This window comes from Microbacterium sp. NPDC056736, from assembly GCF_042790415.1.
GTDB lineage: Bacteria > Actinomycetota > Actinomycetes > Actinomycetales > Microbacteriaceae > Microbacterium.
In genome coordinates this window covers 511,800-568,059 of sequence record NZ_JBHTZE010000001.1, presented here as the reverse complement: position 1 = coordinate 568,059, position 56,260 = coordinate 511,800, and the positions used below count along the sequence as shown (strand labels likewise).

General features: G+C 72.0%; 48 protein-coding genes and 1 tRNA gene (2 of these 49 only partly in view). 26 read left to right on the top strand and 23 right to left on the bottom strand.

The window, feature by feature from the left end; genetic code table 11:
- A protein-coding gene (locus ACFRAL_RS02610) for a glycine betaine/L-proline ABC transporter ATP-binding protein (protein ID WP_378879397.1) crosses the window boundary here: on the bottom strand, window positions 1–1,152 show its 5' portion. It extends 207 nt beyond the left edge of the window; the window shows 1,152 of its 1,359 coding nt (coding positions 1–1,152); the start codon lies at window positions 1,150–1,152; the stop codon falls past the left edge of the window.
- 315 nt (window positions 1,153–1,467) lie between these two features.
- On the opposite strand from ACFRAL_RS02610, the gene ACFRAL_RS02605 reads away from it, so the two are divergent.
- From ACFRAL_RS02605 to ACFRAL_RS02595, 3 genes are read left to right on the top strand one after another with little or no spacing between them, the layout of a single operon-like run.
- Window positions 1,468–1,860, top strand: a complete 393-nt coding sequence (locus ACFRAL_RS02605; RefSeq protein ID WP_336393952.1) for a GntR family transcriptional regulator — start codon at window positions 1,468–1,470, stop codon at window positions 1,858–1,860.
- A complete protein-coding gene (locus ACFRAL_RS02600; protein WP_336393953.1) occupies window positions 1,857–2,774 on the top strand; it encodes an ABC transporter ATP-binding protein in 918 nt (305 codons plus the stop codon). Before ACFRAL_RS02605 ends, ACFRAL_RS02600 begins: the two co-directional genes overlap by 4 nt.
- Window positions 2,771–3,466 (top strand): hypothetical protein, encoded by a 696-nt coding sequence (locus tag ACFRAL_RS02595; protein ID WP_336393954.1) that lies wholly within the window; start codon window positions 2,771–2,773, stop codon window positions 3,464–3,466. The genes ACFRAL_RS02600 and ACFRAL_RS02595 overlap by 4 nt, the downstream gene beginning before the upstream one ends.
- 74 nt (window positions 3,467–3,540) lie before the next feature.
- Here ACFRAL_RS02595 and ACFRAL_RS02590 read toward each other — a convergent pair whose 3' ends face one another.
- Window positions 3,541–3,834 (bottom strand): chorismate mutase, encoded by a 294-nt coding sequence (locus ACFRAL_RS02590; protein WP_336393955.1) that lies wholly within the window; start codon window positions 3,832–3,834, stop codon window positions 3,541–3,543.
- Between the two features lie 132 nt (window positions 3,835–3,966).
- On the opposite strand from ACFRAL_RS02590, the gene ACFRAL_RS02585 reads away from it, so the two are divergent.
- On the top strand, window positions 3,967–5,181 hold the full coding sequence (locus ACFRAL_RS02585; RefSeq protein WP_378879392.1) for an AI-2E family transporter: 1,215 nt from the start codon (window positions 3,967–3,969) through the stop codon (window positions 5,179–5,181).
- Window positions 5,182–5,203: 22 nt separating this feature from the next.
- Here ACFRAL_RS02585 and ACFRAL_RS02580 read toward each other — a convergent pair whose 3' ends face one another.
- From ACFRAL_RS02580 to ACFRAL_RS02570, 3 genes are all read right to left on the bottom strand, one after another.
- Window positions 5,204–6,421, bottom strand: coding sequence for a lactonase family protein (locus ACFRAL_RS02580; protein ID WP_378879389.1), 1,218 nt, complete (start codon window positions 6,419–6,421; stop codon window positions 5,204–5,206).
- Between the two features lie 7 nt (window positions 6,422–6,428).
- Window positions 6,429–7,715, bottom strand: a complete 1,287-nt coding sequence (locus ACFRAL_RS02575; protein ID WP_378879386.1) for an adenylosuccinate synthase — start codon at window positions 7,713–7,715, stop codon at window positions 6,429–6,431.
- Between the two features lie 107 nt (window positions 7,716–7,822).
- Window positions 7,823–9,172, bottom strand: coding sequence for a cytochrome P450 (locus tag ACFRAL_RS02570; protein WP_378879383.1), 1,350 nt, complete (start codon window positions 9,170–9,172; stop codon window positions 7,823–7,825).
- Between the two features lie 354 nt (window positions 9,173–9,526).
- On the opposite strand from ACFRAL_RS02570, the gene ACFRAL_RS02565 reads away from it, so the two are divergent.
- The 3 genes from ACFRAL_RS02565 to ACFRAL_RS02555 all read left to right on the top strand — a co-directional run bounded on the left by ACFRAL_RS02565 (window position 9,527) and on the right by ACFRAL_RS02555 (window position 14,577).
- The gene (locus tag ACFRAL_RS02565; RefSeq protein WP_336393960.1) at window positions 9,527–10,261 is read left to right on the top strand and encodes a Pr6Pr family membrane protein; all 735 of its coding nucleotides are present in this window, start codon (window positions 9,527–9,529) and stop codon (window positions 10,259–10,261) included.
- A gap of 48 nt (window positions 10,262–10,309) precedes the next feature.
- Complete coding sequence (gene argG / locus ACFRAL_RS02560) at window positions 10,310–11,752, top strand: argininosuccinate synthase (protein WP_336393961.1); 1,443 nt, start codon at window positions 10,310–10,312, stop codon at window positions 11,750–11,752.
- A 197-nt stretch (window positions 11,753–11,949) separates the two neighbouring features.
- Window positions 11,950–14,577 (top strand): penicillin acylase family protein, encoded by a 2,628-nt coding sequence (locus ACFRAL_RS02555; protein WP_378879378.1) that lies wholly within the window; start codon window positions 11,950–11,952, stop codon window positions 14,575–14,577.
- Between the two features lie 21 nt (window positions 14,578–14,598).
- On the opposite strand, the gene mnhG is transcribed toward ACFRAL_RS02555, so the two are convergent.
- The 7 genes from mnhG to ACFRAL_RS02520 all read right to left on the bottom strand — a co-directional run bounded on the left by mnhG (window position 14,599) and on the right by ACFRAL_RS02520 (window position 22,142).
- Window positions 14,599–14,973: a monovalent cation/H(+) antiporter subunit G gene (mnhG, locus tag ACFRAL_RS02550; RefSeq protein WP_336393963.1), complete on the bottom strand. Its 375-nt coding sequence runs from the start codon at window positions 14,971–14,973 to the stop codon at window positions 14,599–14,601.
- Window positions 14,973–15,239, bottom strand: coding sequence for a monovalent cation/H+ antiporter complex subunit F (locus tag ACFRAL_RS02545; protein WP_336393964.1), 267 nt, complete (start codon window positions 15,237–15,239; stop codon window positions 14,973–14,975). The genes mnhG and ACFRAL_RS02545 overlap by 1 nt, the downstream gene beginning before the upstream one ends.
- Window positions 15,236–15,868: a Na+/H+ antiporter subunit E gene (locus tag ACFRAL_RS02540; RefSeq protein WP_378879374.1), complete on the bottom strand. Its 633-nt coding sequence runs from the start codon at window positions 15,866–15,868 to the stop codon at window positions 15,236–15,238. Before ACFRAL_RS02540 ends, ACFRAL_RS02545 begins: the two co-directional genes overlap by 4 nt.
- Window positions 15,865–17,448 (bottom strand): Na+/H+ antiporter subunit D, encoded by a 1,584-nt coding sequence (locus ACFRAL_RS02535; protein WP_336393965.1) that lies wholly within the window; start codon window positions 17,446–17,448, stop codon window positions 15,865–15,867. Before ACFRAL_RS02535 ends, ACFRAL_RS02540 begins: the two co-directional genes overlap by 4 nt.
- On the bottom strand, window positions 17,445–17,993 hold the full coding sequence (locus tag ACFRAL_RS02530) for a Na(+)/H(+) antiporter subunit C (RefSeq protein ID WP_336393966.1): 549 nt from the start codon (window positions 17,991–17,993) through the stop codon (window positions 17,445–17,447). The genes ACFRAL_RS02535 and ACFRAL_RS02530 overlap by 4 nt, the downstream gene beginning before the upstream one ends.
- On the bottom strand, window positions 17,990–20,926 hold the full coding sequence (locus ACFRAL_RS02525; RefSeq protein ID WP_378879369.1) for a Na+/H+ antiporter subunit A: 2,937 nt from the start codon (window positions 20,924–20,926) through the stop codon (window positions 17,990–17,992). Before ACFRAL_RS02525 ends, ACFRAL_RS02530 begins: the two co-directional genes overlap by 4 nt.
- 151 nt (window positions 20,927–21,077) lie before the next feature.
- Entirely contained in the window at window positions 21,078–22,142 is a 1,065-nt protein-coding gene (locus ACFRAL_RS02520) for a LacI family DNA-binding transcriptional regulator (RefSeq protein ID WP_378879366.1), read from the bottom strand.
- 80 nt (window positions 22,143–22,222) lie between these two features.
- On the opposite strand from ACFRAL_RS02520, the gene ACFRAL_RS02515 reads away from it, so the two are divergent.
- Window positions 22,223–23,452, top strand: coding sequence for an MFS transporter (locus ACFRAL_RS02515; RefSeq protein ID WP_378879364.1), 1,230 nt, complete (start codon window positions 22,223–22,225; stop codon window positions 23,450–23,452).
- Between the two features lie 31 nt (window positions 23,453–23,483).
- Here ACFRAL_RS02515 and ACFRAL_RS02510 read toward each other — a convergent pair whose 3' ends face one another.
- Window positions 23,484–25,001: a chromosome partitioning protein gene (locus ACFRAL_RS02510; RefSeq protein ID WP_378879361.1), complete on the bottom strand. Its 1,518-nt coding sequence runs from the start codon at window positions 24,999–25,001 to the stop codon at window positions 23,484–23,486.
- A gap of 204 nt (window positions 25,002–25,205) precedes the next feature.
- Here ACFRAL_RS02510 and nucS point away from each other — a divergent pair, with 204 nt between their 5' ends.
- The 6 genes from nucS (at window position 25,206) to ACFRAL_RS02480 (ending at window position 33,571) form a co-directional block, all read left to right on the top strand.
- Complete coding sequence (gene nucS, locus ACFRAL_RS02505; protein ID WP_336393971.1) at window positions 25,206–25,901, top strand: endonuclease NucS; 696 nt, start codon at window positions 25,206–25,208, stop codon at window positions 25,899–25,901.
- Between the two features lie 87 nt (window positions 25,902–25,988).
- Window positions 25,989–28,916 carry a glycosyl hydrolase gene (locus ACFRAL_RS02500; protein ID WP_378879357.1) on the top strand — a complete coding sequence of 976 codons (2,928 nt, stop codon included), beginning with the start codon at window positions 25,989–25,991 and terminating at the stop codon, window positions 28,914–28,916.
- A gap of 21 nt (window positions 28,917–28,937) precedes the next feature.
- Complete coding sequence (locus ACFRAL_RS02495) at window positions 28,938–29,438, top strand: MarR family transcriptional regulator (RefSeq protein WP_336393973.1); 501 nt, start codon at window positions 28,938–28,940, stop codon at window positions 29,436–29,438.
- Between the two features lie 9 nt (window positions 29,439–29,447).
- Window positions 29,448–30,167 carry an HAD hydrolase-like protein gene (locus ACFRAL_RS02490; protein WP_378879354.1) on the top strand — a complete coding sequence of 240 codons (720 nt, stop codon included), beginning with the start codon at window positions 29,448–29,450 and terminating at the stop codon, window positions 30,165–30,167.
- Window positions 30,160–31,455, top strand: coding sequence for a hypothetical protein (locus ACFRAL_RS02485; RefSeq protein ID WP_378879352.1), 1,296 nt, complete (start codon window positions 30,160–30,162; stop codon window positions 31,453–31,455). Before ACFRAL_RS02490 ends, ACFRAL_RS02485 begins: the two co-directional genes overlap by 8 nt.
- Window positions 31,456–31,495: 40 nt before the next feature.
- The gene (locus ACFRAL_RS02480; RefSeq protein ID WP_378879350.1) at window positions 31,496–33,571 is read left to right on the top strand and encodes a bifunctional lysylphosphatidylglycerol flippase/synthetase MprF; all 2,076 of its coding nucleotides are present in this window, start codon (window positions 31,496–31,498) and stop codon (window positions 33,569–33,571) included.
- Between the two features lie 93 nt (window positions 33,572–33,664).
- Here ACFRAL_RS02480 and ACFRAL_RS02475 read toward each other — a convergent pair whose 3' ends face one another.
- A complete protein-coding gene (locus ACFRAL_RS02475; protein ID WP_109208752.1) occupies window positions 33,665–33,871 on the bottom strand; it encodes a cold-shock protein in 207 nt (68 codons plus the stop codon).
- Between the two features lie 360 nt (window positions 33,872–34,231).
- Between ACFRAL_RS02475 and ACFRAL_RS02470 the strand changes: the two genes are divergently transcribed.
- The 4 genes from ACFRAL_RS02470 to ACFRAL_RS02455 are packed head-to-tail and all read left to right on the top strand — an operon-like array spanning window position 34,232 to window position 36,704.
- Window positions 34,232–34,864 (top strand): GntR family transcriptional regulator, encoded by a 633-nt coding sequence (locus tag ACFRAL_RS02470; RefSeq protein ID WP_336393977.1) that lies wholly within the window; start codon window positions 34,232–34,234, stop codon window positions 34,862–34,864.
- A 57-nt stretch (window positions 34,865–34,921) separates the two neighbouring features.
- Window positions 34,922–35,422: a GNAT family N-acetyltransferase gene (locus ACFRAL_RS02465; protein WP_378879347.1), complete on the top strand. Its 501-nt coding sequence runs from the start codon at window positions 34,922–34,924 to the stop codon at window positions 35,420–35,422.
- Window positions 35,423–35,457: 35 nt separating this feature from the next.
- Complete coding sequence (locus ACFRAL_RS02460; RefSeq protein WP_378879346.1) at window positions 35,458–36,162, top strand: hypothetical protein; 705 nt, start codon at window positions 35,458–35,460, stop codon at window positions 36,160–36,162.
- On the top strand, window positions 36,159–36,704 hold the full coding sequence (locus ACFRAL_RS02455) for a hypothetical protein (protein WP_336393981.1): 546 nt from the start codon (window positions 36,159–36,161) through the stop codon (window positions 36,702–36,704). The genes ACFRAL_RS02460 and ACFRAL_RS02455 overlap by 4 nt, the downstream gene beginning before the upstream one ends.
- A gap of 386 nt (window positions 36,705–37,090) precedes the next feature.
- Here the strand turns inward: ACFRAL_RS02455 and ACFRAL_RS02450 are convergent, their stop codons facing one another.
- The 6 genes from ACFRAL_RS02450 to ACFRAL_RS02425 form a co-directional block, all read right to left on the bottom strand.
- A complete protein-coding gene (locus tag ACFRAL_RS02450) occupies window positions 37,091–38,443 on the bottom strand; it encodes a hypothetical protein (RefSeq protein ID WP_378879343.1) in 1,353 nt (450 codons plus the stop codon).
- Window positions 38,444–38,445: 2 nt separating this feature from the next.
- Complete coding sequence (locus ACFRAL_RS02445) at window positions 38,446–39,147, bottom strand: ABC transporter ATP-binding protein (protein WP_336393983.1); 702 nt, start codon at window positions 39,145–39,147, stop codon at window positions 38,446–38,448.
- On the bottom strand, window positions 39,144–40,154 hold the full coding sequence (locus ACFRAL_RS02440; RefSeq protein WP_336393984.1) for an ABC transporter ATP-binding protein: 1,011 nt from the start codon (window positions 40,152–40,154) through the stop codon (window positions 39,144–39,146). The genes ACFRAL_RS02445 and ACFRAL_RS02440 overlap by 4 nt, the downstream gene beginning before the upstream one ends.
- Before the next feature lie 4 nt (window positions 40,155–40,158).
- Window positions 40,159–42,843: an FtsX-like permease family protein gene (locus ACFRAL_RS02435; RefSeq protein ID WP_378879339.1), complete on the bottom strand. Its 2,685-nt coding sequence runs from the start codon at window positions 42,841–42,843 to the stop codon at window positions 40,159–40,161.
- The gene (locus tag ACFRAL_RS02430; protein ID WP_378879336.1) at window positions 42,840–45,209 is read right to left on the bottom strand and encodes an FtsX-like permease family protein; all 2,370 of its coding nucleotides are present in this window, start codon (window positions 45,207–45,209) and stop codon (window positions 42,840–42,842) included. Before ACFRAL_RS02430 ends, ACFRAL_RS02435 begins: the two co-directional genes overlap by 4 nt.
- 154 nt (window positions 45,210–45,363) lie before the next feature.
- A tRNA-Leu gene (locus ACFRAL_RS02425) sits at window positions 45,364–45,447 on the bottom strand.
- Window positions 45,448–45,602: 155 nt separating this feature from the next.
- Between ACFRAL_RS02425 and ACFRAL_RS02420 the strand changes: the two genes are divergently transcribed.
- The 7 genes from ACFRAL_RS02420 (at window position 45,603) to pknB (ending at window position 54,513) form a co-directional block, all read left to right on the top strand.
- Window positions 45,603–46,361, top strand: a complete 759-nt coding sequence (locus tag ACFRAL_RS02420; protein ID WP_378879333.1) for an FhaA domain-containing protein — start codon at window positions 45,603–45,605, stop codon at window positions 46,359–46,361.
- Window positions 46,358–46,897 carry an FHA domain-containing protein gene (locus ACFRAL_RS02415; protein ID WP_378879330.1) on the top strand — a complete coding sequence of 180 codons (540 nt, stop codon included), beginning with the start codon at window positions 46,358–46,360 and terminating at the stop codon, window positions 46,895–46,897. Before ACFRAL_RS02420 ends, ACFRAL_RS02415 begins: the two co-directional genes overlap by 4 nt.
- A gap of 18 nt (window positions 46,898–46,915) precedes the next feature.
- Window positions 46,916–48,154 (top strand): PP2C family serine/threonine-protein phosphatase, encoded by a 1,239-nt coding sequence (locus tag ACFRAL_RS02410; protein WP_336393989.1) that lies wholly within the window; start codon window positions 46,916–46,918, stop codon window positions 48,152–48,154.
- Window positions 48,151–49,545 (top strand): FtsW/RodA/SpoVE family cell cycle protein, encoded by a 1,395-nt coding sequence (locus tag ACFRAL_RS02405; protein WP_336393990.1) that lies wholly within the window; start codon window positions 48,151–48,153, stop codon window positions 49,543–49,545. The genes ACFRAL_RS02410 and ACFRAL_RS02405 overlap by 4 nt, the downstream gene beginning before the upstream one ends.
- Window position 49,546: 1 nt before the next feature.
- Window positions 49,547–51,007, top strand: coding sequence for a penicillin-binding transpeptidase domain-containing protein (locus tag ACFRAL_RS02400; RefSeq protein WP_336393991.1), 1,461 nt, complete (start codon window positions 49,547–49,549; stop codon window positions 51,005–51,007).
- Window positions 51,004–52,728 carry a serine/threonine-protein kinase gene (locus ACFRAL_RS02395; RefSeq protein WP_378879324.1) on the top strand — a complete coding sequence of 575 codons (1,725 nt, stop codon included), beginning with the start codon at window positions 51,004–51,006 and terminating at the stop codon, window positions 52,726–52,728. The genes ACFRAL_RS02400 and ACFRAL_RS02395 overlap by 4 nt, the downstream gene beginning before the upstream one ends.
- 90 nt (window positions 52,729–52,818) lie before the next feature.
- Complete coding sequence (gene pknB, locus ACFRAL_RS02390; RefSeq protein ID WP_336393993.1) at window positions 52,819–54,513, top strand: Stk1 family PASTA domain-containing Ser/Thr kinase; 1,695 nt, start codon at window positions 52,819–52,821, stop codon at window positions 54,511–54,513.
- Between the two features lie 24 nt (window positions 54,514–54,537).
- Here pknB and ACFRAL_RS02385 read toward each other — a convergent pair whose 3' ends face one another.
- From ACFRAL_RS02385 to ACFRAL_RS02375, 3 genes are read right to left on the bottom strand one after another with little or no spacing between them, the layout of a single operon-like run.
- Entirely contained in the window at window positions 54,538–55,188 is a 651-nt protein-coding gene (locus ACFRAL_RS02385) for an anthranilate synthase component II (protein WP_378880215.1), read from the bottom strand.
- Between the two features lie 8 nt (window positions 55,189–55,196).
- Complete coding sequence (locus ACFRAL_RS02380; protein WP_336395025.1) at window positions 55,197–55,382, bottom strand: hypothetical protein; 186 nt, start codon at window positions 55,380–55,382, stop codon at window positions 55,197–55,199.
- Window positions 55,382–56,185, bottom strand: coding sequence for a class E sortase (locus ACFRAL_RS02375; protein ID WP_378879321.1), 804 nt, complete (start codon window positions 56,183–56,185; stop codon window positions 55,382–55,384). Before ACFRAL_RS02375 ends, ACFRAL_RS02380 begins: the two co-directional genes overlap by 1 nt.
- A 55-nt stretch (window positions 56,186–56,240) precedes the next feature.
- Here ACFRAL_RS02375 and ACFRAL_RS02370 point away from each other — a divergent pair, with 55 nt between their 5' ends.
- A protein-coding gene (locus ACFRAL_RS02370) for a cell division protein CrgA (RefSeq protein ID WP_336393996.1) crosses the window boundary here: on the top strand, window positions 56,241–56,260 show its 5' portion. It continues 220 nt past the right edge of the window; only the first 20 of its 240 coding nucleotides appear in the window; its start codon is at window positions 56,241–56,243; the stop codon falls past the right edge of the window.

The window sequence follows — 56,260 nt, the reverse complement described above, 5'->3', positions numbered from 1 at the left end:
GTCGTCGACGACGGCCACCGGGAACGGGCTCTCGACGGAACGCTCGACGACGCCGGTCAGCGCATCGTCGACGTGCACCACGGGGTGCGTGCGCGTCGCCAGTGCGCGCAGATCGGTGCGGCCGTCCTTCACCGCGCGGATGACCGCGCGGTCGGTGACGGTGCCGAGGAAGCGCCGGTTCTCGACGACCGCGACGGCGCCCACCTGCAGGTCGCGCATGACGCGCAGCGCGCCGCGGACGCCGGCGGTGACGGGGATCGTGGCGGCCGGCGGCGCCATGACGGAGCCTGCCGTCAGCACGCGGGCGCGATCGACGTCCTGCACGAACTGCGCGACGTAGTCGTTGGCCGGATCGGTGAGGATCTCCTCGGGCGTGCCGTTCTGGACGATGCGGCCGTCCCTCATGACGGCGATGCGGTCGCCGAGGAACATGGCCTCGTTGAGGTCGTGGGTGATGAAGACGATGGTGCGTCCCAGCTCGCGCTGCAGCTCGACGAGCTGCTCCTGCATCTCGCGGCGGATGAGCGGGTCCAGCGCAGAGAACGCCTCGTCCATCAGCAGGATGTCGGTGCCCGAGGTGAGCGCGCGGGCGAGGCCGACGCGCTGGCGCATGCCGCCCGACAGCTCGTCCGGCATCGCCTCGGCCCGATCCTGGAGCCCGACCTTCTCGAGGATCTCGCGCGCCCGTGCACGGCGCTCGTCGCGGGGGACGCCCTGGATCTCGAGGGCATACGCGGCGTTGTCGAGCACGGAGAGGTGCGGCAGCAGTGCGAAGTGCTGGAACACCATCGACACCGAACGCTGTCGGATGGAGCGCAGCGATTTCGCAGAGGCCTTCGTGACGCTCCGGCCCTGCACCAGCACGTCGCCGGCGGTGGGCGGGAGCAGGCCGTTGAGCATGCGGATGATGGTGGACTTGCCCGAGCCGGACAGGCCCATGATCACGAAGATCTCGCCCGGCTGGACGGTGAAGCTCGCGTCGATGACCGCGGCGGAGCCGGCGTCGGCCACATCGGCGCGGGTGGCCCCGGCGCGCAGCCTCCGCATCGCGTCACGGGGGTTGCGTCCGAAGACCTTGTAGAGGTTCTTCGCCTCGATGGCAGGCGGAAGTGTCACTGTGCACCTCGGCAGCTCCGGTGCAGGAAGCTGCATCGGTCGCGCCCGGGTGGCGGCCGCTCGGGCGGGCGGATGTCGGATCCGCCCCACGGCCGCCGACCGTACGCCCTCCGGTCTGACGCGCACTGGGGCATCACCGGAGACCGCGGACTGGTCGGGTAGCGGCCCGCGAAGGGCCTCATCCACCGTTTCACGGCTCACCGGTCGCTTCAAATTGGACATCGTCGCCGGGTGCTCGCTAGCCGCGCGCGCGTGATATCACCGCCACGGGCACCGGCATCCGGGTCTTGACATCCCGCCCTGTATGCTGGTTACTTAGTCAAGTAAGTAACCAATGAAGTCGAGGCAGGCGTGATCGAAGACGGACGGGCGATCTTCCTCCAGATCGCCGAGAGCGTGGAGGACTCGATCATCGACGGCAGCCTGGCCGAAGAGGCGCAGGCTCCCTCGACGAACGGGCTCGCCACGTTCTACCGCATCAACCCCGCCACCGCAGCGAAGGGGATCGCGATGCTCGCCGACAAGGGAGTGCTCTACAAACGGCGCGGCATCGGCATGTTCGTGGCACCGGGCGCGCGGGAGCTCCTCCTGCGGGAGCGCCGCGCGGCGTTCGCCGACCGGTTCGTCGACCCGCTGCTGGCCGAGGCCGGCAGGCTCGGGCTCGGCCCGGACGACCTCGCAGGACTGATCCGCGAGCGCGCCGCCGCGCAGCTCGCCACCATCACGGAAGGGACAGCACGATGACGACCGGGACGCACGTCATCGAGGTGAAGAATCTCACCAAGCGCTATCGCGACGTCGTCGCGGTGGACGACGTGAGCTTCACGATCGAGAAGGACACCATCTACGGCCTGCTCGGGCGCAACGGCGCGGGCAAGACGACGGTCATGTCGATCCTCACGGCGCAGAACTTCGCGACGTCCGGCGACGTGCGCGTGTTCGGCATGCAGCCGTACGAGAACGCCAAGGTGCTCTCGCGCATGTGCTTCGTGCGCGAGAGCCAGAAGTATCCCGACGACGCGCTGCCGCGGCACGCCTTCGAGACCGCACGCCTCTTCTTCCCGAACTGGGACCAGGAGCTGGCGGAACAGCTGGTGGACGACTTCCAGCTGCCGGTGAAGACGCGGATCAAGAAGCTCTCGCGCGGTCAGCTCTCGGCGGTCGGGGTGATCATCGGCCTCGCCTCGCGGGCCGAGATCACGTTCTTCGACGAGCCGTACCTGGGCCTGGACGCCGTCGCCCGCCAGATCTTCTACGACCGCCTCCTCGAGGACTACACCGAGCACCCGCGCACCGTGATCCTCTCGAGCCACCTGATCGACGAGGTGTCGAACCTCATCGAGCGCGTGCTGGTGATCGACCGCGGCCGGATCGTGATGGACGAGGAGACGGATGCCGTCCGCAACCGCGCCGCGAACATCGTGGGCGACGCGAGCGCTGTCGACGCGTTCGTCGCCGGGCGCCAGGTGATCCACCGCGAGAGCCTCGGGAATGTGGCATCCGTCACCGTCCTCGGCGCACTCACGCTCGCCGACCGCGAGCGGCTCGCCGCGACGGGTCTGGACGTGGCTCCGGTGTCGCTGCAGCAGCTGATCGTCCGCACCACACAGCACGCGACGTCGGGCGCCGCGGCGTCCGAGGAAGGAGCACTGCGATGAACCGCACCGTCAATGTCGTGCGCATGCAGCTGATCAACAAGCAGACCTTCGTCTGGGTCCCGTTGATCGTGCTCGGCGCGGCGTTCGCGATGTCGATCGCGATCTACGCGATCCTCAGCTCCTCGGGCCTTCCGGGCCCGTTCTACGGCGGCGGCTCGCAGGCTCCGCTGTGGGTGCTGCTGTTCGTGGGGATCGCGTCGCTGACGCTGACGTTCCCCTTCTCGCAGGCGATGAGCGTCACCAGGAGGGAGTTCTTCCTCGGCACGATGCTGGCCGCGGCGATCTGCGCCGCGCTGCTGGGCTCGGTGTTCGCCGTGGGCGGCATGATCGAGGAGGCGACGAACGGCTGGGGCCTGAACGGGTACTTCTTCGCCCTGGACTGGGTGGTCGAGGACGGCCCGCTGGGCGCGGCGTTCTTCTACTTCGTGATGGCGATGCTCATCTTCATGCTGGGCTTCTGGTCGGCGACCGTGTACAAGCGGTTCGGTCCGCTGATCCTGACGGTCATCTGGGTCGGCGTCGGCCTCGTGCTGCTGCTCGCCGTGTGGGCGATCACCCGCTTCGAGGTCTGGGGAGACGTCGTCTCGACGCTCGTGCAGCTCGGTGCCACGGGACTGGCGGCGTGGGGGCTCCTGCTCACCGTCGTGCTGGGCGGGCTGTCGTACCTCACTCTGCGTCGCACCGTCCCGTAGCAGGAGGGAGAGCGGATGCCGCCACCCGGCGTGGTCTCGCCGGGTGGCGGCATCCGTTGTTCGCGGCGATGCGGTCAGCGGCTGTCGGCGACCTCGGTGTGGTGACGGATCACCTCGGCCACCACGAAGTTGAACCACTTCTCGGCGAAGGCGGGGTCGAGGTCGGCCTGTTCGGCGAGGCTGCGCAGGCGCGCCACCTGCTGCTCCTCGCGCGCGGGGTCGGATGCCGGCATGCCGTGGTCGGCCTTGAGGTGACCGACCTGCTTCGTCGCCTTGAAGCGCTCCGCGAGCATGTACATCAGGGCGGCGTCGATGTTGTCGATGCTGCTGCGCAGCCGGGCCAGCGTCGCCGCGGGATCTTCGGTCATCAGGGGTCCTCCTCGCCCCTCGACGATACCCGAGGGCACCCGGCGCGCCCGCCGCCGATGATGTCACGCGATCGGCGTGAAGTCACCGTCGATCGCTCGTTCCCGCCGTCAGCGCGGGCCTAGAGTGTGACCATGACCGAGTCCTCGCCCTCTCTCGGCGCCACCGACGCACCGGCTGCCTCCCCTGTGCCCGCCGCGGCGCAGACGGACGGCCACGCGACCCGGCGCCCCGTCACCCCCGTGTCCGCCGAGGACCAGCAGCCCGTGTTCACCGGCGAGGCCCCCGCCGGGAAGACGTTCTGGGCGAATCTCAACAGCCCGTTCACCCTCGGCCTGCTCATCACCCTCGGCGGCCTCGCCGCGCTCGCCCTGGGCCTGGCCTTCTGGAACCTGTCGACGATCATCATCTACATCGTCTTCGCCCTGTTCGCCGCCCTGGGTCTGGACCCGGTCGTGCGCTGGTTCGGCCGGCACAAGGTGTCGCGGCCGTGGGCGATCGTGATCGTCTACAGCGCGTTCGCGCTGGTGCTCGCGGCGGTCCTGCTGCTGGTGGTCCCGGCGCTCGTCGGGCAGCTCACCGCGTTCTTCCAGGACCTCCCGACGACCGTCGACGACTTCCAGCAGTCCGACTTCTACGCGTGGCTCGCCACGACGTTCGGCGCGCAGGTCGGCGCGATCACCGACCAGGTCGAGCAGTTCCTCACCAATCCGGCGAACATCGCCGCGATCGGCGGCGGCGTGCTGAACTTCGCGGTCAACGTCGGGACGACGATCTCGGGCCTCATCATCGTGCTGGTGCTCAGCCTCTACTTCCTCGCCGGGCTCCCGGCCATGAAGGTGGCGTTCATCCGGTTCGCGCCCGCCCGCAACCGGGCGAAGGCCGGCGTCCTCACCGAGCAGATCACCGACTCCATCGGCGGCTACCTGATGGGGATGGTGATCCTCGCCTTCTGCAACTCGGTCGTGGCGTTCCTCCTGCACGCGTTCCTGGGTCTGCCCTTCCCGGCGTTGATGGCCGTGCTGGCCTTCTGCATCACGCTCATCCCGCTCATCGGCTCCGTGCTGTACTGGATCACGGCGACGGTGATCGCGCTGTTCACCGGCTGGGTGCCGGCGCTCATCTTCGCCGTCATCTATCTCGTCTACATGCAGCTCGAGGCGTATGTGCTCACGCCGCGCGTGATGAACAGGACCATCTCGGTGCCGGGAGCGCTCGTGGTGATCGGCGCCATGGTCGGCGGCACCCTGCTGGGACTGCTGGGCGCGCTCGTGGCGATCCCGGTGACCGCGTCGATCCTGCTCATCATCAAGCAGGTGTTCATCCCCCGGCAGGACGCCAAGCTCTGACGACGGCCGCGCCGCCGCCGCGTCAGCGGATCGCGACGATGCAGGTCGGCGAGGGCGCCGCCGCCCGGTGGCGCACGCGTCCGGGGACGCCGGTGCGGATGTCGAGGCTCAGCGAGGCGATCTCGTCGGAGCGCTGTCCGGCGACGAGGAGGGTGTCGCGCACCACCAGATGGTGTCGCGGCCAGTCCACGCCGGCGTCGACGAGCGCGACCGGCAGGACGGACTCGCCCGCGCCGCGGACCCGCAGCGCCGCGAGGGTGTTGCTGCCGCGCACGCCGGCGTAGAGGAACTCCCGGTCGTGCGACAGGGCGAGCTCGGCCGCGCTGTCGCCCGGCAGCATCCCGGCGCCGAGCGGGGTGCCGGCCACGACGCGCCACGTCGCGGGGCCCGAGCCCGTCGCCGGCGGGAACGGCGCGAGCACGAAGAGCTCGCACGACAGCTCCGTGACGACGTAGAGATGCCCGCTCGGGTGCCACACCATGTGCCGCGGCCCGCTGCCCTTCGGCAGCGCCACCTGCTGGAGGGGCCGGAGCCCCTCGCCTCCGGTGCGCCAGAACCGCACCAGATCCAGGCCCAGGTCGGTCGTGGCGATCAGTCCGTCCGGCAGGAAGACGGTCTGGTGGGCTCGGGACGGGCGAGCGGATGCCTCATCCCCCGCGTCGTCCGCCGCCTCCCGGTCGTCTGCGACGTCGTGGTCGGGCACGAGGTGGGCGAACTCCGTCCCCGCCGCCGCGCGGAGGGCGCGGGCGGCCGCGGCCAGGTCGATGTCGCCCGCCGCGGGCTCCGACGATGCGCCCGGGCCGTACGGGTCGGCCGCGGCGGCCGCGAGGGTCGGCGACCCGGGCCGGCCGGCGGCATCCAGCTCCATCCGCACGACGCGTCCGTCGCCCCAGCAGGCGGCGACGAGGAAGCGTGCGTCGGGTGCGACCGCGACATGGCAGACCGCCTCACCGGCGGGCACCGGTGCGCCCAGCGGCATCAGCGTCGCCTCGCCGGTGCGCCGGAACGCCTGCACCTCGCCGCGGGCTTCCAGCGCCGCGTACACCACGTCGCCGCGCTCGATGCTGCCGGAGCCCGGATGCAGCGCGAGCCACGACGGCGAGTCGACGGCCGCGGCCTCCCCCGCGAAGGCCGGTGCGCCGCCGGCCGACGCCTCGTCGGCCGCACCGGCGAGCAGCACCCCGATCCCGGAGGCGCTGCCGTCCATGTCGGCGGTGTACCCGCCCAGCAGGAACCTCACCGGCTGCTCAGTCGATGAGGTCGTGACGGACGATCACCGCGTCGCGCGCCGCGCCGACGCCGATGACCGAGATGCGCGTGCCGCTCATCGCCTCGAGGGCGAGCACGTACTCCTGCGCCTCGATCGGAAGCTCGTCGAAGGTGCGGGCGCCCGAGATGTCCTGCTTCCAACCCGGGAAGTACTCGAGGATCGGCTTGGCGTGGTGGAAGTCGGACTGGTTGACCGGCACCTCGTCGAAGCGCTGCCCGTCGACGTCGTAGGCGACGCAGACCGGGATCCGGTCGAGGCCGGTGAGGATGTCGAGCTTGGTCAGCACGAGGTCGGTAATGCCGTTGATGCGGGTGGCGTAGCGGGTGATGGGCGCGTCGTACCAGCCGACGCGGCGCGGGCGGCCGGTCGTGGTGCCGAACTCGAAGCCGCGCGAGCGCAGGAAGTCGCCGTTCTCGTCGAACAGCTCGGTCGGGAACGGACCCGAGCCCACCCGCGTCGTGTACGCCTTGACGATGCCGACGATGCGGTCCAGGCGGTTCGGGCCCACGCCCGAGCCGGTCGCGGCGCCGCCCGCCGTCGCCGACGACGACGTCACGAACGGGTAGGTGCCGTGGTCGACGTCGAGCATCGTGGCCTGACCGCCCTCGAACACGACGACGTCGCCCTCGTCCAGCGCCTCGTTCAGCAGGAGGCCGGTGTCGGCGACCATCGGCCGCAGCCGCTCGGCGTACCCCAGCAGGTCGTCGACGATCTCGTCGCACGTGATGGCGCGACGGTTGAAGACCTTGACCAGCAGGTGGTTCTTCTGGTCGAGCGCGCCCTCGACCTTCTGGCGCAGGATGTTCTCGTCGAAGAGGTCCTGGACGCGGATGCCGACGCGGTTGATCTTGTCGGCGTACGCCGGCCCGATCCCGCGACCGGTCGTGCCGATCTGGCGCTTGCCGAGGAACCGCTCGGTGACCTTGTCGAGCGTGCGGTGGTACTGCGTGATGATGTGCGCGTTCGCGCTCACGCGCAGGCGCGAGGTGTCGAGCCCGCGCGCGTGCAGCGCCTCGAGCTCGGCGAAGAGCACTTCGAGGTCGATCACGACGCCGTTGCCGATCACGGCGTTCACGCCGGGCGAGAGGATGCCGGAGGGCAGCAGGTGCAGCGCGTACTTCTCGTCGCCGATCACGACGGTGTGGCCGGCGTTGTTGCCGCCGTTGAACTTGACCACCCAGTCGGTGCGCTCACCGAGGAGGTCGGTGGCCTTGCCCTTGCCCTCGTCTCCCCACTGGACTCCGACGATCACGATGCCTGGCATGGGCTACTCCCCCGCTAGCGGACGGTTACACCCCATCCTATCGGGGCGGGCGGGGAGGGCCGGATGCCGCGGGCCGGATGCCGCGGGCCGGATGCCGCGGGCCGGGGTCAGTGGAAGGGGCAGCGGGGCGTGGCATCCGTCGCCCGCACGCGTCCGCCCGACGCGGGCTTGGTCGGCAGTCGACGCCGGTCGACGCCGAGGCCGTCGCCGAGGATCGTGATGCGCGGATCGGAGAGCGTCGCGACGGCGGCGGCCAGCCCGGCGATCGCGAGCTTCTCACCCGGGCAGCGGTGGCCGGTGGCGACGGCGGCTCCGCCGTGGGGGACGAAGGCGGCGATGGCCTCGTAGTCGTCGACCCCCACGAAGCGCTCGGGGTCGAAGCTGCCGGCGTGCTCCCACGAGTGCGCGTCGAGGTCGGTGCCCAGGATGTCGAGCAGGACGCGACCGCCCGCCTCGACCCGGTGACCGTCCAGCTCGACGTCGGTCAGCGCCCAGCCCGGCAGGAACGGCACGAACGGGGCCGTGCGGCGGATCTCCTGCGCGAAGGCCGTCGCCAGCGTGCCCCCGACGAGCGTGCCGCGCCCCTCGGTCTCCGCCGCGATGCGGGAGCGCCACTCCGGCCGGTCGTGCAGCTCCTTCGCGGCGAACGCGACGAAGCGCGCCACCGCGATCATCGGGCGGAAGCTGTTCTGCAGCTCGACGCCGGCGAGCTTCGCGGGCAGGAGCGCCCCGTCGCGGTCGCGGTGCTCCGCCCACGCGCGCAGGGCCGAGCCGTCCGGTGCCGCCAGTCGACCGGCCCGCACCGCCTCGATGAGCTGCGCGGCGTGCCGGTCGGACCACCACCGGTTGATCCTCGCCATCACGTAGCCGGGTGAGTACGGCGCGCCGAAGCCGTCGACGATCTGCGCCTGACGCTGCGCCCAGCGGGTCTGCGCGGCCGGGGTGCCCGGAATACCTGCCCAGCGCATGATCGCGCGGCCGAGCGCGCCGACCGCCGCATCGTACGCGCTGCGGCGCTCGCCTCCGATCCACGCGGCCAGCTCGGCCTGCCACTCCCGCTCGAGGAGCGGGAGGATGCGCCGGACCTCGGCGTCCTCGTAGAGCACGGCGACGAACGTCGCCTTGCGGTGCCGATGCTCCTCGCCGTCGAGGCTGTGGACGGACGCGTGACCGAAGAGGGTCTCCTGCACGAAGGCGGGCATCGCGCCGTGCCGCCTGATGAGCCGCTCGTCGTAGAAGAGGGCGACTCCCTCCGCGCCGCGGACGAGCAGGGCGTCACGGCCGAGCAGCCGCATCGGCGCGGACCGGGCGCCCTCGCGCACGCGCTGCCAGACGTGCTCGCCGAGGTCGTAGCCGCGGGTGAGCAGACCGATCGCGTCGTCGAGGAGGGGGCCGCTGCCGCGCTCGTCGCCGTGCGGGCGGCCGTGCGGGGTCGGTGGTGTCACGGGAGGGGCCATGGGGTCAGGGTGTCAGGCCCGCGCGGGAGGAGGCAGGGGCTGTGATGTCGGCGGCCGCTGTGCTACCGGCGCCGTGGATGAGCCGCAGCCTGCGGCATCCGTCGCCGATGCGGCGCTCGCCCGCGAGCGATGAAGCTCCGCCCTCGACGGGTCCGAACCGCCGGATGTAAGCGCTTGTAGGAGTTGTCCCCCGAACGGCGGACGCGTTGTGGACTTCACACAAAGCGTCGACACGGATGAGCGTTTTCCGCGCTGTCCGCGGGCCAATCTTTGCCACCTCGGGCCTCCACCGCGAGTACACCGGTGCTCGGGGAGACGACACGCACCCGCGTGGAGTCGAGAGGGGTTGGGGAAATGCACTGGGCATGGTTCCGAATCGCAGCGGCGATCACCGGATTCTCCGGGGTCGTCGCCGGATTCATCGTCAACGTGGATCGCGCAGCGCGTCAGGGGCAGAGCCTCGGCGACGTGCTGGCGAACTACTTCAGCCTGTTCACGATCGTGTCGACGTCGCTCAGCGTCGTCGCACTGCTCGTGGCCGCATCATGGGCGATGCGGCACCCGGGCTCGAGCCGCGAGCCGCTGGGCATCGCGCTCGCCGTCGCCGCCGTCACAGGACCGATCCTGCTGCTCGGCCTCGTCTACAACATCCTCCTGCGGGGCCTGCCGTCGGCCGTCGCGCTCGGCGACTCCGTCGGCATCGCGATGCTCGACAAGTACGCCGTCGAGGTGCTGCACGTGGTGCTGCCGATCTACTTCCTGCTGGACCTGCTGCTCGCGCCGCGCCGCCGCGCGCTGCCCTGGTGGTCGCTGGGCGTGCTGGTCGGCTACCCGCTCGTGTGGACGACCTACACGATGATCCGCGGCGAGCGCGTCGGGAACCCGGACGGCACCACGCCGTGGTGGTACCCGTATCCGTTCCTCGACCCGCACGGCGCGGGCGGGTACGCGTCGGCGTTCGTCTACATCGGGGCGATCCTGGTGGGATTCCTCGCGATCGGCACGGCGATCGTCCTCATCGGCCGGTACCGGGAGCGGCGGGCCACCCGTCACCGCGCGCCGGCCACCCGCGGACCGCTGGTGGTGTGAGGACATGCGTGCGAGGCATCCGGATGCCGCTCAGTAGACTTGTCATCCATGTCGAAGGTCCTCCAGTCCCTGCCCGTCGGCGAACGCGTCGGCATCGCCTTCTCGGGAGGACTTGACACCTCCGTGGCCGTGGCGTGGATGCGCGACAAGGGCGCCATCCCGTGCACCTACACCGGCGACCTCGGTCAGCCCGACGAGGACGACATCGGCTCGATCCCCGACCGCGCCCTCACGTACGGCGCCGAGATCTCACGCCTCGTGGACTGCAAGCCGGCCCTCGTCGAGGAGGGCTTCGGCGCGCTCGCGTGCGGCGCGTTCCACATCCGCTCCGGCGGGCGCACCTACTTCAACACCACCCCGATCGGCCGGGCCGTCACCGGAACGCTGCTCGTGCGTGCCATGAAGGAGGACGGCGTCGACATCTGGGGCGACGGCTCCACCTACAAGGGCAACGACATCGAGCGGTTCTACCGCTACGGGCTCCTCGCGAACCCCGCGCTGCGCATCTACAAGCCGTGGCTCGACGCCGACTTCGTCACGGAGCTCGGCGGCCGCAAGGAGATGAGCGAGTGGCTCGTCGAGCACGGCTTCCCCTACCGCGACGCCGCCGAGAAGGCGTACTCGACCGACGCCAACATCTGGGGCGCCACCCACGAGGCGAAGACGCTCGAGCACCTGGACGTCTCGCTCGAGACCGTCGAGCCGATCATGGGCGTGCGGTTCTGGGATCCCGCCGTCCAGATCGAGGCCGAGGACGTCACCGTCACGTTCGATGCGGGCCGCCCGGTCGCGCTCAACGGCAAGGAGTTCGCCGACCCCGTCGAGCTCGTCTTCGAGGCCAACCGCATCGGCGGCCGCCACGGCCTCGGCATGAGCGACCAGATCGAGAACCGCATCATCGAGGCGAAGTCGCGCGGCATCTACGAGGCCCCGGGCATGGCGCTGCTGTTCACGGCCTACGAGCGCCTGGTCAACGGCATCCTCAACGAGGACACCCTCGCGACGTACCACGAGCAGGGCCGCCGGCTCGGCCGCCTGATGTACGAGGGCCGCTGGCTCGAGCCGCAGTCGCTCATGCTGCGCGAGTCGATCCAGAAGTGGGTGGGCTCGACCGTCACCGGCTCGGTCACGCTGCGGCTGCGCCGCGGCGAGGACTACACGATCCTCGACACCACCGGCCCGCGCCTGTCGTACCACCCCGAGAAGCTCTCGATGGAGCGCGTCGGCGACGCGGCGTTCGGGCCGACCGACCGCATCGGGCAGCTGACGATGCGCAACCTCGACATCGCCGACTCGCGCGTCCGCCTCGAGTACTACGCGTCGAAGGGCCTCATCGGCGGCGCGACCGGCGAGCTCGTCGGGCACCTCACGCAGGGCGAGGCGGGCGAGATCACCGAGCGTGCCGAGCAGTACAGCGCCGAGCAGGAGGAGCTGGCCGAGGCGACGGATGCCGCGTCCGAGGCCGCGGCCTTCGACTCCGGCACCGACTGACGCGGCGGCCGGGGCCGGTCCCGCACCCCCGGCGGTGCGGCGGCGACGCGGTGCGCCGGTGGTGGCGGGTGCGATTCGGCACCGGCGTGATTCGGGGTTAGCATGCGATCGGTGAGCACGCGACCCGACGCGTGCGGCACCCGATTCCGCGATGCCCGACACCGCGTACCCGCAGCCAACGCCCGGAAAGACTTTCGATGTCGAAGCCTGAACCCTCTCCGTACGCCGTCGACGACACCGTCCCCCGGCGGTCGGTCGGGCGGACCATCGGCATCACGCTCTACGGCATCGTCGCGGGCATCGTGGTGATCGCGCTGATCGCCGTCGGCTTCGTCGTCTACACCGCGCAGCGCTCCTTCCCCACACTGAGCGGGGAGGTGACCGCGTCGGGCCTGGACGACGAGGTGACGGTGCAGCGCGACGCGCTCGGCATCCCGACCATCACGGCGTCGTCGTCGCACGACCTCTTCTTCGCCCAGGGGTACGTCCACGCGCAGGACCGCTTCTGGGAGATGGACTTCCGCCGCCACGTGACGAGCGGCCGGCTGTCCGAGCTGTTCGGCGAGTCGCAGCTCGGCACCGACACCTTCCTGCGCACGCTCGGCTGGCGGGCGATCGCCGAGCAGGAGGTGGAGGCACTCGATGACACCGAGCGCGCGTACTACGAGGCCTACGCCGAGGGCGTGAACGCGTACCTCGCCGAGAACGACGGCGCCGACGCCTCGTTCGAGTACGCCATCCTGGGACTGCAGAACCCCGACTACCGGATCGAGCCGTGGACGCCCGCCGACTCCGTGGCCTGGCTGAAGGCGATGGCCTGGGACCTCCGCAGCAACATCGAGAGCGAGACGGAGCGCGCCGTGATCGCGCCCGACCTCGCCGAGGCGCAGATCGACGAGCTGTATCCGGCCTACCCGTACGACCGGCATCCCGTCATCGTGCCGAAGATCTCCGCCGTACCGGAGGTCGGGACAGCGCCCGACGTCGTCGCCGAGGGTGAGACGGATGCCGTCGACGCCGACGCGGACGCCGACACCTCGGCGATCGAGTGGACCGAGGTCGACAGCGTCCTCGAGGCCGTGGGCGAACTCGTGGGCGATGCGGGCGAAGGCATCGGCTCGAACTCGTGGGTCGTCTCGGGAAGCCTCACCGACACCGGGATGCCGCTGCTCGCGAACGACCCGCACCTCGGCGCGTCGCTGCCGAGCGTGTGGCACCAGATCCAGCTGCGCTGCGAGACGGTCGGCGACGAGTGCCCCTTCGACGTCGCCGGCTTCAGCTTCTCGGGACTGCCCGGCGTGATCATCGGCCACAACGACCGCATCGCATGGGGGTTCACCAACCTCACCACCGACGTCACCGACCTCTACCTCGAGAAGGTGCAGGGGGACTCGTACTGGTACGACGGGGCGCTCGTGCCGCTGGAGACGCGCACCGAGACGTTCCAGGTGGCCGGTGGCGACGACGTCGAGGTCGAGGTGCGATCCACCGTCAACGGACCGATCGTCTCGGGCCTCACCGAGGACTTCACGGCGATCGCCGACGCGCCCTACACCGGCACCGCTGACGCCGTCACGACGCCGGCCGGTGCGCCCGAGGGCGACTACGCGGTGAGCCTGCGGTGGACGGCGCTGCAGCCGGGCACCACGGCATCCGCCATCTTCGCCCTCAACACCGCGCGGGACTTCGACGACTTCCGCGGTGCGGCGGCGCTCTTCGACGTGCCGGCGCAGAACCTCATCTACGCCGACGTCGACGGCAACATCGGGTACCAGACGCCCGGAAAGCTCCCGATCCGCGGCGCGGGCGACGGTGCGATGCCCCAGCCCGGCTGGGACCCGGCCTACGCCTGGAAGGGCTTCATCCCGTTCGAGGACCTCCCGGTGTCCTACAACCCGACCGACGGCTACATCGTGACGGCGAACAACGCCGTCGTGGCCGACGACTACTCCTATCCGCTGACGACGGACTGGGACTACGGGTGGCGCGCCGCGCGCATCGACGAGCTGATCCAGCGCGCGATCGCCCAAGGCCCGATCACCGCGACGGACCTCCGCGACATCCAGGCCGACAACTACTCCTTCATCGGCATGCGCCTGACCGCCGCGTACGCCGATGTCACCACGGGAGACGACGACACCGACGCCGCCCTGGCGCTGCTGCAGGAGTGGGACGCGCAGAACAGCGCCGACTCGGCGGCCGCCGCGTACGCCAACGTGCTGTGGGACACGCTCGCCGAGAACGTCTTCGTGACCGGGCGCGAGAGCCCCGCGCCGTTGAGCGGTCAGGGGCGCCTGTTCCTCGTCATGGACACGATGCTCGACGACGAGACGTCGACGTGGTGGACGAACGAGGAGCTGGGCGTGGACGGCATGACCGACATGCTCAAGCGCTCCGCGATCGACGCCTACGAGCACCTGGTCGAGCTGCAGGGCGACAACCCCACGCGCTGGAACTGGGGGGCGCTGCACGCCCTCCCGCTCGTGAGCGACTCCTTCGGCTCGTCGGGCATCGCGCCGATCGAGTGGCTCTTCAACCGCGGTCCGTTCCCGGTGGGCGGCGGCTCGTCGGTGTCCAACGCCACCGGCTGGGACCTCGGCGGGGGCTTCGAGACCGTCACCGTTCCGTCGATGCGCATGATCGTCGATCTGGGCGACTTCGACGACTCCCGGTGGAACCAGCTGACCGGTCAGAGCGGCCACGCGTTCCACACCAACTACACCGACCAGGTGGAGTCGTGGCAGAAGGCGGAGCTGACGCCGTGGGCCTACACCGAGGACGCGGTCGATGCGGCGACCACCGACACGCTCGTGCTGAAGCCCTGACGCCCCGGCGCGGCTGCGGACTCAGCCGCCGGCCGCGGGCGGGGTGCGCTGGGAGTCGGCGAGCTCGTCGACCAGGAGCCCTGCCTCGTCGAAGGTGCCGTTGCGGTACGCCTGCCGGCCCACCATGTGCGCCGACAGGGGCGCGGTCGCCAGCTGGATGAGGACGACCGGCACGAGGAAGGCCACCACCGGCCACGACCGCAGTGACAGCGCGATGGCCAGGCAGATGAGGATGAGGCCGAGCACCTGCGGCTTGGTGGCCGCGTGCAGGCGCGTCGGCACGTCGCGGAACCGCAGCAGGCCGATCGCGGCGGTCAGGCACAGCAGCGCGCCGGCGAGGATCAGGATCAGGGCGATCCAATCCAGGACGACGGTGGGCTCCATCGCGGTCTCCATCAGCGATCCGGGTCCCTTCTCGCGACGAACCGGGCGATCGACACCGAGCCGAACACGCCGACCGCCGCGATGATCAGCAGCACCGGGAGCGTGCGGGTGTGCTGGTTGATCGCCATCTCGGCGCCGAGCACGCACAGCACCAGCGTGAGGAGGACATCGGATGCCACGGCCCGGTCGAGGATCGACGGCCCGATCACGATGCGCCACAGGGTCAGCAGCGCCGCCGCGGCGAAGACGACGTAGATGACGATCAGCAGCACGTTCATCGGGCGCCTCCCTCGGTGCGCTTCTCGGTCGCGGTCACCTTCGTGCGCACACCGTCGGCCCTCCGCACCGCCCGCAGCTGGGCGCGCGACCCGGCCGCGCGCACGATGCGGGCCTCCCAGCGCAGCACGCTCTCGCGCTGCCGCTCCACGGCGGCGGCGTCGCGCACCCCGATCACGTGCAGATAGAGGATGCGGCGGTCGCGATCGGCGTCGACGATGAGCGAGCCGGGGATGAGCGATGCCGTGACGCCGGTGTGGGTCATGATGAGGTCGTCGTCGGTGCGCAGCTGCACGGCGATGATCGCGGCGCCGGGCTGCCGGCGGACGTCGAGCACCTGCCAGGCCACCGTGAGCGAGCCCCGCAGCACCGCCAGCAGGAACTCCAGGATGAACACGAACCCCCACCACAGGTTGAGGCGGCCGGACAGCTCGACGGGCGGCAGCCGGAAGACGCGCGCCACGATGAGCGCCGCGACCAGTCCGGTGAGGAACGCCAGCCACGTGAACTGGCCCCACAGCAGCATCCACAGCGCGATGAGCCAGGCGAAGAACGGCAGCTGCCGCCACGCCGTGGCCAGGCTCCGGCGGAAGGCGCTGCGGGGTGCGGTGCGGGTGCGGTCGGCGGTCACGGCGTCCCCTCCGTCACCTGCACGTCATCCTCCAGCTGCGTGAGCGAGACGGGCTCGAGCAGCGCCTCGCCGATGCGTGTGCACACGTCGTACAGCGGGCCGGCGAAGACCGTGAGCGCGACCGTCACCGCCACCATGCCGGTGGTCGCCGCGGTCATGATCTTCGGGATGACCCGGCGCTCGGTCTCGACGCCCGCCGCCGGGGAGGCGCCCAGGTACGAGATGCGCGCCTCGGTCTCGGCGGAGTCGTCGTCCTCGCGCCAGAACGACAGGTTCCAGGCCCGCATGAGGGCGTAGAGGGTGAGCAGGCTGGTGAGGATGCCGCCCACCATGAGCACCATCATGATCGGCGTGCCGACCTGCGCGGCGGCGTCGAACAGGGCGAACTTGCCGATGAAGCCGGAGAAGGGCGGCAGCCCGCCCAGGTTGACGGCCGGGATGAAGTACAGCACCGCGATCACCGGCGCCGCCTTCATGAGCCCCTTGACGCGCAGGATCGAGGTCGAGCCGGCATCGCGCTCGACGAGACCGACCGCGAGGAAGAGGGTGGTCTGGACCACGATGTGGTGGACCATGTAGTAGATGGTCGCGCCGATCGCCGCCGGTGTCGCGATCGCGAGCCCGAAGATCATGTAGCCGATGTGGCTGACGAGCGTGAACGAGAGGATTCGTTTGAGCTCGGCCTGCGCGACCGCGCCGAGCACGCCGACGATCATCGTCGCCAGCGCCACCCACATCAGCAGATCGTTCACGTCGTTGTCGAGGAACAGCTCGGTCTCGGTGCGGATGATCGCGTAGACGCCGACCTTGGTCAGGAGGCCCGCGAACACCGCGGTCACCGGCGCCGGCGCCGTCGGGTAGGAGTCCGGCAGCCAGAACGACAGCGGGAAGACGGCGGCCTTGATGCTGAACGCCAGCAGCAGCATGAGGTGCAGGATCGTCTGGGTCTCCTGCGGCAGCTCGCGCACGCGCTCGGAGATCTGCACCATGTTCACCGTGCCGAGGGCGCCGTAGATCATGGCGATCGCGGCGAGGAACAGGATGGACGAGACCAGCGAGACGACGATGTACACCACGCCGGTGCGGATGCGGGACTCGGTCGAGCCGAGCGTGATGAGCACGTACGAGGCGACGAGGAGGATCTCGAAACCGACGTAGAGGTTGAACAGGTCGCCGGCGATGAACGCGTTGAAGATGCCGGCGCCCAGGATGAGGTACGACGGGTGGAAGATCGACACCGGGGTCTCGTCGTCGCCGTCGGCGGCGCCCTGGCCGACCGAGAAGAGCAGGACCGCCAGGAGTACGACGCTCGAGACCATCACGAGCAGCGCCGCCAGCCGGTCCACGTACAGCACGATCCCGAACGGGATGGGCCACCCGCCGACCGACACGGCGATCGGCAGGTCGCCGACGTCGACGACGTACAGCAGGACGGCCGCGACGACGGTCACCGCGGTGAGCGTCACCACCGACACGGCGACCTGGGTCCTGCGGTGGCGGCCCGCGATCAGCGCCACGGCCGCGCCGAGGAGCGGCAGCGTCACCAGGAGCGGGACCAGGGCCGGGGCGAACTGGGTCATGCGTCACCGCCCCTGTCGCCGCGCCCTCGGTCCGCCGGGCGGTCGACCGGCGCGTCGTCGCGGACGCCGGCGACGTCGCGCGCCCCGAGGATCGTGATCGGCGCGGTGGCCGTGCCCACGAAGTCCGTGGTGGCGTCGTCGTCGGCGTCTTCGATCTCGGTCTCTTCGTCCATCGTGTCTTCGGTCTCGGCGGCACGCTCGCGCACCTCGATGTCGGCGGCGTCGTCGGTCACGGTGTCGGCCTGGCCGAGCTGCCACGAGCGGTATATGAGGGCCAGCAGGAAGGCAGAGACGGCGAACGTGATGACGATGGCGGTCAGCGTGAGCGCCTGCGGCAGCGGGTCCGACATCTCGTCGACGCTCCCCGAGCCGAAGAAGGGCGCCACTCCCGGCTCGCCCATGACGATCAGCAGCAGGAGGTTCGCGGCGTTGCCCAGCAGCAGGAACCCGATGAGCACGCGCGTGAGACTGCGCTCGAGCATCGCGTAGACGCCGCACGCGAAGAGCACCGCCATCACGATGATGAGCACGAGCGACACGTTCACGAGACGCTCACCCCCTGCGCGGCGGGCGACTCCAGCGCCTGGCGGTCGACCTCGGCGCCGAGGCTGCGCAGCACGTCGAGCACGAGGCCGATGACGACGAGGTAGACCCCGACGTCGAAGATCGTCGACGTGACGAACTCCACGTGCCCGAGCACCGGGAGCTCGGCCTCCCAGAACTGGCTGGTGAGCGGGGCCTCGCCGAAGAACAGCGGGACGATCGCACACGCCACGGCGATCGTCATGCCGGCGCCCAGGAGGCGCCCGGCGTCGGTGGGCGCGGCGGCGCCGAGCTCGTAGCGACCGCCGGCGATGTAGCGCATGACGAGCGCCATGCCCGCGACGAGTCCGGCGGCGAATCCGCCGCCGGGGAGGTTGTGGCCGGCGAAGAGCAGGTACAGCGACACGATGACGATCGTGTGGAAGAGGATCCGCACGATCACCTCCAGCATGATCGAGCGGTTCTCGGGCCGCACGCGCTGACCGCCCACGAGCCAGGCCATCCGTCCGCTGCCGCGGGCGTCCTCGCGCTGCTTGAGACCGTCGGAGGTCTCGACGAGCGGGCGGCGGGCGCGCGTCGCCCCGCTCGGCAGCGGCTGGATGAAGCGCGAGAGCGTGTCGGCGCGGTGGGTCACGAAGACGAGGGATGCCACGCCCGTCGCCGCGAGGATTAGCACCGAGAGCTCGCCCATCGTGTCCCAGCCGCGCAGGTCGACCAGCGCGACGTTCACGACGTTCCTGCCGTGGCCGATCTCGTACGCGAGGTCCGGGAAGGCGCCGGAGATCGGCTCCTGGACGCGGGCTCCGGTGGCGACGATCGCCACGAGCGCCATCGTGACGCCGACGGCGGCGCCCAGGACGGCGCGGGCCACCGGCCAGACCGAGGCGTTGTGCTCGCCGAGGCGGGACGGGATGCGGCGGAGCACGAGCGCGAAGGCGACGAGCGTCACCGTCTCGACGAGGATCTGGGTGAGCGCGAGGTCGGGTGCGCCGCTCGTCGCGAACAGCAGCACCATGCCCAGGCCCGTGACCGACACCAGGACGACGCCGGTGTAGCGCTTGCGCGCGCGGACGGCGATGAGCCCGGCCGCGATCATGAGCGGCGCCACGAACAGCTGGGTCGGGGTGTGGTACGCGTCCAGCTGCGCCTGCCACTCGTCGCTCGCGATGAGCGCGGTGGCCTCGGCCGCGACGAAGACCACGAAGATCGTGCCCACGTAGACGGGCAGCGAGCCGCGCTGCGTCATGCTCGTCGTCACCACCGACAGTCGGGCCACGCCGCGCAGCGTCGCGTTGTAGGCGTCGGCGGCCGTGAAGGGGAGCAGGCGCTTCGCCGGGCGCCAGCCGCGCGTGAGCACGAAAACCAGCACGCCGACGACGATCGTGGCCAGCGAGATCCCCAGCGCGGGCTCGAGACCGTGCCACAGCGCGAGGTGGGCAGGGTGCTCGGGAGCGGACACACCGGGCGTCGCGGGCGGAGCCTGATCCGCGTACGGCGCGAACGCCTCATCCAGCCACGGCGTGGCGAGTCCGGCGACGACGGTGAGCGCGGCGAGCAGGATCGGCGCCACCAGGAAGCCGATCGGCGGGTCGGGCCACTCCGTCTCGGGCAGACGGTCGCCGCCCGGCTCGCGCTTCGTCCAGAACGCGCCCCAGAGGAAGCGGATGCCGTAGGCCGCGGTCAGCACGGACCCGAGGGCGATGCCCGCCAGCGCGACGACGCCCCAGACGGCGCCGCCCTGCGCCTCGAACAGCAGCGCCGTGAGCACGCCCTCCTTCGCGACGAATCCGATGGTGGGCGGGAGCCCCACCATCGAGGCCACGGCGATGATCGAGAACGTCGCCATCACGGGTGCCTGCCGCCCGACGCCGGAGAGCTCGGTGAGGTCGCGGGTGGAGAGCTGACGGTCGAGGACACCGACGACGAGGAACAGTGCCGACTTGAACAGCGCGTGACTCAGCAGGAGCGCGAGGCCCGCGAGGGCGGCATCCCGCGTCCCGTAGCCGAGCACGACGGCGAGCATGCCGAGCTGGCTCACGGTGCCGAAGGCGAGCACGCGCTTGAGGTCGGTCTCGCGGAGCGCCTGGAACCCGCCGAGGAGCATCGTGAAGACCCCGAGGGCGATGACGATCGGTCGCCACGTGGGCGCGATCGCGAACACCGGCGCGAGCCGGGCGATGAGGTAGATACCGGCCTTCACCATGGCCGCCGCATGCAGGTAGGCGCTGACCGGGGTGGGCGCCGCCATGGCGCCGGGGAGCCAGAAGTGGAAGGGGAAGATCGCGGACTTGCTCAGCGCGCCGACCAGGATAAGCACGAGGGCCGCGTCCACGATGGGCCCCGTCGGTGCCTGCGAGAGGATGGCCGAGATGCTCGAGGTGTTGGCGTCGACGACGAGCAGGACGACGCCGATCAGCATCACCAGACCGCCGAGGGTCGTGACCAGCAGCGCCTGCAGTGCGGCACGGCGGCTCGCCGCCCGGCGGTTGTAGTACCCGATGAGCAGGTACGACAGCACGCTCGTGACCTCCCAGAACATCACGAGCACGACGAGGTCGTTGGTGAGCACCAGGCCGTACATCGCGCCGGCGAAGGCCAGCAGGACGGCCGCGAACTGCCCGAGGTTCTCCTTCTTGTCGCGGAAGTACCAGCGGCAGTAGATCATCACGAGCGCGCCGACGCCGGTGACCACGAGGGTCATGAGCCAGGAGAGCGTGTCCATGCGCAGCGACATGTCGATGCCGAGCGGCGGGATCCAGGCGTATGACTCGAACGGAATGTCACCGGCCAGGACGGCCGGCGACATCGCCGCCGCGTGCGCGAATCCGGCGATCGGAAGGATCGCGGCGAGGTAGAAGGCCGAGGCGCCGAGGCGTGCCACCAGCCATGGCAGCAGGATCGGGAGGACCGCGAACGCGCCGAGAACGAGGAGCATTCAAGCCTCCTCTGGTCGTCGGCCGCGCTGGACGTCAGGGGACGGCGCGAGTCAAGGCGATCGGGGTGTCGTGGACCATCCTACCGGCCCGGCTTGCCCGCCCGGGCGGATGCCGTGCGAGGAATGACCTCCCGGGAGCCCGGCGAGCGCACTACTCCGTGGGTGCCGGCCCCGTGGTGTTCCCCTCGCGGAACGTGCACGTGAAGCGGATCGACGCCGCGGGCGCGCCCTCCAGCATGGCGGCGACCGCCGCGCCCGCGGCCCGGCCCTTGTCGGTCGCGGGCTGCACGAGGGTCGTGAGGTCGTAGGGAGCCAGTCCGTCGACGACGATGCCGTCGAACCCGGTCACGCTGACGTCCTCCGGCACGCGGAGCCCCGCCTCCTCGGCGGCCCTGATCACCCCGGCCGCGAGCAGGTCGCTCTGCGCGATGACGGCGGTCGGACGGCGGTCGGGATCGGCGAAGATCTCCCGGCCGGCGGCCAGCCCCTCGTCGATGAAGCTGCCGGCGGCGGCGTAGGCGGCGGCATCCGGGAACACGTCCAGCGCCCCGGCGAGCCGCTCGCGGGTCACGTCGACCGTGATCCCGGTGTCGTCGTGCAGCCAGCCGCGCTGCCAGCCCGCCCGCGCGGGCAGGGCGACCACGACGGCCCTGCGGTGGCCGAGCGCGCGCAGGTGGCTGGCGGCCTGGCGCTGCGCCTCGCGGTTGTCCAGGCCGATGCGGGGGACGTCGTCTCCGGCATCCCCCTCGATGACGACGACGGGGATGCGGCGCGCGTTGACGGTCTCGAGCGACTCCCGCAGCAGTCCGCTGCAGCCGATGAGCACGGCGGCGTCCAGCGGCGCCGTCGTCAGGGACGGCCCGCCGCCCGTCGGCTCGTGGTCGCGCAGCAGCAGGAGCCCTGCTCCGAGCGGCGTGACCGCATCGGCCAGGCCGTCCATCATGAGCGTCTTGACCGGGTCCTGGAACGCCGTGCCGAGGTGCTCCTCGAAGACGACGCCGACGATCCCGGAGCGGCCGCGCCGCAGCGACGCCGCCCGGGGATCAGGACCGGTGTAGCCGAGGGATGCCGCGGCGTCGAGCACGCGCCGGCGCGTGGCATCCGACACCGGCGTCTTGCCGCTGAAGACCACCGACGCCGTCGACGGCGAGACGCCGGCCTCGCGGGCGACGTCCGAGATGGTGGCACGGCGCGTGCCGGAGTCGTGTCGGGTCATGTCGTGACGATCGTAGCCCGTGCCGCTCGGGCGGTCGAATCGATTCGAGAAATGCCGGACGGACTCGGTACCCTGTGCTGATGGACTCCCTGCTCACCCGAACGCAGCTCGTCGCCTGGCGCACCGCGATCTTCACGATCTTCTTCGTCACCGGCCTCGGCTTCGCCTCGTGGGCATCGCGTCTGCCGGCGGTCAAGAACGATCTCGGCATCAATGACCTGCAGGTCGGCATCCTGCTCTTCGTCGCGGGCGCCGCGTCCATCGTCGGCCTCTCCCTCGCCAACGTCATCGTCGTGCGCTGGGGAGCCCGCCGCGGGATGATCGCCACCATCATCACCTTCTCGCTCGGCGTCGCGGTCGTCGGCGTGGGCGTGCAGACGATGGAGTCGTACGCGATCACCGCCGTCGGACTAGGGCTCATGGGCATCGGCATGAGCGCGACAGACGTGATGATGAACGTCGAGGCCGCGGCGGTCGAGCAGGCCTTCGAGCGCACCCTCATGCCCCTCTTCCACGCCTTCTTCAGCATCGGCACGGTCGTGGGCGCAGGGATCGGGGTGGCCATGGCGGCATGGCAGGTCGGCGTCGGCTGGCACCTGTGGGCGATCGGCGTGCTGGTCCTCGCCGCTGGGCTGTTCTCGCTGCGCGCGGTCCCCTCGCGGGAGATCGTCCACGACGATCCCGCGACGAAGGCGACCCGGCGCGAGCGGATCGCCGAAGCGCTCTCCGTGTGGCGCGATCCGCGCACGTACGCCATCGGCGCGATCATGCTCGGCATGGCGTTCGCAGAGGGCAGCGCCAACGACTGGCTCACGATCGCGATGGTCGACGGCCACGATCAGACCGAGGCCGTCGGCGCGGTCGCCCTCACCGTCTTCTCGGTGGCGATGACGGTCTTCCGCATCCTCGGCGGCCCGCTCGTCGATCGCATCGGGCGCGTGTGGACGCTGCGGATCCTGGCGGTCGCCGCGGCCGTGGGCCTGGTGATGTTCATCCTGGCGCCCTCGCTGCCCATCGCGTTCATCGGCGTGGCGCTGTGGGGCGCCGGCGCCTCCCTCGGCTTCCCCCTCGGCATGTCCGCGGCGGCAGACGATCCCGCCAAGGCCGCGGCATCCGTCTCGGCCGCCGCCACGATCGGCTACCTGGCGTTCCTGTGCGGGCCGCCGATCCTCGGCTGGATCAGCCACGAGATCGGCATCCTGCCGACCCTCTGGATCATCGTGGGTCTCATCGTGATGTCGGGACTCGCCTCGGGCGCGGCGAAGCCGATCGCCGGATCGCACGTCGGCGCCGGCCACGCGCACCGGTGATGATGCAGGGCCGGGCGGTCGCCCGGCGTCTCTAGAGGCGGTCGGCGACCGTCGCCGCGACCGTCAGCCACGCATCCCGCGTCTCGGGGGCGAGGGCGTCGAAGTCGATCGGCCCGCCGTCCACCAGGGACGGGTCGAACGGCGCGCTGACGACCGCCGACGTGACCTGCTCGAAGTGACGCGAGAGGCGCGTCTCGAGGCGGCGGTCCGGGCGTGAGGACGGCGCGGTGAGCACGGTCACGGCGTCGTCGATCTTGTCGCCGAACCCCTTCTCGCGCAGCCCGTCCAGCAGCCAGGCGGCACTGGCGGCGGTGTCCTCGCGCACCGTCGAGACGATCACCAGCTGGTCGGCCGCGGCGACGGCGGCCACCCAGTTGGAGGCGCGCATGTTGTTGCCGGTGTCGACGATCATGAGGCGGTAGTACCGGCGGAGCAGGGCGTGCAGCCGGTCGAATGCCGCCGAGTCGATCGTCGACGATGCCGCCGCGTCCTCGTCGGACGCCAGGACGTCGAAGCGCGCGTCGACCTGCGTGCGCACGTACGTGTCGAGCGCCGCGAGGCTCGAGCCCTGCGGATTCCAGAACTCGTCGAGATCGGCGAGCAGGTCCACGGCGGTCCGGTGATGGGGCGCGTTCTGTGCGCGCCAGCCCAGCGTGCCGCGGGTCTCGTTGTTGTCCCAAGCCAGGGTCGCGCCGCCGCGGAGCGTGCCGAACGTCGCCGCGAGCAGCAGGGTGCTCGTGGTCTTGTGGGCCCCGCCCTTCGGGTTGAGCACGACGATCGTGCGCGGGGCGTCGAGGCGTCGCTGCACCCGCTTCACGCGGTCGAGCCGCTCCTGCTCGGCGCGGCCCGGCGCCGGCGAGACCAGGCCGCCGGTGGCGCGGCGGATGACGCCCTGCCATCCCTCGGTCGCGCGCGGGCGGGTGCTGCTGCCGCCGCGCGACTCGAGCAGGTCCTGGACGGTGGGCCGCGCGGGGCCGCGGCTGTCACTCCCCGCGCGCACCGGGGAGTCAGCGGGGGTCGCCGGCACAGCGGGGGTCGCCGGCACGGCGGACGTCGCCGGCACAGCAGGGGTCGCCGGCACGGCGGACGTCACCGGCGCAGCGGGGGTCGCCGGCACGGCGGACGTCGCCGGCACAGCGGGGGCCGGCACGACGGGGGCAGGCACGGCCGAGATCGGCGTGGCGGGGGCCGGCACGGCGGACACCGGGAGGGGGGCGGTCGACGCGCGGGGCGTCGGCTCCGCCTCGTCTTCGGAGTCGGCGAGGTCGCCGACGGCGATGCGCCCGGTCTCGGGCGTGGCGGGGTCGAGGGACTCCGCGTAGGTGCCGTCGGGGTGCACCACGAGCGGCCAGCGGGACGCGCCCTCGACGAGAGTGGCCTGCGCCGGCTCGCCCGACGAGGCGGCGAGCTGGCGCATCTCCTCGACGATCCGGTCGCGCAGGGCGCGAGGGTCGGGGGCGACGACCTCTTCGACCTCGGTGCCGACGTGCAGTTCGGCGACGGTGCTGGAAAGGATGTGCACGGTCGCATCGGGGTGACGCGAAGTCATCGGTTCTCCTCCGGGAGGGCGGAATCAGGCGCCGGCGGCACGGTGGGGCGGCCGCCGATCGGTGGGGGCAGGCGGTGGGCGCGGAGGCCGGCGAGGGCCGTCGGAGCGCGAGCGCGCGCGTGGGCGCGCGTTCGGCGTGCATGTTCACGGTAGTCGACGCTCGCCGCTCACGCCGCCTCGGCGAGCGCGGACTAGGCTCTTCGGGTGCGTCTCGTCATCGCCCGCTGCTCGGTCGACTACACCGGTCGGCTCAACGCCCACCTCCCGCTCGCGACGCGCCTGCTGGTGCACAAGGGCGACGGCAGCCTGCTCGTGCACTCCGACGGCGGCTCGTACAAGCCGCTGAACTGGATGAGCCCGCCCTGCCGCTTGGACGTCGAGATCCCGGATGCCGAATCCGCCGCCGCGGGCGTCCTCGAGCACTGGCGGGTCACGCACGCCAAGACCGGCGACGCGCTGCTCGTGCGCATCTACGAGGTGCTGCACGACACCTCGCACGAGCTGGGCCTCGACCCCGGCCTGCAGAAGGACGGTGTCGAGGCCGACCTGCAGCGCCTCCTCGCCGAGCAGGTGGACGTGATCGGCGACGGGCTCACCCTCGTGCGCCGCGAGTACCCCACGGCGATCGGTCCCGTCGACCTCCTGCTGCGCGACCCGGAGGGCGGGACGATCGCGGTCGAGGTCAAGCGACGCGGCGACATCGACGGTGTCGAGCAGCTGACCCGCTACCTCGAGCTGCTGGGACGCGACCCGCACCTCGCGCCGGTGACCGGGGTCTTCGCGGCCCAGGAGATCAAGCCCCAGGCGAAGGTGCTGGCCGCGGATCGCGGCATCCGCTGCGTCACCCTCGACTACGAGGGCATGAAGGGCATCGAGTCCGGCGCTCCCCGGCTGTTCTGAGGCGGGCCCGCCCGGCCGAGGCTTGTGTGTTGTCGGTGCGACGGTACATACTGTCGCGAAGACAGTACCGAGAACGGATGCCGTGCAATGACGCTCGACGACTTCCGGCGTGAGATCGCCGACCCCGCCATCGAATTCCGCCCCGAGCTGCGCTGGTGGCTCGCGGAGGGCCTGCACACCGACGCCACACTCCGGCGCGAGATCGACGACGCCCACCGGCTCGGCTTCGGCGGCATGGAGTTCCTCGCGATGGACGAGGGTGCGATCGACCATGCCCGGTACGGCTGGGGGTCGGAGGAGTGGGTGCACGACTCGCAGGTGGTCGTCGAGGAGACGACCCGGCGCGGCATGTCGGTGAGCTTCACCTCGGGCACGAACTGGTCCAACGCCAACCTCCCGACGATCGACCCCGACCAGCCCGCCGCCGCGCAGGAGCTCGATGTCGTCCACGAGACGCTCGCCGGCGGCGAGTCCCGCAGCGGAGCGCTGCCGCGCATCGACCTCGACGCGCCGATCGCCGAGACGACCCTCCCCGGCCATCGCGGCACGGTGACGCGGCAGCACCTCGTGGCGGTCGTCGCGGCACGCATCGCGGGCGAGGGCGTCCTCGACGTCGCCTCGGTCGTGGATCTGACCGCCCTGGTCGACGGCGAGCAGCTCGACTGGACCGCGCCGGCCGATGGCCGGTGGCGCCTCTTCGCGTACTGGATGCACGGCACGGGTCAGACCGCCTCGCCGTCGGCGGGCGTGAACCACACCGTGAACTACCTCGACCGCGACGGGGTGGACGCCGTCATCGCGTACTGGGACGACGTCGTGCTGACGCCCGAGCTGCGCGACGAGCTGAGCCGCAACCCGCGCGCGCAGATGTACATGGACTCGCTGGAGCTGTCCACCTACGGCGCGGGCGGGCTGTTCTGGGGGTTCACCGTCGCCGAGGAGTTCCGCGCGCGGCGCGGCTACGACATCACGCCGTGGCTTCCCTTCCTCACGCGCGACGTGCCGTTCATGGCGGTCTCGACCGTCTACCACCACCAGCCCGCCGACGACGCCGACCGCACGACGGTCGACAAGGTCAGGTTCGACTACGCCCGCACGCTCACCGACCTGTACATCGAGAACATGCTCCGTCCGTTCGCCGAGTTCCTGCACGGCGTGGGCATGACGCTGCGGGCCGAGATCAGCTACGGCCTGCCGTTCGAGCTCACCCGTCCGGGTCCGGAGGTCGACGGCATCGAGACGGAGTCCCTCGAGTTCGGCGCCCAGATCGACGCGTATCGGCTCATGGCCGGCCCCGCGCACCTGTTCGGCAAGCAGTACTCGTCCGAGACGGGCGCCACGACGCGCAACCACATGCTCGACCACCGCTTCTACGACCAGATCATCGCCACCCAGCTGGCGGCGGGGATCACCAAGACGGTCCTGCACGGCTGGGCCAGCCCCGCCGGCGCCGAGGGCGTGACCGAGTGGCCGGGCCACGAGGGCATGTGGCCGATGTTCTCGGAGCGGTTCGACACCCGCCAGCCGGGGTGCGAGTTCTATCCGCTATGGACCGCGGCGATCGGCCGCCTCCAGTACGCCCTCCGCCGTGGGCGGCCCCGCATCGACGTGGGCATCCTCCGCACCGACCACTTCACCGACAACCTCATCGGCGTCGCCTTGGCGGACGTCGATGGCGAGCGGATCCCCGACGAGGTCGCCTACGGCACGATGTGGATGCGCGACCGGCAGAACCACTGGTGGCAGGACCTGGGGATGCAGGACGCCGGCATCACCTACGAGTTCTTCGACGGATCGCTGCTGCTGCGGGACGACGTGACGTTCGACGGCGACGAGGTGCAGCCCGGCGGCCCCGGCTACCGCGCCCTCATCGTCTACCAGAGCACGCTCGACCCCGACACGGCCGCGCACCTGCTGACGTGGGCCCGGCGCGGCCTGCGCCTGGTCATCGTGGACGGCGCGCGCGAGCTGGAGTCGCTGCGCGACCAGCGCTTCCGCACGCACGAGCGCGCGGCATCCGCCACCCCCGGTCTCGACGGCCGGGACGACGAGCTGGCGGGGGTCATGACGGAGCTGCGACGGTTGCCGAGCGTGCGGGTGGTCTCGCCCTCCGGCGTCGTGGCCGCTCTCGACGAGCTCGGGGCCGGCGGCCGCGCGCGCTTCGTCGAGGACGACCGGCACGTGCTCACGCACCTGCGCGAGGACGGCGACCTGACCGTGCTCTACGCGTACCACTTCCTCTACGAGACGACCGAGTCGACGACGGTCCGCGTGCGGCTGCAGGGGTCCGGCGCGGTCCACCGCCTCGACGCGTGGAGCGGCCGGCTGCGGCCGCACCTCGGCGCGCGGCGCGACGGCGAGGGCACCGTCGTCGAGCTGACGCTGGCTCCCGGTGAGGTCGCCGTCGTGGTGCTGGACAGGGCGACGGATGCCGACGACTCGGCCGCCCCGCCCGTCGCCGAGGTCGCGCGCGCCGACGAGTGGGAGCTCGTCGTCGAGAGCTGGGACGCCGGCGAGCCCGAAGTGCTCACGGAGGACCGCGGGCTCGGCTACGTCTCGACGGAGGTGCGCCCGACGACCGCCGTGACACCGCGGGACGCCGGTCGCGTGCGGCTCGCCCCGTGGTCGGAGCTCGACGCGATCGGGCCGGAGGTGTCGGGCGTCGGCGAGTACCGCGCGACGCTGCGCGCCCCGGATCCGGCCCCCGGCGCGCGCTACGTCCTCCATCTCGGCTCGACGGCGGGCGGGCTCGGTTCGGTGCGCATCGGTGACGGTCCCGCGCGCGGCTTCGACACCGCGCACCCCGTCGTCGACGTCACCGACGACATCCGCGCGGGCGACAACGCGATCACCGTGCGCGTGGCCAGCTCGCTCAACAACAGGCTGCGCGCCCGCGGCTACTATGAGCGCGTCCCCGACATCATCGCGCGGGACAGCGGGCGGGAGGGGTTCCAGCGCGCGGTCGTGCGGGAGTACGGACTGCTGGGTCCCGTGCGACTGCTGCGGGAAGGGTGATGCGGGAGGGAGCCGGGGGCGATGGCACGAGGTGACGTCGACACCGACGCGTCCGCGGACCTGCGCCCGGTCGTCGGCGAGGACCCGCTCGATCTCCGCCTGTCGCTGGCGACGGTCATCCACTGGGCCGACAGCACGGCCGTCCGCAGGGACGTCATGGCGAGGGTCGACTTCCCCTCCGACGACATGGGCATGTTCCTCGTGGTGAACCAGCTCTCGTACAACGGCGCCATGCGGCCCGTCGAGCTCTCGGCGGCCCTGGGGATGACGGCGACCAACATGAGCAAGATCGTCGGCCGCCTCGTGCAGGCCGGCCTCGTCGTTCGCGTCGCCGCCCCCGATGACGACCGGGGTGTGCTGGTGGCCCTCACCGCCGAGGGCCGCCGCATCGGCGGGCGCATCATGGCGACCGCCGAGCAGAACCTGCGCGATGCGCTCGCGGACTGGTCACCGGCCGAGGTGGACCAGCTGCGGCGGATGATGGCGCGGCTGGCCCGCGGGCGGCGCGGCGCGTCCGCATAGGGTGGACTCATGCCGAGTCGATCGCCGTGGACCTGTGTGCTCTGGGACGTGGACGGGACGATCGTCGATGCGTCCGACGGCATCCTGCGGCGCCTCACGATCTGCCTCGAGCACTTCGGCAGGCGCCCGCCGACCCGCGCCGAGCTCGTGCACTGGATCGGCCCGCCGATGTACGAGTCCTTCCAGGTCAACGTCGGCATGACGCCGGAGCAGTCCGCCGAGGCCGTGGCGTTCTACCGCCGGCTCGGCAAGGAGGACGGCTACACCACGGGGGCGAAGCTGTTCCCCGGCATCGCCGAGCTGATCACCGACGTCGCAGCCGCCGGCATCCCGCAGGCCACGGCCAGCTCCAAGCCCGAGGTCCAGGTGGACGCGCTGATGGACCACTTCGATCTGTCGCCCTCGCTCACCGCGATCGTGGGGGCGACGCCCGACGAACGGACCCTGAGCGCCAAGTCCGACATCGTCGCCGAGGCGCTGCGCCGCCTCGCCGCGGCCGGCGCCGACATCAGCCGCCCGGTGCTCGTCGGCGACCGGCACCACGACGTGGACGGGGGCGCCGAGCAGGGTGTGCCGGTGATCTTCGTCCGCTGGGGATTCAGCTGGCCGCACGAGTCGGAGGGCGCCCAGGCGGTGGTCGACGACGTCGACCAGCTCCGCACACTGCTGCTCGTCGGCGAGCAGGCATCGGAGGCCGCCGAGGACGTCGTCGTGGGCGCCGATGGCTGAGATCGTCGCCGCGATCCTGGGGTGGGTGGTGCCCGCCCTGGTCGTGTTCGGCGTCACGGCGCTCGCCATCGCCGCCATCGCCTGGGGGGTGCGCCGCGCACGCCGGTCGCCGCGGGCGCGCGCGGCGGCCGAGAAGGAGCGCGGCCGCGCCGGCGCCGCGCTGGTGCGCCTCGACGACGCGGTGTCCGAACTCGAGCTCGAGGTCGGGCTGTCGGGCGCGCTGTACGGCGGCGACGCGCCGCCGTCGCTGCGGCGGGCGCGGCTGACCGCGCAGCACGTCCGCGACGCGTCGTTCGAGGAGTACCGCGACCTCAGCGACGAAGGCCTCACGCCGGCCGACATCCGCCGCGCCTCGTCGCGGATCGAGCGGCACGCCCAGGAGGCCCTGGCCAAGGTCGCGTCTGCGCGCGCCGAGCACGCCGCGTGGGTCCGGTCGAACGTCTCGGCCGCCGGCCAGGTCGACGCCGCCCGTCGCCGTCTCGCCGCGCTCCGCGCGTCGATGGGAGACCCGGCCGCCCTGGTGGCCGACCTGTCGTCGCGCTTCGCCGAGGAGGAGTGGCGGGATGCCGCGCGCGCGGCGCGTGCCGCGCTGGAAGGGTCCGCGGCGGCGGGACGCCACCTCGACGACGCGGCCGCCCGGGCCGGAGACCCGTCGCTGAGCGCCCTCGCCGACCTCGCCGCGGCGGAGCGGGCGCTGCGCCAGGCAGAGGTCGACTCCCGCAGCCTGGAGGAGACCCACCGGCTGGTGCTGCAGGCGGCGCAGGCCGTGCCCGAAGAGGTGTCGGCGGCGCGTGTCGCGCTGCGCCAGGCATCCGTGACGCGTGAGCATCTCGAGATCGCCGACGCCGAGCGCCTCGGCGCCGAGCTGCACGCCATCTCGGACGAGCTGGACCGCATCGAGGACGACGCCGCGCGGCGCCCCACCCGTGCGGTCCACGCCATCGCGCGGCTGCGCAGCCGGCTCGACATCGCGCTGGGCGACGCCCGGACCGCGCAGCAGCGCCTGCGGGGCGCGCGCACCGCCCTGCCCGGCACCCTCGCTGCCGCGCGCGGCGCGATCGCGCAGGCGGAGGCATCCGTCTCCCACGCCCATGCCGGAGCGGACGCTCGGGCCCGCCTCATCTCGGCGCAGCGGGAACTCGCCGAGGCGCGTCAGGCCGAAGACCCGGTCGAGGCGCTGGATGCGGCCCGGCGGGCGATGCGCGACGCCGAGGACGCCAGATCGCTGGCCGAGTTCGCACGCACCGCGGTCGCGCCGGGCGACCACGGCGAGACGCGCCGCAGCTGAGGCCGCTGAGGCTGCCGGTCTCCGCCGCTATCGTGAACCCATGAGCGACGGGGCGTCCCAGCGACCGAACCGCGCCCTCGCGGGCGCAGCCAGGATCCCCGCGACGCTCACGATGATCGCGCTCATCCTCGTCGCGGGCATCGTGTGGCAGGGGCTGTGGCGACCGTTCGAGGAGTCCGACCTGTTCGATGTCGTCGCGTACGGCCTTCCGGCGCTGCAGGACGGCCGGTGGTGGACGCCCGTCACCGGCACGTTCTTCGTCGACCTGCCCTGGGTCTACCTGCTCACCATCACCTCCTTCGCGGGCATGGCGTACCTCGAACTGCGTCGCGGATCACGCGTCGCGCTGGCGTACTACTGGGTGGGGCAGCTCTTCGCGATCTTCGCCGCCGCCCTCGTGCTGTGGACGCTGTCGGCCCTGCCGTGGGAATGGGCGCAGCAGCAGGCCGCCGCTCTCGACGTCGGCGCGTCGGGCGGGACGATGGCGTGCCTCGCCGCGGCGGCGGGACTGCTGCGGGCCCCATGGCGGGTGCGCGCCTGGCTCTTGCTGCTCGGGTTCGTCTTCGTCGCGATGCTGTTCTGGGGAGCCCTCGCCGATCTCGAGCACCTGCTGGCCGTGCTGCTCATCCTCTTCGTCGACCGGTCCCTGCGCATCCGCCGCACCACCGTCCGCGAGCAGCGGCTCATCGCGTTCATGGCGCTGCTCGTGCTCGGGGCGGTCCAGCTCATCACGATCGTCGTGCCGACCGACGGCCCCTTCGGCCCGACCGAACCCGTCTCCGGGGGCCTGATCGACTTCGCGATCGACGCTGTCGTGATCCTCGTCGTCGCCAACGGCCTGCGGCGCGGCCGTCGGTGGACCTGGGTCGTGGCCGTGGTGCTGGCGGCCATCAACGTGCTGACGGGGCTGGCGGTGGTCGCGGCGATCATCATCGCGAGCGAGGCCCGGCTCGAGGCCACGATCGACGGCGAGACCGAGCTCGCGCTCGCGAGCGGCCTGCTGTGGCTGCTCATGCTCGTCTACCTGGTCTGGGTGCGCGGCGCGTTCCGCGCACGGCGGACGTCGAGCATCGGGCAGCAGCCGACCCCGGACGTCGACGAGGTCAAACGGATGCTGCACGCGCACGGCGGCGGCACGCTGTCGTGGATGACGACGTGGGACGGCAACAGCTACGCCCGCGCCGCCGACGGGATCGTGGCGTACCAGCGCCGGGCCGGCGTCGCCCTGGCCCTCGCCGACCCGCTCGGGCCGCCCGCCTCGCGGGAGGCATCCGTCCGCGAATTCATCCACGCCGCCGAAGTCGCGGGACTGGTGCCGTGCTTCTTCAGCGCCGACGAGCGCACGCGCGCAGCCGTGCCGTCGTCATGGCGCAGTCTCGTCGTCGCCGATGACACCATCGTGGACCTGCCGGGGCTGGAGTTCACCGGCAAGCGGTGGAACTCGGTGCGCTCATCGCTCAACCGCGCCGGCCGCGAGGAGATGACCTTTCGGATGACGCGCCTCGAGGACGAGCCCTGGGGCGTGCAGCAGCAGCTGCGGGCCATCTCCGAGATGTGGGTCGGCGACAAGGGGCTTCCCGAGATGGGCTTCACCTTGGGCACGCTCGCCGAGGCGGAGGACCCCGAGGTGCGGCTCGCGCTCGCGATCGCGCCGAACGGCGACGTCGACGGCTTCCTGTCGTGGCTGCCCGTCTACGGGTCCGAGGGCACGGCGCGCGGCTGGACGCTGGATCTCATGCGACGGCGCGACGGCGGCTTCGCGCCCGTGATGGAGTTCCTCATCGGGTCGTCGGCGAAGCTGTTCTCGGAAGAGGGCGCCGAGATCATGTCGCTGTCGGGAGCGCCGCTCGCGCACGACTATCCCCCCGACGCCGGGATGATCGCCGCGCTCAGCGACAAGCTCGCCGACGCTCTCGAGCCGGTCTACGGATTCCGGTCGCTCCACCGGTTCAAGGAGAAGTTCCACCCGCGGTACGAGACGATGTACCTGCTGTACCGGGACGAGAGCGACCTGACCCGCATCGGGGGCGCGCTCACCCGTGCGTTCCTTCCCGACGCCACGCTGCGTCAGTTCGCCGGCGCGGGGATGGAGCTCGTCCGGGGCGACCTTGGCTGACAGCACGCGGACGGCACCCGAGAGCCGCGGCATCCGCAGCCAAGCGCGGACGCCGCGGCTCACCGATCGCACGAGGCGATCGGCCCGCTCGACTCAGAGCGGGCGGATGTTCTCGGCCTGGAGGCCCTTGGGTCCTTGCGCGATCTCGAACTCGACGCGCTGGTTCTCCTCGAGGGAGCGGTAGCCACCCGACTGGATGGCGCTGTAGTGCGCGAAGACGTCTGCGCCGCCTTCGTCGGGAGCGATGAACCCGAAGCCCTTCTCCGAGTTGAACCACTTCACGGTGCCCTGCGTGCTCATTACTTGCCGTTCTTCTGTGATCTCGTCGCTTTTGCGGCGAGTCCCTCCAACGTAGTGAAGACGCGCGCGCGCGGCGAGACCCTCTTCGGATGGTGACAGAAATGTTGCACTGACCACGGCGACGCGGTCTCGGGCCCATCGCACGCCCGGGCTGAGCCTTGCTCGAAGCCCGGGCGTCGACGGATCCCCCCGGATAGGCCACGCCGAAGCGTGGACATCGACATCGTACCGATATATCAGCAGATGGGCGAGGGTCGGATGCCACGATCCGCCGCGTGCCGCGAGACCCGGTCGTCGCGCGATTCCGCCGCTCATCGGGGTCTCTGCCGCGGATTCCTGCGGCGTACACTGGTGCCAGCCATGACCGCCCCCTTCGTTCCGCTCGAGCCGCGCGGCGCCGTCCTCGGAGACGAGGTGTACGCGCTCCTGGGCGAAGCCATCCTCGACGGCCGCCTCGCGCCGGGCGAGCGACTGCGCGACCACGAGCTGGCGGAGTGGCTCGGGGTGTCGCGCACGCCGGTGCGCGAGGCGCTGCAGCGGCTGGAGCGCACCGGACTCGTCGAGGTGTCGCCGCACCGGTACACGCGGGTGTCGTATCCGAATCACGAGAGCGACACCGTCGAGCTCGTGGCGTACAACATGGGGCTCGCGGTGCGTATGGCCGCCGTCCGCGCCGACGACGAGTCGCTCGCCGTCGCGCTGGAGCGGCTGGACGATGTGATCGCGGCCTCGCGCTCCGATGACGCCGCCGCCATCGCGGCCGCCAGCCACGAGTTCTTCGCCGTCATCACGCACGCGAGCGGAAACCTGCCGCTGCTGAAGTTCATCCGCGAGTACGAGATCGCGATCCGCCGCGACCTCAGGGGATGGCGTCCCTTCATCGAGTGCCCGCTGGGCCGCACGGCGGCGTACGAGGACTTCCGCGCGTCGCTCGCGGCGCGTGACGGGGATCGGGCCGAAGCGCAGCTGCGCCGCATCCACGGACTGGCGTGAGCGCGGGCCCGGCCCGAGCCCTTCTCGCGGCGATCGCGCGTCGATAGCGTGGTCCGCGTGAACCACATCGAGCTGCGCGCCCTCGACGACGACGACCTCGACGCCATCTTCGAGATGATGCGGGACCGTGAGGCGATCGCGATGGCCGCGTTCACCGCGGAGAACCCGGACGACCGCGCCGCGTTCGACGCGTGGATCGAGCGCCAGCGCGCCGATGAGAACGTGCTGTCGTTCGTCGTCACCGAGAACGGCGGCTTCGCCGGCACCATCGCCGCCTTCACCGTCGACGGCGACCGCGAGGTCACCTACTGGATCGCCCGTCACGCATGGGGTCGGGGCGTGGCGACAGCGGCCCTCCGCCTGCTGGTGTCCCACGAGCCGATCCGGCCGCTGTTCGCCCGCGCCGCCGCCCACAACGCCGCCTCGATCGCGGTGCTCGAGAAGGCGGGCTTCACCGAGGTCTCCCGCAACACCGACTACGCCCCGGGCCTCGGTCGCGAGATCGACGAGATCGTGTTCACGCTCGTTCCCGCCCTCGACGGGCTGGGCGGCGGCTGAGGCTCCTCGGGCTCTCGCCACCATAGGATGTGCGCGTGACCTCCGGCGCCCCTTCGTCCTCCGCGCCGGGGGGCGAAGAGGCCGAGCGCGCGCGATGGGTGTCGCGCGCCTGGGACCGGGTGCCGACCGGCTGGTTCGCCGGCATCCTGACGGCGGCCTTCCTCGCCGCGACGGCCGCGTTCGGGGGTCTCGCCGAAGCGGCGGTGCCGCCCGTGCCGGAGCTGAACGCCGGCGAGACGCACCAGAACGAGCAGTTCGCGCTCACCGTGGAACGGGCCGTGCTCATCGACGAGCTCCCCGAAGCAGGCGTGACCGTCGAGGCCGGCGAGCGGGTGCTCGCCCTCGTGCTCACCGCGGAGAACGCGTGGGACCGCGCCCAGCCGTCGGCCGGCAGCGGGGGGATCACGGCGGCGGTGCGCATCCCCGAGCTCGGCGACGTACCCGCCGACTCGGTCGCCCGGTTCGACGACACCACGGTCTCGCCGTACCTGCAGCCGAGGGTGCCGGCACAGCTCGTCCTCGCGTGGGCGGTCGACGCGGAGCGCTTCGACACCGCCGAGAACGTCGACATCGAGCTCAGGGACCTCTCGCTGCGCACGGGCGCGCTGGTGGTGTCGGGCCAGTGGTGGGACACGCCGGTGACGGCGGCCCGGATCAGCGTCGGGCTGACCGACGTCGGTGCCGGTGCCGACGCGGCGGAGGCGGATGCCGCGACCGACGAGGCGGAGGGCGGGGAATGAGGCCCTGGCTGAGCTGGGTGATCGGTGTCGCGCTGCTCGCGGCGGCCTGGGGTGTCGTGCAGCTCACCCCCGGCGACGAGGCCGCCGAGGCGTCGTTCGCCGTGCCGGCGGCGATCGGCGAGGAGGCGACAGGACGCGCCCTCGCCGTCACGGTCACCGACCTCCGGCTCGGCGATCGCGCCGTCGCGGGCGGCTGGTACGCGGACGGCACCTGGCTCGTGGTCGACCTCCGCGCGCAGGCGCTGCGGGAGGAGCGCGGGGCGCTTCTCGCGCATGCCGCGCTCGTGATCGACGGCGTCACCTACCGGGCGAGCGAGCGGCCCGCGTCGATGTTCCGCTCGCCCCTGGCCGTCGGCATCCCTCGCGAAGGGAGCCTCGCGTTCGAATTGCCCGCCGACCTCGCCGATCGCGCCGGCACGCTGCAGCTGGCCGTCGATGCCGAGACCCGCCTCGACTCGCTCGTCGAGGTGCCCGTGGACCTCGGAACCCTCGACCGCGCGGACGAGGTCGAGCTCCTGGCCGAGGGGTGGGTGCAGCGGTGAGCCGACGTTGGTGGCGGCGCAACGCGGTGGCGCTTGGAGCGGTGGCCGTCCTCCTGCCGGTCACGGCCCTGGTCATCGGCGGCAGCGAGTGGTGGCTGGTGAACCAGTCGCGCCCTGTCGTCGCGACGACGGTGCCGACGGGCACCGTCGCCGACTGGGCGGGGATGAAGTGGGGACCGGCGACGCTCCGCGAGCTGCCGTCCGACGCGGAGGCGGGGCTGCCGCCCGGCGCGAAGGTGGTCGTCGTCGAGGTCCCCGTCGATCCCGGCGGACACCCCGTGGCGTGCTCGACGCCGGTGCTCCGGGAGCTCGACGGCGCACAGCGGCAGTGGGACGATGCCGCGTCGGAGGTGGACTGGGACTACGACCGGCCGACGGCCTGCGTCTCAGACGCCGACGGTCCCTACACCGTCGCCGCGCCGTTCCTCATCCCCGACGACGCCGCCGGCCCGTTCGGCGTGGAGCTCACCGTCGTCGACGAGCTGCCGGCCTTCCTCCGACTCGTCGTCGTCCCCTGACGCGACGACCGGCTCGCCGATGAGCACGCCCACGGTGGCGTCGTACGCGCTGGCGACGAGCGCCGTGCGCACGGGCTCGATCACGAGCGGCACCAGCAGCAGCAGCGGGGTTCCCGCGACCAGCCAGAACGTCTCGAAGTCCTGAGGACCGACCAGGCGCGTCAGGCCGATGCGCAGGAGCTGCTCGCTCAGCAGGACGAGCGAGTACAGCAGCACGTACCCGCCGATGAGGATCGGGCCGCCGCGCCACATCAGCACCACCGCCTTCCACAGCGGCCGGAATCGCGACCCGACCTCCGAGCCGAGATCGCCGAGCCGTCGGCGGAGCCGCTGCGGGATGGCGCCGTACCGGGTGCGCGCGCGCTTCGCGAGCGGGCTCTCCCAGGTGAGCCCCTGGGGCGAGACGGCCTGGCCGTAGACGACGCCGGCGATCGTCAGCCAGGCCAGCGGCACGATCAGCACCACGCCGGCCTGTGCGATGAGCCATCCCACGGCGTCCCACGCCCAGCCGAGCGGGGCGAACCATCCGCCGACCCATTCCCGGGCATCCGCGAGCCACACCATGGCCTGCCGCGCCTCGATCCACCCCGTGAGCTGCCCGATCGCCTCGCCGATGAAGTACGCCGCGAGGAAGACCCAGAGCGCCTCCAGGTAGGTCGCGACGATCGACGTCCACCGCGGCAGCGCCTTCTGCCACCGCTTCCACGCCCAGCGACCGGCGAACGCGAGCACGACGACCCCGACGGTCCACGGCTCGAACGTCAGGTGGTCCACCGTGCCCGACGTGTCGATCTCCACCCCGGCCACGACCGCCATCGCCTCGCGACCGGTCTTCACGATGAGCGCCGCGTCGAGGTAGGCCGCGACATCCTCCACCAGGAAGCCGAGCAGGGCGTACACCGCGATGAACGGGAGAGTCGCCGACAGCAGCGCGTCGCGGAACGACCGGCGCCGGGTCAGCCGATCCACCGGGGCGGGTGCGATCACGCCGAGGCGCGGCATCGCGTCGCGGAGCACCAGGAGCATCGCGACGACGCTCACCAGCTTCGCGAGGATGGCGAGAGGAAGCAGCAGGATGCCGCCGATCGCTGAGTAGCCGCCGACGAACCCGGCGAGCTGGATGCCGGCGTACCGGCCCAGCGTCCCCGCGAGATACCACGCGACCAGCGCGGGCCAGTGCGCGACGATCAGCCGCCCCGCGAGCACGATCATCGCGCGCATGCTCACACCTCAGCCGCGCGCTGGACGCGCGTGTCCGTCACCCGGCCGTCGTGCAGCTCGATCACCCGATCGGCGCGCTGGACGAGCAGCGGATCGTGCGTCGTGACGACGGCGGCCAGGCCCCGCGCGTGCACGAGTTCGCCGATGAGGTCCATGACGGTGGCGGCGGTGCGGGAGTCGAGCTGCCCGGTCGGCTCGTCCGCGAGCAGGACGCTCGGCCTCACCGCGATAGCCCGCGCGATGCCGACGCGCTGCTGCTGCCCTCCCGATAGCTCGCTCGGGCGCTGCGCGGCCTGATCCGCCAGCCCCACGAGCGCGAGCGCCTCGGCGACCCGCGCGGCCCGCTCGGCGGGCGGCGTCTTCGCGATGCGCAGGGGCACCTCGACGTTCTCGGCGGCGGAGAGGATCGGCACCAGACCGAAGGACTGGAAGACGAATCCCAGGCGCTCCCGGCGGAGCGCGGCCAGCTCGTCCTCGCCGAGGGCGGTGGCCTCGGCATCCCCGATCCACACCCGCCCGGACGTCGGGCGGTCGAGCCCGCCGAGTAGGTTCAGCAGCGTGGTCTTGCCCGCTCCGGAGGCCCCGCGCACCACCACCAGCTCGCCCTCGGCGACCTCGATGTCGACATCCACGCACGCGTGCACCTCGCCCGCCGGCGAGCGGAAGGTGCGGCTCAGCCTCTCTCCGCGCAGCGCCACGCTCATGTCCGATCCTCGCTCTCGTCGACGGATGCCGCGTCCCGCCGTCCCTGACCGGGCCAGACGCCGACGTGGTCGGCCTCCAGCGCGAGCCGCACGCGGTCGCGGAGGTCCAGGGCGGCGACGAACTCATCGGGCAGCTGCAGGCGACCCACGCGATCGAGCACGGCGTACTCCTCCGCGACGTGCTCCTCGGCGCCGTGCTCGTCCACCCGCGTCGAGCGCAGCACCTCGGTCGACGTGCGTCCGTCGCGGATCTGAACGGTGCGTGCGACGTGCTCCGAGACGCCCGGGTCGTGCGTGACGATGAGCGTCGTCACCCCGAGCTCGCGGTTCACCGACCGCATGGCCTCCAGGACGTGGGCGCTCGTGGCGTCGTCGAGCTCGCCCGTCGGCTCGTCCGCCAGGAGCACGCGGGGCTGATTGGCGATGCCCACCGCGATCGCGACCCGCTGCTGCTCGCCGCCGGACATCTCGGCGGGACGACGCTCGGCGCAGTGCGAGACTTCGAGCAGATCCAGCAGTTCCGCGACGCGCGCCCGCCGGCCGCGGGCCGACTCGGTGCCGGCGATCGCCAGCGTCGTCGCCACGTTCTCACTCGCCGACAGGTACGGCAGGAGGTTGCGGGAGGTCTGCTGCCAGACGAACCCGACGCTGCGGCGGCGGAAGGCCACCCGCTCCTTCTCCTTCATGGTCAGCAGGTCATGCCCGGCCACCCACGCGACCCCCGCGGACGGCTGATCGAGGCTCGAGAGGATGGCCAGGAGCGTCGACTTGCCCGACCCCGACGCACCCACCACCGCCACGAGCTCGCCCGGGTCGACGCGGAGATTCAGTCCCTGCAGCGCCTGCACCTCGACGCCCGGCCCCGAGCCCGACGCCACCTTGAAGATGCGGACGAGGTCCGCGCACAGGATGTCGGCGTCCGGGACACCCCCCGGCCGACCGGCGGCGCGCGCCGCCGACGCGGACCCGCCGTCCGGCTGCTGCCGCTCTGCACCTCGAAGCGCCATCGCCCTATCCTTCCTCCACAGTGCGCAGCGCGCCCGCCGCGCCGACGCGCCGCGACACGACGAGAGCCAGCGCGGTGAGCAGAACTGCGGCGACGACGAAGCCCCCGAGGGTCAGCGCCAGGATGCCCGGGTCCAGAGCATACGCGGGCGCCACGGACGACCCCGTGAACGGCCGCAGGTCGACGGCGGCCATGACCACGACGGGCACCACCGCGCCGAAGACGGTTCCCGCGATGATCGCGGCGACAGCCGGCGGACCGATCTCCCACAGCGCGAGCGATGTCGCAGAGCGGGGCCGCGCGCCGAGGGTGCGCAGCAGGGCGAGCAGTCGCGCCCGCGGCGCTGCGGCGAGCGCCAGCGTCATGACGATGGCCAGCGCGCTGAGCAGCGCCGCGGTCCCGGTCGCGATGAGCAGCGCCGCCCGCACGCCCTGCACCGCCGGTCCCGACTCGATGCCGCCGGCGACCTGAGAGACGGTGTCGATGCGGACCCCCTGCCCCAGTACGGTCCGCACGCCCTCTGCGACGGCATCGGCGTCGGCCTCGGCATCGAGCGTGAGGAGCAGGGTGCGGGCACTGGAGACGCTGCCGAGCACGGCCTCCGCGGCGGTCGAGTCGATCAGCACCCAGTCCTCACGCGCGCCGATGGGGACGGGCCCGCGTGTCACACCCACGACCTCGGCCGCCACGCCGTCCAGGAGCAGGTCGTCCGGGCTGCCGATCTCCTGCGCGGCCGCCGCCGAGGCGACGAGCGGCAGGGGCTCCGCGCCGGGGCGCGGCGTGATGCCGGGCGGCAGCATCCCCGGTCCGTCGCCCTGCACCTCGCGCAGCGTCGCCGTGTCGGCGACGAAGACGACGGTGCTCTCGTCCACACCGTCGATGTCGAGCCGCGCCGGCTCCCCGCCGGAGAGCCACGCCACGGCGGCGACCCCATCGACGCCGGAGACGCGCTCGCGCTGCTCCTGCGTGAACACGAAACCCGCCACGCGCATGTCGGCGCCGATCCGCGCACGCGAGGCGTCGGCCACGCCGGTCTGGAGGGCCGAGAGCAGGATGCCGCTGGAGACGGCGACCGAGACGCCGACCACGAGCGCGAGCACCGGCGTGAGCCCGATGGAAGGCTCGCGCAGCGCGCGGGCCGACCCGAGGAAGCCGTCGAGCTCCGCGCCGGCGCGCGCACGGCGGAACACCGCCCGCAGGGGGATCGGGTAGAGCCGGAGCGTCACCAGGCACGCCACCAGCGCGAGGAGGAGCGGGGTCGCCGCGAGGAGCACGTCGACGCCGTCCGAGTAGCCGCGCACGAACAGGAGGGTGAGCGCGAGCAGAGCGAGGACGACGACGGCGCCCTCGGTGATGCCGCGCAATCGCGAGCCGCGGCGACCGAGATCGGCGCGAAGGGGTCGTTCGGCGGCCGACGGAGCCAGGACGGCGAGGATCCCGATCGGCGCGAGGCCGAGGAGGAGGACGGGCACGAGCGCAGCCGGAGTGGGAGGGATGCCCACCAGCACGCCGACGAGGAGCGCCGCCGTTGCGCCCAGCAGCGCCGGGATCGTGCCCCACAGCACCGCCTCGGTGCCCACGAGGCGCCGCAGCTGTGCGGTGGAGGCGCCGCGCGCCGACAGCAGCCGCATGCTGGACCGCCGGCCCTCGAGGATGAGCCGGCATGCCAGCACCAGCACCGCCGCGGCCACTCCCGCCGGTCCCGCGACCAGCATGGCGATGACGCCCACGGTGGCGTCCTGCTGCGCGAGCGCCGACTCGAGCTCGGCCGTCATCTCCGCTTCGAAACGCACCCCCAGGATGCCGGGGCCACCGGCAGTCGTGCCGATCACCTGCGAGACGGAGGTGAGCCTGCGGAGGGCGGCGGCGGCCTGCTCGGCGTCGTCGGCGGCGATGGCCGCGACGTCGGCCGGGAACCAGGCGTCCGTCGTCTGGGCCGTCGAGAAGCGGTACGCGTCGGCGAGCGCCGCCGGGTGTGCGAATCCGGTGCCGGTGACCAGCCGCGGCGCATTGCCGTCGTCGAAGATGTTCGGCTCGCGCACCGAGGTCGCGTGCTGCCAGAAGTCGTCGCCCTCATCGACCGGCTCGAAGGCTCCGACCAGGTGGAAACGGATCGGCTCTTGCGCCGGCCCGCCGATCGTGCGCGCCTCGCCGACGGGCCACTCCATCTCGGCGGCCGTGTCGACGGAGAGCACGATCTCGACGCTCGCGCCCTCGCCCGCCGAGGGCTTCGGCAGTCGACCCTCCACGACGGTCACGCGCTCCGAGAAACCCGGCGAGTGAGCGACGGAGAGCTGACGCGTCCTCGGATCCTCGGCGAGGGGCGCGGGGGCCGTGCGCGCGATCGCGACGGGAGCGCCGAGCACGGCCGGCAGCGGCCGCTCGGCGGTGGAGCGCACGCGCTCGAGCTCGCCGAGGAAGGGCGCCCAGACCTCGTCGGTCTCGAGGGACAGTCCATCCCCGCCGATCTGCGGCAGCCCCGGCGTGGTGGAGACGACGTCCCGCACGGTCGGCGACAGCGTGTCGATCCGGTCGCGCACAGTGGCGTCGCCGAGCTGAGCGAGCGCGAGCGGTGCGGCCGTCGCGAGCAGCGACAGCACCAGCACGAGCAGGCCGAGGATCGCGCCGCCTCCCGCATGCGAACGCAGGTGGTGCGCCACCAGGGCGCGCGTCGAGACGCGGCGGCTCATCGCGCCTCCTCGCCGACCGTGGCCGTGCGCGCATCCCGCACCGCGCCGGCTGCGGCGAGCGCGACGATCGCCGCAAGGCCCAGAAGAAGCAGGGCCAGCCCGAGCAGGAGCGGCGGCCAGGCCAGCGTGACGCCGGTCGGCAGCGGCAGGACGCCGGGCGTCACGGCGCGCACGATCCCCGGAACGACCAGCCACGAGGCGAGCAGTCCGGCCGGGACCCCCAGCAGGAGAGCCGCGCCCAGCACGCCGCCCAGCTCGGCCGCGCGCATCGCGCCCTGGCGTCGCGGCGTCACCCCGAGGGCGCGCAGCACGCCCAGCTCGCGGCGGCGCGCGAGCGCGAGGGTCTGGACGATCGCGAACGCCGCGACCAGCGCGAGCACTGCGGCCCCCGCCGTGGCGATCCACCACGCGGGGATGAGCGCGCCCACGAGGGCGGCGGCGGTGCCGGGAGCGGCCGTGGCGACGGGCCGATCGCCCAGGACGGCGCTGTACTCGTGGACGGATGGCGCACCCGACGCCCACACCGAGTTCGGCGGCACGATGGAGGTGCCGCGCTGCAGCTGCGAGACCAGGAGGTTCTCGAGCGGGGCGAACACGGCGACCGGGCTCGTCGCGCCGGGGACCGCCGACACGATGGCGGACACCACGGCGCCCCCGCGCCGACCGGTGCCGTCGTAGCGGAACTCGAACGCATCGCCCTCGGCCAGGCCGAGCCGGGCCGCGAACGCCGTCGTGACCACGGCCGCGAGGGGCGGCGCATCGCCGCCGCTCGCCAGCACGCCACCGTCGGCCAGCCACACGACGGCGTCCCGCGAACCGTCACCCAGCATCACCTCTCCCGCGGCGTCCAGCGCCGAACCCCCGAGCGCCTCGACCTGCGTGAGCTCGACCGTCACCGTGCGGTCGGCGAACGTCGGGCCGGTGCCGGCAGCCAGTGCGAGCAGTCGCCACGGCGCGGTGCCGGGCGGCAGCGACGCCTCGGCGGTGAGCACCACCGTGCCGTCCGTCGCCGGCTGCAGGCCGGTCTCGTCGAGGGCGACCGCAGCCGGCGCCCCGGTGTCGTCGATGAAGACCGCGAAGACCGTGACCGAGGGGAGGGACGCGGGGCCCGAGAGCAGCGCGCGGACCCGGATGCCGCGCGCGGCCTCGCCCAGTGGCAGCGGCTGCGCGGCAACGGCGTCGGGCACCGTCGCCGCGGCGGCCAGGGCGGCCTTGTCGACCAGACCGCCGGCCGCGGCGACGACGGGTCCGACCGCGGGAAGGGGCACCGCCACCAGCGGGGCGGTGGTCTCGCCGACCTCGAGGAGGGCCGTCAGCGCGGGGGCCGCGGCATCCACCCCCTCCACTTCCGCGGCGGCGGCGACGTCGCCGGGCGACACGGACTGCGGTGAGGTGTCCACGCGCAGGTCGGCGCCGGCGCGCAGCGCCGACGAGTCCGACGTCATCGCGCGCCAGGTCGCGGAGTAGGCGGAGGCGAACACCGTCAGCGAGACCGCGAGCACGACCAGCAGCACGGCCACCGCGTACACCGGAAGGCGGCGGGCGACCTGCCGGGCCGGGTATGCGGGCTCGAGCGACGGGATCGCGGCGGCGGCTCCGGTCCATGCGGCCGCACCGGCGCCGAAGACGGCCAGCGCCAGGATCGCTCCCGCCAGCAGCAGGACGGCGGGAGCGACGGCGACGATCGGGTCGAACCCGGCGCCCCGGCCCTGCGGCAGCTGCCACACGACCAGCGCCGCGGCCAGCAGCACCACGACCACGAAGGCGCCTGTCGTCGCACCCGCGGCGCGAGCGGTGGTGCGGCGCCGCTCGCCTCGGCGCAGGGCGACCGTGAACACGGCCACCAGCGCGACGGCGAGAGCCGTCGCCCACGGCCACTGCAGCAAGACGTCCGCCGGACCGGAACCGGTGACCGCGGCGGCCGCGGCGGCGAGGACGACGCCCATGAGCGCACCGGCGACGGCGATCGACGCGCCCTCGGCAGCGTCGGCGGTCCACCCCTGCGCGCCGGAGAGGCCACGCGCACGGATGGCCGCCGTCTCCTGCTCCCGCGCCGTGGCGACGAGGCGGGCCAGCTGCGCGACGGCGGTGCCGGCGAGGAGCGCGACCAGGATCACCAGAGCGGGAACGGCGGAGGCGAGGGCGGCGGCGCCCTCCGCGACCTGTGCGGCGACGACGTCGGGCTCGACTCCGGGAGGCGCGGGCGTTCCCGCCGCGGCGACCGCGCGGGCGAGCGTCGCCGGCAGCAGGCACACCGTGGCGACCGCGACGGCGACGGCAGCCGCGGCGCTCACGAGCAGCCCGGCGCGCGCACGACCACGGGCCGCGAGCAGCCGCACGGAGGAGACGGCGCGGCGATCGGGCATGGGCTCGGTCCTCCGCGGTTCGTCTGGCGCTGACGTGGGCTGCCTCCGAACCTAACCGACGCGGGCGGCGAGCCGCGATCGGGCGGGCCCTCCCGGCTCGGCCGAGAAACGCAAAGGCCCGTGGGGCCCCTTCCGGGACCTCACGGGCCTGCTGTGCGCGAGGGGGGAGTTGAACCCCCACGCCCTTTCGGGCACTGGCACCTGAAGCCAGCGCGTCTGCCTATTCCGCCACTCGCGCGAGCCGCGGGATCCAGATCCCGCGAAACTCAACTTCCCGAGGATATCATGCGTCGCCGCCGGGTCCGAACTCGCCTGGTCGCGTGGGCGATCCACGACGGGTACAGGCTGTGCAACTAGCATGTAGCAACCGGCACCCCCCTCAAGAGGAGCTCCGTGGGACTACTTGACAGCTTCGAGAAAGGTCTCGAACGCGCCGTGAACAGCGCGTTCGCCAAGACCTTCCGCAGCGGCATCCAGCCCGTCGAGATCGCATCGGCCCTGCGCAGCGAGCTCGACAAGAAAGCCGCGGTGGTCAGCCGGGATCGCATCCTCGCGCCGAACACCTTCACGGTGTTGCTCTCGCCGGCCGACGACGACCGCATGTCGAACCTCGGCGACGCGCTCACGCACGAGCTCGACACGCTCGTGCACAAGCACGCCAAGGCGCAGGGCTACTCCTTCGCCGGACCCGTCTCGATCTCGCTGCGGCGCGACGACCAGCTCTCCACCGGCACGCTGCGGGTGGAGTCCTCCGCCGCGCAGGGCGGACGGGTGGCATGGCGCGGCGTGCTCGACGTCGAGGGCCGCCGCATCCCGCTGACCAAGTCGCGGACGGTGATCGGACGCGGGAGCGACGCCGACATCACCGTCGCCGACTCCGGCACGAGCCGCAAGCACGTCGAGATCCTGTGGGACGGCGAGCGCGCGATGGTCCGCGACCTGAACTCGACCAACGGCACGATGCTCGATGGCCGCAAGGTGACCGAGGGCGCGCTCGCGCCGGACTCGACGGTTCGCATCGGCCGCACCGACATCGTCTTCCGCGTGGTCGCGCAGGCCGCCGCGCCACGCCCCGCCGCGCCCGCCGAGGACGCCACCCGCGTCTTCGACGCGCCGCCGTACGACGCGCGGGAGAGGGGGCCGCTGGCATGAGCGAGCTCACCCTGCTCCTGCTGCGCATCGGCTTCCTGGTGCTGCTGTGGGCGTTCGTCTTCGGCGTGGTCTACTCGCTGCGCGCCGACCTGTTCGGCGTGAAGGTCAGGCGGATGCCGGATGCCGCAGCCGCTGCAGCCGGGCCGGCCTCAGCGCCCGCCGCCCCGGCCTCGGCCGCGACGTCGGCCGTCGGGCAGGCCGCCCCACCGCTCCCGCCGACGCCGCGCGGACCGGCGACCACCTCGACCGCGGCGCGCATCGTGATCACGAGCGGGCCGAAGACGGGGCTCGAGCTGCCCCTGGGCAACGAGCCGCTCACGATCGGCCGGTCGAGCGAGTCGGGGCTCGTCGTGCGCGATGACTACACGTCCAGCCACCACGCGCGTCTGGTGCTGTGGGGCGACCAGTGGATGATCCAGGACCTCGACTCGACGAACGGCACCTGGCACGACGGCGCGCGCGTGACCGCCCCGGTCCCCGTGAACCTCGGCGCTCCGATCAAGGTCGGTGCGACGACGTTCGAGCTGCGGAAGTAGCGGGCGGACTCCTCGCACATGGTCTTCCAGGGCTCGAGCGCCGCCATCTCGCACACCGGCAAGGTGCGCTCCAACAATCAGGACTCCGGCTATGCCGGCTCCAACCTGTTCGTGGTCGCCGACGGCATGGGCGGGCATGCGGGCGGCGATGTCGCCTCCAGCCTCGCGATCGCGCGGCTCGAGGCCCTCGACCGGCCGTACGACTCGACGGCCGAGGCCGAACGGGCGCTGCGGGACGCCATCGCCGACGCCGCCGTCGACCTCATCGACACCGTGAACGTCCGGCCCGAGCTCGCCGGCATGGGCACGACCGTGAGCGCGCTCATCATGGTGGACGACTACGCCGTGATCGCCCACATCGGCGACTCGCGCATCTACCTCTACCGCGACGGCGCCCTGACGCAGATCACGACCGACCACACGTTCGTGCAGCGCCTCGTCGATTCGGGGCGCATCACACCGGAAGAGGCCCGCTACCACCCGCGCCGCTCCGTGCTGATGCGGGTGCTGGGCGACATGGACGCCGACCCGGAGCTCGACACCTTCATCATGCCGACGCAGCCGGGCGACCGCTGGCTGCTGTGCTCCGACGGGCTGTCGGGCGTCGTCGACGACCCGCACACCGCCAAGGCCCTCAGCCTCGGCCTGGCCCCCGGCCGGACGGCCGACACCCTGCTGAAGCAGGCCCTCGACGGGGGCGCCCCCGACAACGTCACGATCGTGCTCGTCGACGTCGGCGGGCAGCATCCGCTCTTCTCCGGCACGCCCACGATCGTCGGCTCCGCATCCAACCCGGTCGGCGTCGAGGTGCCCGCAGCCGCCCCGCGGCGGTCGAGCTGGCTGCACCCGAACCGCCAGGCGGCCAACGAGCCGACGCACTTCGAGCCGGCGGCCGAGTTCCTCGAGGAGCTCATCGAGGAGGACCGGCGCCGTGCCCGCCGCCGCCGTATCGGCTGGATCACGGGCGTTGCGCTCGTGCTCGCCCTGCTCGCCGGGGCCGCGTGGATCGGCTACCAGTGGACGCAGACCCGGTACTTCGTCGGCGCCGACGAGGACACCGTGGTCATCTATCAGGGCGTGCAGCAGAACATCGGACCCATCTCGCTGTCGACTCCGTACGAGGACACCGGCATCCCGCTGGACGATCTCTCGGACTTCGCGCGAGCGACCGTGGAGGGCACGATCTCGGCGAGCTCCCTCTCAGATGCGCGCCGTATCGTCGCCGACATCAGCGACTTGGCGGGAGGAGCCGGATGAGCGCGTCCACGAGCACGCCCGCGGATCCGGTCGCGGCCGACACCGCGGTGATCCGCGCGCTGCGCCGCCTGCGCGTGCCGCAGACGCAGCGCAACCGCGAGCTGGCCCTGCTGGTGTTCGCCTTCCTCATCAACGGCTCGGCGGTGGCCCTCGTCCAGCTCGGTGCGCTCGGCGCGATCGACTGGACCTTCCTCGTCTACTGCGGGGGGCTGACCGCGCTGGTCATCGCGCTGCACATCCTGCTGCGCCTGCGCGCCCGCGCCGCGGATCCCTTCGTCGTGCCGATCGCGACCATCCTCACGGGTCTCGGACTCGCGATGATCTACCGACTCGACCTGCACTGGGACCGCCACGGCTGGAACGCGTACTCCACGAGGCAGCTGGCGTGGGCGGCGATCGCTCTGGTGGCGGCGATCCTCGTGGTGATGTTCCTGCGCAACTACCGGGTGCTGTTCCGGTACACGTACATCTTCGGCTTCGTCGGCATCCTGCTGCTCATCCTGCCGATCATCCCGGGCCTCGGAACGGACGCCAACGCCGACGTATGGGTCTCGCTCGGGTTCTTCTCGTTCCAGCCGGGCGAGCTGGCCAAGATCGCGCTGGGCATCTTCTTCGCCGGATACCTGGTGCGCACCAGGGAGAGTCTGACCTCGACGGGCACCCGCTTCCTCGGCATCACGTGGCCGCGGGCGCGCGAGCTCGGACCGCTGCTGGTGATCTGGCTCGTCTCGCTCGGCATCATCGTCATGCAGCGCGACCTCGGCACGGGCCTGCTCATCTTCGGGATGTTCGTCGCGATGCTCTACGTCGCGACGGGCAAGACGAGCTGGGTGCTCATCGGCGTGCTGCTGGCCGCCGCCGGCGCGGCCCTGGCGTCGCAGGTGCTGCCGTACGTGCAGGGGCGCTTCCGCAACTGGCTGGACGCGTTCAACCCCGAGCTGATGGACAACTCCAGCTACCAGCTGGTGAACGGCCTGTTCGGCATGGCCAACGGCGGCCTCATCGGCACGGGACTCGGTCAGGGAAGGCCCTACCTGACACCCGTCGCCGAGAGCGACTACATCCTCCCGGCGCTCGGCGAGGAGCTCGGCCTCATCGGCGTCTTCGCGATCCTGTGTCTCTACATGGTGTTCACCAGCCGCGGCATCCGCATCGGACTGGCCGGCCAGGACGACTTCGGAAAGCTGCTGGCGACCGGGCTGTCGTTCACCATCGCGCTGCAGGTGTTCATCATGGTCGGCGGGGTCACGCGCCTCATCCCGCTCACGGGCCTCACCACGCCGTTCCTCGCGGCGGGCGGGTCGTCGCTCGTGGCGAACTGGATCATCGTCGCGCTGCTGCTGCGCATCTCGGACGCGGTGCGCAGCCGTCCGCGGGTGGTGATCGGCTGACATGACGAAAGAACTCCGTCGCCTCAGCATCCTGATGCTGCTCATGTTCCTCGCCCTCTTCGCGTCCACGAGCTGGATCCAGGTGATCCAGTCGGACGAGCTGGGCGCGAACCCCGAGAACCGCCGCGCGCTGTACGACTCGTACGAGGTGCAGCGCGGGTCGATCATCGCGAGCGGCTCGGCGATCGCCTCGTCCGTGGCATCCGACGACCTCTACAGCTGGCAGCGGGTGTACACCGACGCCGCCATGTGGGCGCCGGTCACCGGCTACATCAACCCGGCGCTCAACTCGGCCACCGGGATCGAGCAGGCGATGAACCAGCAGCTCAGCGGCACCGCGGGCTCGCAGTTCCTCTCCCGCCTGGAGCGCATCTTCACCGGACAGCCGCCCCGCGGGTCGAACGTCGTGCTGTCGCTGGATGCCGACGTGCAGCGCGCGGCCTTCGAGGCGCTCGGCGACCTGCAGGGCGGCGTGATCGCGATCGAGCCGTCGACCGGCCGCGTGCTCGCACTCGTGACGAGCCCGAGCTACGACACCAACGTGCTGGCCTCGCACGACACCGAACAGGTGAACGCGACCTACGACGAGCTCGTCGCCGACCCCGGCATGCCCCTGTCCAATCGCGCCATCGCGGGCGACCTGAACCCACCGGGCTCGACCTTCAAGCTGGTGACGGCGTCGGCTGCGCTGGCCTCCGGCGAGTACACGCCGGACTCGCAGCTGCCGAACCCGGCGACGTACCAGCTGCCGCAGTCCAGCAGCGTGGTGCACAACGCCAGCGGCGGGACGTGCGGTCCCGGTGAGACGGTGTCTCTCGCGGACGCCCTCCGGCTCAGCTGCAACATCCCGTTCGCGGAGCTCGCGGTCGAGCTCGGCGACACCGCGATCCGCGAGGAGGCGGAGAAGTACGGCTTCAACGTCCCGGTGGAGATCCCGCTCGTCTCGACGCCGTCGGGCTACCCGCGCACGATCCAGGACGACGCCCAGACGGCGCTGAGCGGCTTCGGTCAGGGCCAGGTGACCGCGACTCCCCTGCAGATCGCGATGGTGTCGGCGGGCATCGCCAACGGCGGGATCGTCATGAACCCCCGCATGGTCGACCGCGTGATCGGACCGGATCTCTCGGTCCAGCAGACATTCGAAGACACCGAATTCGGGCGGGCTCTCGACGCCGATCTCGCAGAGGAGCTGGTCGCCATGATGGTCGCCAATGTCAGTGACGGCGCTGCGTCGGGTGCAAGAATAGACGGAGTCGACGTGGCCGGTAAGACCGGTACCGCGGAGAACGGAACCGGCGAACCATACACGCTGTGGTTCACCGGGTTCGCACCCGCGCAGAGCCCGGAAGTCGCCGTCGCCGTCGTCGTGGAAGACGGCGGCGGGCAAGGACAATCGGGCAGCGGCAACACCATCGCCGCTCCTATCGCGAAGAAGGTCATGGAGGCGGTGCTGGGACGATGAGACCGACGCAGGGCGTGACCTTCGGCGGCCGCTACGAACTCGACTCGCGCATAGCGATCGGCGGCATGGGCGAGGTCTGGGAGGCGACAGACCACGTCATCGGACGCACGGTCGCAATCAAGATCCTCAAAGACGAGTACATGGGCGATCCCGGGTTCCTGGAGCGCTTCCGCGCCGAGGCCCGGCATGCCGCGCTGGTCAACCACGAGGGCATAGCGAGCGTGTTCGACTACGGCGAGGAGAACGGCAGCGCGTTCCTGGTCATGGAGCTCGTTCCCGGCGAGGCGCTGTCGACGATCCTCGAGCGCGACGTGTCGCTCTCGACCGACAAGACCCTGGATGTCGTCGCGCAGACCTCCGCCGCCCTGCAGGCCGCGCACGCCGCGGGGCTCGTGCACCGCGACATCAAGCCCGGCAACCTGCTCATCACGCCGGACGGGCGCGTCAAGATCACCGACTTCGGCATCGCACGCATCGCCGACCAGGTGCCGCTCACCGCGACGGGCCAGGTGATGGGCACCGTCCAGTACCTGTCGCCCGAGCAGGCCTCCGGTCACCCGGCCTCGCCGGCCACCGACATCTACTCGCTGGGCATCGTCGCGTACGAGAGCCTCGCCGGGAAGCGTCCCTTCACCGGTGAGTCCCAGGTGGCGATCGCCATGGCGCAGATCAACGAGCAGCCGCCGCCGCTTCCGGCCACGGTCGCCGCCCCCGTGCAGAACCTCGTCATGGCGATGATCGCCAAGAAGCCGGAGGACCGGCCCGCGTCCGCCGCCGCCGTGGCGCGCGCCGCGACCGCGCTGCGGCGCGGAGACGTGGCCGCCGCGGCCGCGGCCGTGCCCGCCATCGCGGGCGGAGCCGTCGCGGCCGATGCGACGACGCAGCTCCTGGGTGCCGGGGCCGACGCCGGCGCGGCGACACGCATCCTGGCGACCCCGGTCGAAGAGGTCGTGACCGACGAGCCGGCCGAGAAGAAGAAGCGCAGCCCGTGGACGTGGCCGCTGATCGCGCTCATCGCGCTGCTGCTGCTCGTGCTGGCCGGCACGATCTGGGCGGTCATCGCCAACCAGGACACGCCGACCCCCGAACCGACGCGCAGCTCGCCGTCGGCCACCCCGACCCCGACGAACACGCCGACCCCGACGCCGACCACGGCGAACGTCGTCGCGGCGGACTACATCGGCTCGGACTGCGCCACGGCCTCCGCCGCGCTGGACGGGTTGGGCCTGGGTGCGACGTGCGCCGAGGGGAACGCCGCTCCCGATCAGCCGAGCGAGGGCAAGGTCTACGACGTCAGCCCGACGGGCAACGTCCAGCTGGGCACGGTCATCGAGCTGACGGTGTATGCCGGCCAGACCCCGATGCCCACGCCCACCGCGCCGACGTTCCAGGGCTCGCCGCAGACGGTGGAGCCCGGGGGCGACCTGACGGTCATGTGGGAGGGCTACAGCTGCCCGCCGGGCACCGGATCGGTGAGCGCGTACACCTTCACGGTGCAGAACGGCTCCATCGCGAACGGCCCGAACTTCCCGCAGAACGCCCGCAACGCGACGGTCACCGCGGGCGACGCCGCCGGGCAGACCGTCATCGTCACCTACAACGTGACGTGCAGCGGCGGGTCGGCGGGCAACCGCACCTCGGGCGAGTCCGGCGAGGCGACGGTGCTCATCGAGGCGGCGACTCCGACACCCGACCCGACGGACGTGCTGGGCGACGGCTGAGCCTGAGTGAGTCCGGGGAGCGGGTCCGGTCGGCCGCGTGACCCGCTCTCGCTCGGATAGTCTGGCTTGTGTTCCAGGCAGGGAGTGACCGTGACAGCTGAGCCGCGTGTGCTTTCGGGGCGCTATCGCATCGACGAGCCCATCGGCCGCGGCGGAATGGCCAGTGTCTACCGTGGGTACGACCTGACGCTGGGCCGCGAGGTCGCGATCAAGGTCCTGGATCGCGAGCTGGCCGACGACAATGCCTTCCGCACCCGGTTCCGCCTCGAGGCGCAGGCGGCCTCCCGCATGGCCCACCCGACGATCGTGCGCGTCTACGACGCCGGCGAGGACTCCCTCACCACGCCCGACGGCACGCTGCGCCCGGTTCCGTTCATCGTGATGGAGCTCGTCAAGGGGCGCCTGCTCAAAGAGATCATCTCCTCCGGCCCGGTTCCGGTGACGGATGCCGTCCGCTACGTCGACGGCATCCTCGAGGCTCTCGAGTACTCGCACCGCGCGGGTGTCATCCACCGCGACATCAAGCCGGGCAATGTGATGGTGACCGACGCCGGCCAGGTGAAGGTCATGGACTTCGGCATCGCGCGCGCGGTGTCGGACGGCTCGTCCACGGTGGCCGAGACCACCCAGATCCTCGGGACCGCCGCCTACTTCTCGCCGGAGCAGGCCAAGGGGGAGCCCGTCGACGCACGCGCCGACGTGTACTCCACCGGCGTGGTGCTGTACGAGCTGCTCACCGGACGCCAGCCGTTCCGCGGCGAGTCGCCGGTCGCCGTGGCGTATCAGCACGTCAGCGAGGCGCCGGTGCCGCCCTCGGAGGTCAACGAGACCGTCCCGCGCGCCCTCGACACCGTCGCGCTCCGCGCGCTCGCGAAGGACCCGTTCCAGCGCTACCAGGACGCCGCCCGCTTCCGGGAGGCGCTGGACGCGACGGTCGACGGCCGCGAGCCGTCCAAGCGCCAGGTCGGCGCACTCACCAGCGAGCTGTACGGTCCCAACCCGCGTCAGGCGGCCGAGACCGCCCGGTCGCTGCGTCAGCTCAGCACCGACACCACGATGAAGCGCACCCAGGCCGGCCCGCCGGTCGCGTGGATCTGGGCGGGCGTCGGGCTGCTCGCGGTGCTGCTCATCTCGCTGCTGTTCTGGGTGCTCTCGATCCAGCCGGGCGACGACATGCCCGCCAACGTGCGGGTCGTGCCGAACGTCGAGGGGATGACCTACGAGAGGGCCAACGAGGAGCTCGCCGAGAGCGATCTGCTGGCGTTCCGCGTCGACGAGGAGAACACGGCCGTCCCCGAGGGCAACGTCATCCGCACCGATCCCGAGGCCGGCACGTCGGTCGAGCCCGAGCAGCAGGTGCGGGTGTACGTCTCCAGCGGCCAGGAGATGGCGACCGTGCCCACGCTGACGGGGCTGGCGCAGGATGCCGCGATCGCGGCCCTCACCGACGCCGGTCTGGTGCTCGGCACGATCACGACGCAGAACGACGCCGGTCTCACGGCCGGCACCGTCATCTCGAGCGATCCGGCAGACGCGGCGAGCGTTCCGCAGGGCACCACGGTGAACCTCGTCGTCGCCTCAGGACGCGTCGCGATCGACGATGTGCGCGGGTACACGCTGGATGCGGCGACGCGCGAGCTGGAATCGGCGGGACTCACGGTCATCCCGGCGGAGGACCCGAACTGCCCGGGCGCCGATCCGGCGACCGTCCAGTCCCAGTCCCTCCCGCCGGGCGACGTGCCCGTGCGATCCGAGATCACCCTCACGTACTGCTCGGGGTCGTAGGCGAAGACCCGACGCCGGACGCGCCTACGCGCCCTGGCCGCGCGCGCCCCGTCGCGGGCTCAGCGCCGCGCCGCGGGTCGCGGCATCCGCGTATCCGACGGAGGCGAGCCAGTTGCCCAGCAGCCGGTACCCGCCGTCGGTGAGCACGCTCTCGGGGTGGAACTGCACACCGAGGACGGGAGCGGTCCGGTGGGCGATCCCCATGATGACGCCGCTGTCGGTGCGGCTGGTCACGACGAGGTCGTCCGGGACCGTCTCGGGCACGATGGCGAGGGAGTGGTACCTGGTCGCGGTGAAGGGATCGACGAGTCCGGCGTAGAGCGCGGAGCCGTCGTGATGGACCTGCGACGTGATGCCGTGCATGAGCTCGGGGGCGTGATCGACCCGCGCGCCGAAGGCCTCGCCGATGGCCTGGTGTCCCAGGCACACGCCGAGGAGAGGAATGCCGGCCTCCGCCGCGGCGCGGACCACGTCGATCGACGCCCCCGCGTCGGCCGGGGTCCCCGGGCCGGGCGACACCAGGACCCCGGGGCGCCCGGCGATGTCGCGCGCGGGGTCGGCGATGCGGTCCGCCTCGACGAGGTCGGTCTCGGCACCGAGCTCGTGCAGGTACCCGATGAGGGTGTGGACGAAGCTGTCGTGGTTGTCGACGACCAGGACCGGCGCCGCCGGCATCGCCGAGGTCATGACCTCCGCCCGTCCGCGACGCCGGCGAGGGCGACGGTGACCTCCTGCGGGTTGACGAACTGGCTCACCCACGGGAAGACGTGGAAGAGGAGTCCGTACAGCGCCGCGGCGACGAGCACCACGAGGATCAGCACCCGCACCCACCAGGGGCCGGGAAGCACATGCCACAGCGCCGCGTACATCACGCCACCGCCTGCAGGGACGCCGGCTCGCCGGCCGTGCGCGGCGTGAACGATTCGAACACCCCGTACGCGACGATGCGCTCGGTCATCGCGAACATGGGGCTGCAGCTGGTGAGGGTGATGTATGCAGTACCGGCGGGGACGTCCGCCGCCTGCGGCACCGGTAGCAGCACCTCCACCTCGCTCGGCGTCACGTACTGGAGGGTGCGGAATCGGTAGGTGAACCACCCCTCGGGCGTCTCGACGACGATGGCGTCGCCCAGGCGGAGCTCGGCGATGCGGTTGAACGGCTTGCCCCACGTCGTCCGGTGTGAGGCGACGGCGAAGTTCCCCGGCTGGCCGGGCATCGACGTGCCCGGGTAGTGTCCGATCCCGATGGGGTCCAGCGTGCGCGCCCGCGTCACGCCGCCGGCGACCGGCACCGCATAGTCGTCACCGAACCGCGGGATGCGCATGACCGCGAAGGTCTCGGCGTCGGCGGGTTCGGCGAGGACCGGGGGAGCGGCCGTGACGGGGCCGGCGGGTTCGGAGGCGGGCTCGTCGGTCTCATCGGTCGCAGCGGGGGCCGGCGGTGCGGGCACGCCCCCCTCCTTCGCCCACTCCTGCGACAGCGAGGAGCCCGTGGCGTTGCGCTCGGCACCGTAGATCATGTCGCCGACCCACAGCTGCCACACGACGTAGAGCAGCACGATGACGCCCGCGGTGATGAGGAGCTCGCCGATGACGCCCACGACCGACGGGCGCCGCGCCGGGCGCGCACTCGTCCCCGCGACGCGGCCGGAGGGTGCCACCGCTTCATCCACAGGGGGATTCTCGCACGCACGGGTTCACACCGACGGCCAGGCTAGACTTCTCTGCATGGCACGACCCGGCAAAGA

What these genes read in the sequence shown, in the direction of transcription:
- ACFRAL_RS02600 (WP_336393953.1), top strand. Translation starts at nt 1,857, where the DNA reads ATGACGACCGGGACGCACGTCATCGAGGTGAAGAATCTCACCAAGCGC.
- ACFRAL_RS02595 (WP_336393954.1), top strand. Translation starts at nt 2,771, where the DNA reads ATGAACCGCACCGTCAATGTCGTGCGCATGCAGCTGATCAACAAGCAG.
- ACFRAL_RS02590 (WP_336393955.1), bottom strand. Translation starts at nt 3,834, where the DNA reads ATGACCGAAGATCCCGCGGCGACGCTGGCCCGGCTGCGCAGCAGCATC.
- ACFRAL_RS02585 (WP_378879392.1), top strand. Translation starts at nt 3,967, where the DNA reads ATGACCGAGTCCTCGCCCTCTCTCGGCGCCACCGACGCACCGGCTGCC.
- ACFRAL_RS02575 (WP_378879386.1), bottom strand. Translation starts at nt 7,715, where the DNA reads ATGCCAGGCATCGTGATCGTCGGAGTCCAGTGGGGAGACGAGGGCAAG.
- ACFRAL_RS02570 (WP_378879383.1), bottom strand. Translation starts at nt 9,172, where the DNA reads ATGGCCCCTCCCGTGACACCACCGACCCCGCACGGCCGCCCGCACGGC.
- ACFRAL_RS02565 (WP_336393960.1), top strand. Translation starts at nt 9,527, where the DNA reads ATGCACTGGGCATGGTTCCGAATCGCAGCGGCGATCACCGGATTCTCC.
- argG (WP_336393961.1), top strand. Translation starts at nt 10,310, where the DNA reads ATGTCGAAGGTCCTCCAGTCCCTGCCCGTCGGCGAACGCGTCGGCATC.
- ACFRAL_RS02555 (WP_378879378.1), top strand. Translation starts at nt 11,950, where the DNA reads ATGTCGAAGCCTGAACCCTCTCCGTACGCCGTCGACGACACCGTCCCC.
- mnhG (WP_336393963.1), bottom strand. Translation starts at nt 14,973, where the DNA reads ATGGAGACCGCGATGGAGCCCACCGTCGTCCTGGATTGGATCGCCCTG.
- ACFRAL_RS02545 (WP_336393964.1), bottom strand. Translation starts at nt 15,239, where the DNA reads ATGAACGTGCTGCTGATCGTCATCTACGTCGTCTTCGCCGCGGCGGCG.
- ACFRAL_RS02535 (WP_336393965.1), bottom strand. Translation starts at nt 17,448, where the DNA reads ATGACCCAGTTCGCCCCGGCCCTGGTCCCGCTCCTGGTGACGCTGCCG.
- ACFRAL_RS02525 (WP_378879369.1), bottom strand. Translation starts at nt 20,926, where the DNA reads ATGCTCCTCGTTCTCGGCGCGTTCGCGGTCCTCCCGATCCTGCTGCCA.
- ACFRAL_RS02520 (WP_378879366.1), bottom strand. Translation starts at nt 22,142, where the DNA reads ATGACCCGACACGACTCCGGCACGCGCCGTGCCACCATCTCGGACGTC.
- ACFRAL_RS02515 (WP_378879364.1), top strand. Translation starts at nt 22,223, where the DNA reads ATGGACTCCCTGCTCACCCGAACGCAGCTCGTCGCCTGGCGCACCGCG.
- ACFRAL_RS02510 (WP_378879361.1), bottom strand. Translation starts at nt 25,001, where the DNA reads ATGACTTCGCGTCACCCCGATGCGACCGTGCACATCCTTTCCAGCACC.
- ACFRAL_RS02500 (WP_378879357.1), top strand. Translation starts at nt 25,989, where the DNA reads ATGACGCTCGACGACTTCCGGCGTGAGATCGCCGACCCCGCCATCGAA.
- ACFRAL_RS02495 (WP_336393973.1), top strand. Translation starts at nt 28,938, where the DNA reads ATGGCACGAGGTGACGTCGACACCGACGCGTCCGCGGACCTGCGCCCG.
- ACFRAL_RS02490 (WP_378879354.1), top strand. Translation starts at nt 29,448, where the DNA reads ATGCCGAGTCGATCGCCGTGGACCTGTGTGCTCTGGGACGTGGACGGG.
- ACFRAL_RS02485 (WP_378879352.1), top strand. Translation starts at nt 30,160, where the DNA reads ATGGCTGAGATCGTCGCCGCGATCCTGGGGTGGGTGGTGCCCGCCCTG.
- ACFRAL_RS02480 (WP_378879350.1), top strand. Translation starts at nt 31,496, where the DNA reads ATGAGCGACGGGGCGTCCCAGCGACCGAACCGCGCCCTCGCGGGCGCA.
- ACFRAL_RS02475 (WP_109208752.1), bottom strand. Translation starts at nt 33,871, where the DNA reads ATGAGCACGCAGGGCACCGTGAAGTGGTTCAACTCGGAGAAGGGCTTC.
- ACFRAL_RS02470 (WP_336393977.1), top strand. Translation starts at nt 34,232, where the DNA reads ATGACCGCCCCCTTCGTTCCGCTCGAGCCGCGCGGCGCCGTCCTCGGA.
- ACFRAL_RS02455 (WP_336393981.1), top strand. Translation starts at nt 36,159, where the DNA reads ATGAGGCCCTGGCTGAGCTGGGTGATCGGTGTCGCGCTGCTCGCGGCG.
- ACFRAL_RS02450 (WP_378879343.1), bottom strand. Translation starts at nt 38,443, where the DNA reads ATGCGCGCGATGATCGTGCTCGCGGGGCGGCTGATCGTCGCGCACTGG.
- ACFRAL_RS02445 (WP_336393983.1), bottom strand. Translation starts at nt 39,147, where the DNA reads ATGAGCGTGGCGCTGCGCGGAGAGAGGCTGAGCCGCACCTTCCGCTCG.
- ACFRAL_RS02440 (WP_336393984.1), bottom strand. Translation starts at nt 40,154, where the DNA reads ATGGCGCTTCGAGGTGCAGAGCGGCAGCAGCCGGACGGCGGGTCCGCG.
- ACFRAL_RS02435 (WP_378879339.1), bottom strand. Translation starts at nt 42,843, where the DNA reads ATGAGCCGCCGCGTCTCGACGCGCGCCCTGGTGGCGCACCACCTGCGT.
- ACFRAL_RS02430 (WP_378879336.1), bottom strand. Translation starts at nt 45,209, where the DNA reads ATGCCCGATCGCCGCGCCGTCTCCTCCGTGCGGCTGCTCGCGGCCCGT.
- ACFRAL_RS02415 (WP_378879330.1), top strand. Translation starts at nt 46,358, where the DNA reads ATGAGCGAGCTCACCCTGCTCCTGCTGCGCATCGGCTTCCTGGTGCTG.
- ACFRAL_RS02410 (WP_336393989.1), top strand. Translation starts at nt 46,916, where the DNA reads ATGGTCTTCCAGGGCTCGAGCGCCGCCATCTCGCACACCGGCAAGGTG.
- ACFRAL_RS02405 (WP_336393990.1), top strand. Translation starts at nt 48,151, where the DNA reads ATGAGCGCGTCCACGAGCACGCCCGCGGATCCGGTCGCGGCCGACACC.
- ACFRAL_RS02400 (WP_336393991.1), top strand. Translation starts at nt 49,547, where the DNA reads ATGACGAAAGAACTCCGTCGCCTCAGCATCCTGATGCTGCTCATGTTC.
- ACFRAL_RS02395 (WP_378879324.1), top strand. Translation starts at nt 51,004, where the DNA reads ATGAGACCGACGCAGGGCGTGACCTTCGGCGGCCGCTACGAACTCGAC.
- ACFRAL_RS02385 (WP_378880215.1), bottom strand. Translation starts at nt 55,188, where the DNA reads ATGCCGGCGGCGCCGGTCCTGGTCGTCGACAACCACGACAGCTTCGTC.
- ACFRAL_RS02380 (WP_336395025.1), bottom strand. Translation starts at nt 55,382, where the DNA reads ATGTACGCGGCGCTGTGGCATGTGCTTCCCGGCCCCTGGTGGGTGCGG.